This is a genomic window from Flavobacterium sp. GQ95, assembly GCF_059758655.1.
Genome location: NZ_JCAXEB010000012.1, coordinates 57672 through 115342, shown reverse-complemented (window position 1 = coordinate 115342; position 57671 = coordinate 57672). Strand labels below are relative to the sequence as shown.

Below are 57671 nucleotides of genomic sequence, written 5' to 3'. Positions count from 1 at the left end.
TGATGTTGAAATTTATAATTATCCGGATAAATTAATAGAAAAAGGAAAGGCAGAAATGCGAAAAAATTACGCAGCAATGTTTGAAAAAGTTCCTAATTTACATTGTGAATTAATGGGTCGAATTGTTCAGGGAAATACTGTTATAGATAAAGAACGTGTTCAATTTGGAAAAGAAATCGTAGAAGCGGTTGCCATTTATCATATTGAAAACAATAAGATTAAAAAAGTTTATTTTATTGATTAATGGAAATGAGATAGCATTGATGTAAAACAGAAAAATGTAAATCATATTAGATTCATAAAACTTCATTAGAAATAATGGAGTTTTTTTTGTGGTTTCATAGGACATTCTTGTAACAGGTAAAGTTTTAAGATTTTTTTAATAGTGATAATTCCTATATTCACAAACACTAAACTATCACAAATAAAAACAACTGTATCAAAAACTATCGAACCATGAAAAAACTACTTCTTTTGGCTCTTATAATAATTTCTCAATCCTTTTATGGGCAAAATAATGCTGTCAAAAAACCTGAATATGTAATTATTGCAAACAATGAGATTGTCTCAATGGAAAAGGTCGAAAAATATGGTGCCGATGGTTATGTTAAATCAATGGCCAAAGGGGTTTCAGAAGAAAAAAGAAAGGAATTAGCCAGTAAATTTGGGGATAAAATTGGAGAAAAGGAATTCATAATTATAGTTGGAATTTATACAGAACAGGAAAAAATTGAAAATGAGAAAAAAATGAGTTCCCAACCAGTAGAAAATAAAAGTGTAGCTAAAGCTGATACAAAAGAATATATCTTAAATGTAAATGACAAGGCAACAGATTTTACTTTAAAACTGGTTGATGGTAAAGAAATAAAGCTTTCTGATTTAAAAGGGAAAGTTGTTTTAGTAAATTTCTGGGCTACCTGGTGCGCGCCTTGTTTAATGGAATTCTATGATATTCCATCAAAAATAATTGAGCCATTTAAAAAGGATGATTTTGTATTTTTAGCGATTTCGAGTGGAGAAACACAAGAAAAAGTATTGAATAAAGTTACCAAACTAAGAAAAGACGGAATTGACTTTAATTATGGCGTTGATTCAGATAGAAAAATATGGAATGGTTATGCAACGGCTTCCATTCCTAAAAACTTTTTAATAGACCAAAATGGAGTTATCAAATTTGTTGCAACAGGAAATGCTCCGGATAATTTAGAGAACATAGCAGCTGAAATAAAAAAGTTGCTGGGTAAATAATAGCTCAAGCCACTTTGAGAATTGAATACAAAAAGCTCCAATTAAAAATTGGAGTTTTTTTATGGCTCAAATATTAAAAGAAATTTGATTATTATTGTATTAATACTAAATCTATAGAATAAAAGAATTATGACAATAAAAACGTTAATAAAAGCAAATCAGTTATTACTTTTTTTTATCATATTTCAACTTAATGCACAACAAACAGATAGTTTGTCAAGGCAGTTTATAATGGATATAGAAATAAGACCCAGAGCCGAATACACTTCAAATTATGTACTTCCTCCCAATGATTCTATCGATCCTTATTTCTATATAACACAGAGAAACAGGATTTCAATGCAATATGCCAGAGAAAAATGGCTAATAAAATCTGATGTCCAGGAAATTCATCTTTGGGATCAGAATAATAAAGCTTCCAAAGTAGGAAGTATTAATTTCTATCAGTTGTTTCTAGAAACGAAATTTAAATCGTTCAACTTCAGATTAGGAAGACAAAGTATTTTATTGGATAATGGCAGACTCTTCTCTGATGCACCATGGGCTCAACAAGGCAGATCACACGAAGGAATAAGGCTTATGAAATATTCGAATCACATTTCTAATGATTTTTTCTTCTTATTTACACGCAATTATAATGACGAATTTGAAACGTTTTATTCTCCGGTTGCTTCAAATCGGTATAAATACCTCTTAATGAATAATTTTCATTATAATTCTAATAAGTATTTTTCTTTTAATTCAATGAATATAGTTGATTTTTTAAAAAGTACTACTTCAGACCAAATGCATACCCGCGCTACTACAGGCGGAAGAATTGAATTTAAAAAGGCGCAATGGTATTATACACTTAACTCTTATTTACAATTTGGAAAAAATACAAAAGGTCAAAAATTATTTGCATACTATCTTCAGCCAGAAGTTCGATTAACTCTTAAAAATTCAATCTGGAGACTGGGGGCCGAAATAATTAGCGGAAGCAGTTCTTCATTATCTACCAACAAGTCGGCAGATTTTGATGTTTTATATGGTGTAACCTGGAAATTTAATGGGAATATGAATGTATTTACCCGCTTCCCCACTGATGTTGGTGGAAAAGGCTTAGTGAACCCTTATTTATTTATTACAATACCAATAAATACTAAATTATCGCTGCGCTCCGATTTTCATCTTTTTTATAATCAGTACCCCTTAATCAATAATTTAGACCAATCAGTGTCAAAGTTTCTCGGATTTGAAAATGATTTTTCAATGAAATATATACCCGTTAGGCAATTAGAAATAAATTATGCTTTTTCATTTTATAAATCAACTGAATCAATGGAATACTTACCAAAAATACAGGATGAAAACAAGTTGGCGTTTTGGAGTTATCTAATGATATCTTATTCTTTTAATGCCGTAAATACGAAACATTCTAAAAATTAATGCTTCATTTTTTATTGATTGGTTTTATAAAATGTTTTTTAACTAAATAAAAAATTTAGAATATTGATAAAAGACAGGATAATTCTTTCTTTTAAAAAGGTAAATTATTTATAGTAATAATATTCCTTATATTCGTTTTTTAAACTACCAAATATGAAATTAAACCTTATTTGCACATCACTTTTTATTGTTTTTTCTAATTTTATTTTTGCACAAAGTAATTTCTCAGACAATCCTTTAGATGCCGTATTTGAAACAACAGATTCAAAAAACTTTTGGGAAGCATTTGACAAAATGAGCAAATCAGAAGAAAATCCATTTGTAGCCTACATGCAAAAAGGTTCTCCTGGTATTAAAGGATTTACGGAGAACAGAATACTTAATGCAGATTCTCTTTTTTCTGCTGTGAAGAAAAGAAAAGCAGATTACGAACTTTCAAGAAATGTTTTAGATGGTCTTCCTTCTAAAGAAAAGAGAGTAAGAGCTATATATAGTGCCTTAAAATATTGGTATCCAAAGGCTAAGTTTCCTCCTATTTATTTTGTTTATGGAAGATTTAATTCAGGTGGAACTTCTTCTCCCGAGGGAATTATTATTGGAACTGAAATGCTTAAAAATTTGGATGGAGTTTCAGGTTTAGTAGCACACGAACTTATTCACTATCAGCAAAAGATAGAAGGAAAAGATATGCTGTTGAAATGGTGCTTACTTGAAGGAGGTGCTGATTTTATAGGTGAACTGATTTCAGGAGAATCAATAAATAAGTTTGAATATAAATATGGCGAACAAAACCTGGATAAATTATGTCAGGAATTTGTAATAAGATTAAAAAATCCTGATTATCAGGATTGGTTATACGGTACCTCCAAAAAAGATGACAGACCAAATGATTTAGGATATTGGATAGGCTATAAAATAACAGAATCTTATTTTAATAAACAGAAAGACAAACAAAAAGCAATTGACGAAATAATCAATATAAAAGACCCCATGCGCTTTTTAAAACAGAGTGGTTTTTTATATGTCTATATTCAAAAGTATCAAAAATCAAAGAATGAAAGTTATGATGAGTTTTTCAAATAACAAAACTCATAAACCAACTCAAAAAAAGTATTGGATATAATAGAGTTGGGCGTCCTACTACAATAATCCCTCAATCAACAAAAGAACAACTAGCGACTATTATGAATAAAATATGGATATATAACGACGACGGTTCTTTCTCACTTTACGACGATGAACTGGAAATTGGAACACTTAAAAGAGGAGATGATTGGGCTAGGCAACCAACAACTTTCAACATAGATTCAGAAAATTATATAATCAAAATCCGATTTGGTATTTTTCGTAAAAACAGTAGTTGCATATTAAATGAGCAAGGAGAAACTATTATAGAAATAGGACTTGGTTTTAACCAAAAATTCAAATACCAAAATCGCCATCTATTGTTGACTTTTACAGACGAACCATTTTGGAAATGGAAAATAATGGAAGGCAACAAAGTATTAACATCTTACGAAATAAGTGTGTCAGACTCACAAATTGGACCGAACATCCAATGCAGTGATGAAGAATATAACAATTATATGTTTGACTTCATATTAGGAAACCTTGTTTTAGGTAAAACAATGCAAGATTTTCATTAAATGGGTTAAAAAAAAACTCCTTAATTTCTTAAGGAGTCTTTTGTGGGCGATGAGGGGTTCGAACCCCCGACCCCCTCGGTGTAAACGAGGTGCTCTGAACCAGCTGAGCTAATCGCCCTATTTTACTAGGCTGCTATTTTGTGATAGCGAGTGCAAATATACAGCTAGAATTTGTATTTGCAAGTGTTTTTACAAAAAAAATGAAATATTTTTTAATGATTCCGTTTACCAATCTATTTTTCAGCTTTTTAAAAAGTAAATAAAATACCATTTTCTTAGTATTAAGTTAAAAAAGGAAATCTGAAAAGGGAATTTAGAATATTCTTTTGTATTCACTCGTTAGAATCATACATTTGCATACCTTAATTGTATACTCAAATGGCTAGATTTCAAGAAAACGATTTACCTAAAGCTAAATTAGACTCTAACTCACTTCAAAAAGCACTCCGAATTTTTAAATATGGTAAAAATCATAAATGGAAATTTTTTCTGGGCTTACTCTTTTTATTACTTACCAGTGCCACTGCCCTCGCCTTTCCTAAACTAATGGGAATGTTGGTCGATTGTGTTACTAATAAAGATCTAAGCAGGGCAAACGAAATTGCTGTTGCTCTTATGGTAATTCTTGCATTACAGGCAATCTTCTCGTTTTTCAGGATTTCACTTTTCGTCAACTTTACTGAAAATTCATTATCAAACATTCGTTTTGCATTATATGAAAATCTGGTAAAACTGCCAATGTCTTTTTATTCTCAAAAGCGTGTGGGTGAACTTAATAGTAGAATTAGTGCCGATATCTCTCAATTACAGGATACTTTCACTACAACAATTGCTGAGTTTTTACGTCAGTTTATCTTAATTATTGGAGGATTTGTTATTTTAGGAAGTATCAGCCCAAAACTGACTTTGATGATGTTGGCCATTGTTCCGGTTGTTGCTGTTGCAGCGGTTATTTTTGGAAGATTTATTCGTAAATACGGAAAAAAAACACAGGATAAAGTAGCCGAAAGCCAGGTAATTGTTGAAGAAACTTTACAAGGAATCAGCAATGTGAAAGCTTTTGCAAACGAATGGTACGAAATTCAGAGATATAAAAACAAGATCAAAGAGATTGTGAAAATCGCAATTAAAGGTGGTCAATATAGAGGTTATTTCGCTTCATTTATCATATTATGTCTTTTTGGATGTGTGGTTGCTGTAGTATGGTATGGAATAACATTGACTATAAAGGGTGAAGTTGAAGGTGTTGGAGATTTAATTTCGTTTGTGCTCTATACAACCTTTATTGGTGCTTCTTTTGGCGGAATTGCCGAGATGTACGCTCAAATTCAGAAAGCTGTTGGAGCAACGGAACGCGTTTTTGAATTATTAGAAGAAACTCCGGAAGCTATCAATGCAAATCAAAAAGGAACTCTTATAGAAAAAATAAAAGGAACAGTTTCTTTCAAAAATGTTGCTTTTAGTTATCCTTCCCGTAAGGAAGTTGAAGTTTTAAAAGATGTAAATTTTTCTGCAGAATTTGGTCAAAAAATAGCGATTGTTGGTCCGAGTGGTGCTGGAAAATCTACTATATCCTCTTTATTATTACGTTTTTACGATATAACTTCAGGTGAAATTTTGGTTGACGGAAAAAACATCTACGATTATGATTTAGAAAATCTTCGTGGAAATATGAGTATTGTTCCTCAGGATGTCATTTTATTTGGAGGAACTATCAGAGAAAACATTGCTTATGGAAAACCTGATGCTTCTGACGAAGAAATCATGTTAGCGGCAAAACAGGCAAATGCATTAAATTTTGTAGAAGGTTTCCCTGAAAAATTTGAAACACTGGTTGGAGAACGCGGTGTAAAATTATCTGGCGGACAACGTCAAAGAATTGCAATAGCAAGAGCTTTGCTTAAAAATCCGAGTATTTTAATTTTAGATGAAGCAACTTCATCTTTAGATAGTGAAAGCGAAAAATTAGTTCAGGAAGCATTAGAAGTTTTAATGGAAGGAAGAACAAGTATTATTATCGCCCACCGTCTTTCAACTATTAGAAACGCAGATAAAATTCTGGTTTTAGACAACGGAAAAATCACGGAAGAAGGAACACACCAGGAACTTATAAATCTTGAAAATGGTATTTATAAAAACCTGAGTAATTTACAGTTTAGTAATTCTTAAGTAAGAAATTCCATTTTTTTATCCCGAAGCTTCGGGACCAAATTCCAATAAAAAAATCCATTCGCCGCGGCGAATGGATTTTTTTGTAAAATCTAAAATCTAAAATCTAAAATCTAAAATCTAAAATCTAAATCCAGACTATTTCCCTTTTCTTCTCTTGCGTTCTGCTTTAATCATTGATAATTCACGGCTTGTTTGCCCTGCAACTGAAGTATTTTCTTCAGCACGACGAATCAAGTACGGCATAACATCTTTAACTGGTCCAAATGGTAAGTACTTCGCAACATTATATCCATTTTCAGCTAAATTGTAGCTTATATTATCACTCATTCCGTATAATTGTCCAAACCAGATTCTGTTATCGTTTTTGGCAATTCCTTTTTCCTGCATCATATCCATCAATTTATAAGAACTCAATTCGTTGTGAGTTCCAGCAAAAATTGACATAGTTTCTAAATGATCTAACATATAATGAACAGCGGCATCATAATTTACATCCGTTGCTTCTTTAGAAACACAAATTGGTGAAACATAATTTTTCTCTTCGGCTCTTTTGTTTTCTTTTTCCATATAAGCACCGCGAACTAATTTCATTCCAATAAAAAAGCCTTCTTTTTTGGCAATTTCATGTAGTTTTTTCAAATAATCCAAGCGGTCCCAACGGTACATTTGCAATGTATTAAAAACAATAGCTTTTTCTTTATTGTATTTACGCATCATATCAGTAACCAAATCATCGGCAGCATCCTGCATCCAGCTTTCTTCACCATCAATCAATAAAGCAACGTCTTTTTTATGAGCTTCACTGCAAACTTTGTCAAAACGCGCTACAACTCTATCCCACTCTGCTTGTTCTGCCTGACTTAAAGTTTGTTTTTCGCCCAATTTTTCATATAATTCAAAACGTCCTAAACCTGTTGGTTTGAAAACTGCAAACGGAATTGCTAAACGCTCTTTAGCAAATTCGATTGTTTTTAAAGTCATTTCTAAAGCTGCATCAAATTGAGCTTCTTCTTCTTTTCCTTCAACTGAATAATCTAAAACAGATGAAACGCCCTTTGTAAACATTTTATCTACTACCGTTATACAGTCATCTTCATTTACTCCTCCACAAAAATGATCAAAAACCGTTGCACGAATCAATCCTTCAACAGGAAGATGTGCTTTGATAGCAAAATTAGTTACAGCAGTTCCAATTCTTACCAAAGGTTCGCTATCAATCATTTTAAAAAGAAAATAAGCTCTGTCAAGTTCAGTATCACTTTTTAGCGAAAATGCTACTTGAGTGTTATCAAATATTTTTTCCATTTAGGTTGTTTTTTTGTGCAAATATAGAGAGAGTTTTGAATATTATTTAATAAAACAGGTCATATTTTGCGTACAATACTGTTAAAGTGATTAAGGAAGCTTTAACAAAAAACACACATTTAAAAAAATGACAAAAAATTATGACAAAATAGAATTTCGTTATTTAATACCATTTTATTTAAGCTGTTTTTAAAACAAATTATACTCAAAGTTTGAATATTATTTAGTTAAAAATGCCGTATTTTGTGGTTTCATAAACCAAAAAGAAATATGCAATCAATTCAAGCCAATAATTATCTCGTGCATTTCAACCAAAATGCATACGAAGCCTTAAATACACATTTAAAAGAAAATAAATACTCTAATTTGTTTATTATAGTTGATAATGAGACTAATGAACATTGCTTGCCTAAATTTTTGCCTTTACTTGAAACCGATTTAAATATTGAAATCATTGAATTTGAAGCCGGAGAAGCAAATAAAAATATAGAGACCTGTATTCAGATCTGGAATGTTCTAACTGAGCTTGGCGCAGACAGAAAATCACTTATTATAAACGTTGGTGGTGGTGTTGTAACTGATTTAGGTGGATTTGTAGCGTCAACTTTCAAACGTGGCGTTAATTTTATCAATATCCCAACTACCCTATTATCTATGGTTGATGCTTCTGTTGGAGGAAAAACGGGAGTTGACTTAGGAAATCTTAAAAATCAAATTGGCGTTATTAACGTACCTCAAATGGTTTTAATCGATACAAACTATCTTGAAACTTTATCGCAAAGCGAAATGCGTTCTGGTTTGGCTGAAATGCTAAAACACGGACTTATATATGACTCCGCTTACTGGAAACAGTTTTTGAATTTAAAATCTATTGATTATGCTGATTTTGATGAATTGATTTATCGTTCTGTTGAAATTAAAAATAATATCGTAATTCAGGATCCAACCGAGAAAAATATTCGTAAAGCCTTAAATTTCGGACATACTTTAGGACATGCTATTGAAAGTTACTTTTTGGAAAGCGAAACCAAAACAACTTTATTACATGGCGAAGCAATTGCTATTGGAATGATTTTGGAAAGTTACATATCACTACATAAAGGCTTAATTTCTGCTGAAGAATATGCTGAAATTAAAACTGCTCTTAAAAGCATTTATGATGATGTCCAAATTGAAGAAAATGACATCGATCCGATATTGGAATTGCTTATTCATGACAAAAAAAATGAGTATGGATTAATTCAATTTGCTTTAATTGAAGGAATCGGAAAAATAAAAATTAATCAATCCGTTGAAAATAAATTGATTCTCGAAGCGTTTCAAGATTATAAATCTTAAACTTTTTTTAATCAAAAGCATTGCTTTAGGTATATATTATTTTTTACATTTGCCACGATGAAAACAAACAGAAAACAAAGACACTTTAGTTCTTATAGAAACCGCCTCAATAGTTCTTTACTAAGAATGTTGAACCGTTTTTATAATAGTAAAAGTCCGTTTTGTTTTGATGTGTTTTTAGACTCGAAAGCAGAACACGAAAAACTGGAAATTGTATTTGCCAATATTAGGGTTTGAATTTTAGATTTAATACTGTTTACTAAATTTAAAAATGACAACTTAAAATATTTAAAATAAATGAATACAAAATATTCCGATCTAATTAATCAAACTTATTACTTTCCTCAGGAGGAATTTAAATTGAACAAAGACAACTTACAGTTTCACAATATCGATTTGATGAAATTGGTTGAACAATACGGAACCCCATTAAAATTTACCTACTTACCACAAATTTCTGAAAACATAAATAAGGCAAAAGCCTGGTTCAGAAAATCAATGGAAAAAAACAAGTACGAAGCAAAGTATTACTATTGCTACTGTACAAAAAGCTCGCATTTTGAATATATCATGAATGAAGCTTTTAAAAATAATATTCATGTTGAAACTTCATCTGCTTTTGACATTAATATTGTAGAGAATTTGTTAGAAAACGGGAAAATCAACAAGAGTACGTATGTAATTTGTAATGGTTTTAAAAGAGACGAATATATTACCAATATCGCGAGATTAATCAATAACGGACATAAAAACACTATTCCAATTATTGACAATTATGAAGAATTAGATCTGCTTCAGGCTGAAATCAAAGGAAAATTCAAAATTGGAATTCGTATTGCAGCTGAAGAAGAACCTAAATTTGAATTTTATACATCAAGATTAGGTATAGGATACAAAAACATAGTTTCGTTTTATAAAAAACAAATTCAGGAAAATGATAAATTAGAGCTGAAAATGCTTCACTTTTTCATCAATACCGGAATTAACGATACGGCCTATTACTGGAATGAGTTGGTAAAATGTATTAAAGTATACATTGCACTTAAAAAGGAATGCCCTACTCTTGATGGCTTGAACATTGGAGGTGGTTTCCCGATTAAAAACTCTCTTGCATTTGAATATGATTACCAATATATGATTGATGAAATTATCAATCAGATTAAAATTGCATGCGATGAAGCCGAAGTTGATGTCCCAAATATCTTTACAGAATTTGGATCATTTACAGTTGGTGAAAGCGGTGGTGCAATCTATCAGATTTTGTATCAAAAACAACAAAATGATAGAGAAAAATGGAATATGATTGATTCGTCATTCATTACTACTTTGCCAGATACTTGGGCGATAAACAAACGTTTTATCATGTTAGCGGTTAACCGTTGGAATGATACTTACGAGCGGGTTTTATTAGGTGGTTTGACTTGCGATAGTGACGACTATTACAATTCAGAACAAAATATGAACGCAATTTATCTGCCTAAATACAACAAAGAAAAGCCATTGTACATTGGTTTCTTTAATACAGGTGCGTATCAGGAAACAATTGGAGGATATGGAGGTTTACACCACTGTTTGATTCCACAGCCTAAACATATTTTAATAGATCGTGATGAAAACGGAATAATTGGTACCGAAGTCTTCTCAGAACAACAGACTTCTGACGATGTGTTAAAGATTTTAGGTTATACAAAAAAAGTATAAAAAAAAACTTGCAAATTAAATGTTAATATCTATAAAATTATTAATTTGCAGTATCATCTAAAAGGTTAAACTTTTTAATTCAAAAAAAAAACAAAAAACAAAAAAAATGAAAGGACCAATCAGTCAGTTTATTGAAAAACATTATTTACACTTTAACTCTGCTGCTTTAGTTGATGCTGCAAAAGCGTATGAACAACAACTTGCAAACGGTGCTAAAATGATGGTAAGTATGGCTGGCGCTATGAGTACAGCAGAAATTGGTAAAATTTTTGCCGAAATAATTAGACAAGATAAAGTACAAATTATTTCTTGTACTGGAGCCAATCTAGAAGAAGATGTTATGAATTTAGTGGCACACTCTCACTATGAAAGAGTGCCTAATTATCGTGATTTAACACCAGAAGACGAATGGGCTTTGCTTGAAAGAGGATTAAATCGTGTTACAGACACTTGTATTCCTGAGCATGAAGCATTTCGTCGTTTACAAAAACACATTTACAAGATCTGGAAAGATGCAGATGACAAAGGAGAACGTTATTTTCCTCATGAATTCATGTATAAAATGTTGTTGTCTGGTGTGTTAGAAGAATATTATGAGATAGATTTAAAAGATAGCTGGATGTATGCTGCAGCGGAGAAAAATTTACCTATTATTGTTCCGGGATGGGAAGATAGTACAATGGGTAATATTTTTGCATCATACGTAATTAAAGGTGATTTAAAAGCATCTACCATGAAATCAGGAATTGAATATATGACGTTCCTTGCTGACTGGTATCCAAAAAATAGCACTAACGGAATTGGATTTTTCCAAATCGGTGGTGGTATTGCAGGAGATTTTCCTATTTGTGTGGTACCAATGCTGTACCAGGATATGGAAATGCATGATATTCCGTTTTGGAGTTATTTCTGCCAAATTTCAGATTCAACAACCAGTTATGGTTCTTACTCTGGGGCAGTACCTAATGAGAAAATCACTTGGGGTAAATTAGATATTAAAACCCCGAAATTTATTATTGAGTCGGATGCTACGATTGTTGCACCGTTAATTTTTGCTTATTTATTAGATTTATAGATATTTTATGAAAAGAGTTATAGTAGACTACGCTAAACTTACCAATGAAATTTTAAACCTTTTGGTAGAAAAGTTTCCTGATGGTTATGATGATTCGGATGTAATCCGTTTTAGAAATGCTAAAAACGAATTGATCGAAGCTGTTGAAGTTCGTACTGAAGACACTATTTATTTAGTAAAAATTAGTACTAAACTTGCTGATAGAATTGAAAATTACGATGAAGATGATGATATCGACGTTGATGTTGATACAATCGAACCAGTAAAAGGCCTTGATCTTGATGATGATATTGACGATGACGATGAAGATGAAAAAGAAGATAAGCCTGATGTTGACGGAGGAGATGATGATGACGATGATAGAGACCCGGATGACATTGCTGACGAAGATGATGATGAAGACGATGAAGATTAATTTCTCTTTATAAATAAACTAAAGGAACTCTACTCGGGTTCCTTTTTTTTATTCCGGATTAAAACCTGATATTTTCTTTAAATAATAAATTTAATGTTTTTATATTTTATAAGAAATTTCTTTAAATTTATATTTAAAAATAAAATCGATGAACACACAACTTCTACACGCCAAACTAAAAGAGAATTTTGGATTTGAAAAATTTCGTCCAAATCAGGAAACAATAATCAATACAATACTTTCTGGTCAGGATACTTTAGCTATTATGCCTACAGGTGGTGGAAAATCAATATGTTTTCAACTACCCGCTTTAGTTTTACCTGGAATTACAATAGTCATTTCGCCACTAATCGCGCTAATGAAAGATCAGGTTGATAGTTTAAAAACTAACGGAATCAATGCCTGTTATATTAATAGTAGTCAATCTAGCGAGGAGCAACAATTTTATATTGATAATTTAAAATCGAATAATTTTAAACTGGTTTATATTGCTCCGGAAAGTTTATCTTATCTGGATGTTGTTTTTAATGAATTAACTATTAGTCTTATTGCAATTGATGAAGCACATTGTATTTCATCCTGGGGGCATGATTTCAGACCTGCTTACACCAATTTGGGATATTTAAAAAGCCGCTTCCCTTCTACTCCCGTTTTAGCTTTGACTGCAACAGCTGATAAAGCAACACGTACCGATATTACAAAACAACTCAAATTAAAAAATCCGAAAATATTTATTGCATCATTTGATAGGAAGAATTTAAGTTTAGAAGTTCGCCCGGCACTTGATCGTGTAAAACAAATTATAGATTTTGTCGAAAATAAACCAAATGAATCCGGGATTATTTATTGTCTAAGCAGAAAAACAACTGAGGAACTTGCTGATAAATTACAAAAGCAGGGAATTACTGCAAAAGCATATCATGCAGGTTTAGATAATAAACTTCGTGCCAAAACACAGGATGAATTTATAAATGATGATTGTCAGGTAGTTTGTGCTACAATTGCTTTCGGCATGGGAATTGACAAATCGAATGTTCGATGGGTGATTCATTATAATTTGCCTAAAAATATTGAAGGCTATTATCAGGAAATTGGTCGTGCCGGTCGTGATGGATTGCCGGCAGAAACCGTTTTGTTTGAAAGTTATGCCGATGTAATTCAATTGCAAAAATTTGCTTCTGAAGGTTTGAATTCCGATGTTCAGTTGGCAAAATTGGAAAGAATGAAGCAATATGCCGATGCATTGAGCTGCAGAAGAAAAATTTTACTCTCTTATTTTGGTGAATTGGTTAAAGAGAATTGCGGTAACTGCGATATTTGCAAAAATCCTCCAACTTTTTTCGATGGGACGATTCTCGCGCAAAAAGCTTTATCAGCAATTAGCCGTTTGCAGGAATCAGAACCATTGGCTGTAATTGTCGATTTTTTAAGAGGCTCGAAAAATGCATATATCTACGAAAAAAATTATCAGAACTTAAAAACGTACGGAATTGGCGCTGACATCTCATGGTACGATTGGAACCAATATTTGATTCAGTTAATTAATTTGGGATATTGTGAAATTGCCTTTCACCAGCACAACAAAATCTTACTAACTTCTTTTGCTAAAAAAGTTTTATTCGAAGGGGAAAAAGTAAAATTGAATACGGTTGTTAAGAAAGTAATTGATAAAAACGAAATCAAAGAAGCAAAAACTAAAACAACTAAAAGCTCGCTTTTTGAAATACTTAGAAAATTACGCTACGAAATTGCTAAGGATGAAGAAGTTCCTGCCTATGTAATTTTTAGTGACGCTGCTTTAAGACAAATGGAAACGCTGCGACCAATGAGCGATGAAGAATTCCTTGCAATTGAAGGTGTTGGAAAAGTAAAACTCGAGAAATATGGTTCAGAATTTATTGATGCAATTATTTATTATGAAAAGGTAAAAAAAGCAAATACTAAAGTTAAAAAGGAAGGCAACACTTATAAAACGACTTTAGCACTTTTTAAAGAAGGCAACAGTGTTGAAGAAATTGCCGGGAAACGAAATTTGGGGCAAACTACAATTATTTCGCATTTAGCAAAATTATATGTTGACGGACATGATTTTGAATTAAGTCAATTTGTTTCTGAAAAGGAAATTTCTCAATTGCAAAAAGCACAAATCGAACTTGAATTTCCAACTGCATTGAAACCGTATTATGATCATTTTGAAGAAAAAATGTCTTACGATAAAATTCGATTTGGACTAGCTTTTCTTGAAAGGCACAAAAATGACGATGAAAAACTAAAAATTAAAGTTTATTCATTGGATGAGAAAAGATTAGAAAATTCTGAAGCTTATAAAAAATGGAGTTCAGAGGAAGATTCAAATCTTGTTCATTTTTTTTATCAAGGAAAGAAAGTAAAAGAAATAGCGCTTTTGTTAGGAAGAAATGATGGCGCAATAAGTTCCAGGTTGAAAAAATTAGAACTGAAAAAATAAATTTCTCGTTTTTGTCATTTTCGACTAAGGTGAAATCACAATAATTCTCGAAAATAAAAAATCCTGTGAAGAAATTTCACAGGATTTTTTTTCTTAAATATTTTAAGTCATTATAAATATCGTTCCTGAAAAACATTTTGATGATGTTTTTGATGTCCGATAATCACATATCCCAAAGCTCGAACCGAAAGCTGATGCGTTGACGCAGTTCCTATTCGTTTAAGTTGTTCTTCAGAAAGACTTTTATAAAACAATAAACTAGAATGTCTTACTGCAGAAAGCTCCGTTAATAATTCCTGGATACTTCTTCCGTTTGCATCTGTATTGTCTACATAATCATTTTCTTCAAATCCAGGCAAAGCTGTTTTATCATTTCTTGAAAAACGCAAAGCACGATATGCAAAAACACGCTCGCTGTCAATTAGATGTTGAATAATATCTTTTATTGTCCATTTTCCTTCAGCATAACGATAATCAAATTTATCTAATGGGATATTTTGAACAAATTTTATAAAATCATGAAGAGAAATTTCTAATTCCTCAATCAAATTAATTTCTCCGGCTTCCTGAATGTAATTTGCAAAAGGTCCGGAATATTCAGTTTCAGGTAATTTCATTAACTTTAATTTTTAGGCAGAGTTTCTACTCGCATTTGTATTTCCGAAAAGAGATCTTGTTACGATTTTTTCATAAACTTTAATCAACTCTTCGTTAGTACTTTTATCATTATTCAATTCGTTAATTCTTAATAATGCATATTGTTGTATTGTCAACAATGGCAATACAATACGCTCTCTTATTTGAATTGAAGCTATACCATCAGGATAATTTTCCATTAAGGTTTTATGACCGGCAATTTTTAATAAAAGGCGTTTTGTTTCTGAAAATTCATCGTAAATAATTTGCCAGAATTCACCAAATTCAGGATCATTTCGCATGTATGCTGTTAATGGCAAAAATGATTTTGCCAATGACATCATACTGTTTTCCAACAACGTTTTAAAGAACAATGAATTATGATACAAATCACTTACTTTATCCCATTGACCACTTTCTTCAAAATATCTTAAAGCAGAACCTACTCCAAAAAATCCAGGTACATTTTGTTTTAACTGACTCCAAGAGCCAACAAATGGAATTGCTCTTAAATCAGCAAAATCCAACGATTCTGATTTGCTTCTTTTTGATGGACGGCTTCCGATATTTGTTTTAGAGTAATATTTCAACGTACTCATCTTCTCTAAATAGGGAATGAATTTCGGGTGATTCTTAAAACTTAAGTATTTATCATATCCTAAACCTGCCAATTGCGTCAAAATCTGAGTTTCTTCAACAGTCAATTCATTATCTTCTTTGCTAAAAACCTGATTGGTAACACCAGCACTTAATAAGTTTTCGATGTTATAACGACAAGAATCTAAAGTTCCAAAGTTCGAGCTGATCGTTTGCCCCTGAACCGTAATCTGAATTTCATTGTTTTCAATTTTTGGTCCTAAAGAAGCATAAAATTTATGTGTTTTTCCACCACCACGAGCCGGAGGTCCGCCACGTCCATCAAAGAAAATAGCATGAATGCCATATTTTCTTGAGATTTCAGTCAGCGAAATCTTAGCCTGGTAAATACTCCAGTTTGCCATCAAATAACCACCGTCTTTGGTTCCGTCAGAGAAACCAAGCATAATAGTTTGTTTGTTTCCTCTTGCCTGTAAATGCTTAGAATATTCAGGATTAGTATACAACTGTTCCATAATTTCGTGTGCATTCTGCAAATCGTCAACCGATTCAAAAAGTGGAATAATATCAACAGTTGGGTTTTCCCAGTTATTCAAACGAATCATCGCGAAAGTTTCCATTACGTTTAATGCACTTTCGTTATTACTAATAATATAACGATTGGCACCAAATTCACCATTGCGTTCCTGAATAGTTTTAATTGCTTGTACAGATTCTAATGTTGATCTTGTAATTTCATCATTAAAATCAGCAGGATTCAAATCTCCTTTTACTTTTGATAAAACGTCTAACTTTTCAGTTTCAGACAATTCAAAATAGTTTTCAGGGAATATTTTTGAATCTGAGTTTAAATAATGATTTACTACGTCCTTGAAAACTGCGTCATGAATTTTACTATTCTGACGAATATCTAAAGTTGCAAAATGGAATCCGAACAAATTGATTTTTACTAAAAAAGCTTCCAATTCGTCTAAATATAGCGACTGGTGTTTTTCGATAATAATCGTTCTTATTTTATTTAATTGCGCTAATAATTCTTCTAAAGTGATATAGATTTCACCTTTAGAATAAAAAACCGAACGATAAAGTTTATGTTCAAGTTCGGATACTAAAGTATCTACACCTGAGAAAGTTAACTTCCTTTTCAAGTTTCTCATTTCAACGTAATAACACTTTAAAATAGAAGTACGTAAACGTTCTGCTACTTTCAAAGTAATTTCAGTTGTTACAAAAGGATTTCCGTCACGATCCCCTCCTGGCCAAAAACCAAGTTTGATTAACTGGTTTTTAATAGCACTTCCATGAAGGATGTTTTTCTGCAAATAATGAACAATTTCTCCGGAAGTTGCATAAAACACATTCTCCAAGTACCAGATCAAACTAACCGCCTCGTCATATGGATTTGGCTTTTCATTCTGAATAAAAGGTGTCTTTCCTAATTGCGCCAGTAATTGTTTTATTTTTAGCAAATCATTTAAACGAATAGCATCCGTTAAATCATTTATAATTCCTAAAACTGGCCCAGGGTAAAATTGTGTTGGATGTGCTGTTAGAACAGTTCTGACATTAAAGCTTTCAAGAAACTCAATTAGTTCCTCATTTTTCTCTTTAGCATCTGTTTTTTCTTTGATATCGCGCAAAGATCCACGTCCTTCCATATTATTAACAGCAGGAAAAGCAGCGTCTTCAATAGCATCAAACAATACAATTTGTCGCTCTATATATTGAATAAACCGAAACATTAAATCGATTTTTTCCTTCTCAGAGGCGTTATTTAGGTATTTATTTGAAAAGAAATCAAAAATTTCTTTAGGTGTTTCTTGTTTTCTGAATCCCGTTTCGCATGTTTCTGTAAATAAAGGAAGTAAAACTCCTGTATTATCAATAGAATCAAAGGGTAATGTTATAAAAACACTATTATAAATGTGATATTTTGAGAGAACATCTTGATTAAAACGTTCAATTTTTGGCAACGTGTACATAATCGTGTTGTAGTTGGTTGGTTAATTAGTCATAAAAAAACCCCAAGAATAAACTTGAGGTTATATTTTAATATAGCATTCAAGAAAATATTACATATTTTTAAAAATAGTATGCATCAAACGCTTCTTATCGTTAATACTTTCCTCTAATGAAATCATAGTTTCTGTTCTGTAAACTCCTTCAATATCATCAATCATGAAGATAACTTCTTTCGCGTGTTTAGTGTCTTTTGCTCTAATTTTGCAAAAAATATTAAATTTTCCTGTAGTTACAGAAGCTACAGTAACGAATGGAATTTGATTGATTCGCTCTAATACAAATTTTGTTTGAGATGTATTATTAAGGAATACACCCACATAAGCAATAAATGAATACCCTAATTTGTCGTAATCTAAGGCTAGTGAAGATCCCATTATTATACCGGCGTCTTCCATCTTTTTTACTCTAACATGTACTGTTCCAGCAGATATCAATAGTTTTTTTGCAATGTCAGTAAACGGAACTCTCGTATTGTCTATTAACATATCTAAAATCTGGTGATCTACTTCATCTAAACGAAATTTACTCATAATTCTTTAATTAATATTACTAATTGCTATTACAAAGTATAAAAATATATATAAAAAACAACAAATTCACAAAAAAATTAACTTTTTATCAATCCGTTAACAAATTTAACATTTTTATTTAAATAAAAATCTGCTTTTTCGTTCACTTTCGGAAAATTATTGTGATCATCATAATAATTTGCTCCCTGAGCGTCATATTCATAATGTCCAAAATAATTTTCTAATTCACCTACTTCAGCGATGTAGGCATTAAAGTGAATCTTATTTTCAATCAATTCTTCTTTGTATTGTGCGACAAAATTCGTAATAATTTCGATACCATCATAATTTATTTTGATGTTTTTATACATAAAATCATAAAAAACCACTTTATTTTGTGAAATATTCAAATAATCATTAATTCTGTTATCAACTAAATCGTTTTCGCCAAGCAGTTTAAAACTTGAAATAAGTGAGAAAAATATGAACTTTCGAGTAATTTCACGCTCATAATCATTGGGAAAATGCCCTGCTTCAAATAAAATAGTAGGTACACCCAAAAATTGAAAAGTATCTCCTATACAGTTGATATTGAATGAATCATCAAAACGTCCTACTTGTCCCGGAATATATTTTTGCAGTACATCATTGAGTCCTGCAATTAAATTTATAGCCTTTAATCTGTTTTCATTTATTTCTCTTTCTTCATTATAAGATGGTGCTAAAAACGAAACTGTTGCTGGTTTCCCGGTATCACCTGCGCCAAAAATAGTACGCTGATCATGAAGATTAAAGCAATAATGTGGTTTAATGGTTTCGAAAGCCTCTCTTAGAACCTTACTTTCTGGTTGAGTCAGGTTTTGCGAGTCACGATTTAAGTCAATTTTATTGGCGTTTTCACGGGTATAAAGTGCCGCTCCATCAGGATTTAAAATTGGAATAGCATAAAAAGTAAACGTTTCAAGTAATTTATGGGCAAAATCTGATCCACTGTTTAATACATTAATAAAATCAAAAAGTGCTTTAGTCGTTGTACTCTCATTTCCGTGCATTTGCGACCAAAGGTAAATACGAGTTTTTCCTGTACCAATTTCGTAACTATATATAGGTTTATCTAAAACAGATTTTCCAATAAGTTTTATCTGATTGTTGGTATTCAATTTGTCTAATAAAGGTTGAATATGCTCTAATGTCAGGTATCGTCCTTCTATAGATCGTTCTTTGTGTTGGCTAAATAATTCTTCTAAATTCATTATCTTTTGATTAGTTTACAAAAGTAAACATCTTTATTTTTACAATTGTAAACAATGAAAAAAGAAAGAAATTTATAATTGTAAACAGTTTTTTAAGGTTAAATCCATCCTCTGACAGATTGCCGGTTAACATTTGTTATTAATTCAAATAACAAAACATAAATATTAATATATCAGTAAGTTAGATGTGCTTATCTAAAGCTATATATAGTGGTATCACGCTTTATATTGATGATTTACATCTGTAAAATTGCTTTATTGTATCCTTTTAGTTACATTTGTAAACAAAGATTTTTTAAATAGGAATTTACAATGGTAAACATCGATGATTTTGTAAAACGGCTTGAAATTATATTGGATTATTATAGTTTAAATGCCTCTTCTTTTGCTGATAAAATTGGGGTGCAGCGTTCCAGCATGTCTCACCTACTTTCTGGGAGAAACAAACCTAGCTTAGATTTTGTCATGAAAATTTTAGAAGTTTTCCCAGATGTTGATCTTTATTGGATATTAAATGGAGCAGGAAGTTTTCCTAAAACCGAAAGTCAACCTTTACATTCAAAAGAAGAAATACCTTCAGAAATTGTAAAACCTCCCACTCCTATTTCACCAAATGAAAATTTCACAGGCGGAAATTTATTTTCTCAAATCAATTTTAAAGAAGATGAAAAATCAGAAACAAAAAATTCAGTAGAAGTAAAAAGCTATAATTTAATTTCAGAAGAAGGCGAAATTGAGAAAATTGTCTTTTTTTATAGAAACGGGACATTTAAGGTGTATATCCCGTAATTTAAATTTTCGCGTATTTGAAAATTTTTCAAAATATTTTTGATTTAAGCGATTCTCACGTAATTCGAAAAATAGCTGAAATTTACAATTTAAATCCGTCGTTAGGAATTTTACCTAAAACGCCATCGTAATGTTTTTTCAAAATTTGTAAGTCGGCTTCGTAATCTCCGGTCGGATGAAAAGGTTTTCCTAAATTAACTTCTTTTTTGCCCCAATCAAAAGCAACTGGGATAATTGGCACATTTGCTTTAAGTGCAATATAATAAAATCCACTTTTAATTTCTGTTACTTCTTTACGTGTTCCTTCTGGAGCTACGGCTAAACGAAAAACTTCTTTGCGATCAAAAATTGCAGCAATTGAATCCACTTTGTTCAATCCACCTGAACGATCTAAAGGCTCACCGCCCACACTTCTGAAATAATATCCGAAAGGAAATTTGAATAATTCTTTCTTTCCAACCCAGTTCATTTCTAATCCTGAAATGCCACGGGTAAAAATTCCTAAATAAAAATCATGATTACTTGTATGTGGCATCACCATCATAACGCATTTTTTCACTTCCGCATTTTCAATTCCTCTTATTTTCCAGCCCATTAGCTTAAAAAAGATGAATTTGTACAACTGTTTCTTCATTAAAATTTATTATTTCATGCAAAATAAAAGATTTAAAATGGTATTTTTGAGTAAAAGCTTTACAAATGATCCAAAAAATTTTTAGTTATCTGATTCCAATCAAAATTTTCAAAAAAAAATCAGCAAGAAGTAAAATGATCGAAGTTACCTGGGCAAATGGCGAATTGGTTTTAGATTCTGAAAATACAAATTATTCGTACGGAAGTTTGCAACGTATATTAAGGTACGGATTACGTAATATCGGTTATAAAGCCATTCTTAATATGGATCATATATTATTGTTAGGAGTTGCCGGTGGAAGTGTTGTAAAAACTTTGGTAGACGAAATTGAATACAAAGGTAAAATTACCGGGGTTGAAATTGACTCAGACATCATTCAGATTGCAAATGAATATTTTAATCTCAATCAGATCAAGCAACTTGAAGTTATAATTGACGATGCTTTTGAATTTGTTTTGAAAACCAAACATCAATATAACCTAATTATCATTGATATTTTTGAAGATACCAAAATGCCGAATTTTTTGTTTGAACGATTTTTTAGTGAACGGGTTTGTTCTCTTTTAAAAGATCAGGGATTTGTGCTTTTTAATACCATGATACTCGATGAAGCACATAATGTCAGAAATCGGAAGTATATTGCAGAAATAAATTCTAAACTTTTCTCTTCAAAAATGTTGCCGCGTATTGAAGATCATAATGAACTAATAATAATTGAAAAAGTCGCCTAAATTTCACCTTTTATGAAAACCCTAGTTTCTATTTTAAAAGCCATTCCACCTACTAAAATTATCGATTCCAGCATTGATTTTTCACAATATATTCCTTTAGATTTATCAATAACGAATAAAGAATTAATGGAAAGCAAACCAGAAAATGCTACTGAATTTGAGATTTTTATTTCTAATTATTTAAAAACCAATAATGCCGAAGTAGCCTTTGGAGGTTATATAGAAGGACGGACTTTATATAAAAGGAGTACCATTTTTAAAAATGAATCTATTCCGGAACGTAATATTCATATAGGTCTTGATCTCTGGACAAAAGTTGATACATCTGTATTGGCGGCACTTGACGGAAAAGTACATAGTTTTAAAAATAATATTGGTTTAGGTGATTATGGACCGACAATCATTTTAGAACACGAAATTGAAAAGGAAAAATTTTATACTTTATACGGACATTTATCGTTAGAAAGTATAAAAGACCTAAGCGTTGGGAAGCAATTTAAAAAGGGTGAAAAAATTGCAACTCTTGGAAGTGCAGCTATTAACGGAGATTATGCGCCTCACGTACATTTTCAGATTATACAAAATATTGAAGATTATTGGGGAGATTATCCCGGTGTTTGCAACAGTAATGATTTGAATTTTTACATCGAAAATTGCCCCGACCCTAACTTATTATTAAAAATAACATAAATAGTTATGAAGAAAGCAGGATTGATTATATGTTTGTTGTTGCTAATTGGATGTAAATCTAAAACTATAAACAGGGATACCGAAGATTTAAAAATTAAACCAGTTCCAACCGCTGAAATTAATGCCAATCAGCAGAAAAAAGCATACGATTTGGGCAAGCGGGTTTTGGAAACCTGCAATACGTCAAAATTTAAACCTTTTAACGAAACTGAGGTTACAAAGTCGGTTATGGAAAATACGACAGAAGAACGATTGACGAAAACCTGCCAGCGATTTAGACAATATTACGGAAGTTTTATTGATTTGAAATTAGACGGCGTTTACAGAACTAAACAAGAAGTTATTTACCGCTATCACGCGCTCTACACCAAAAAAGTGGCCAACAAAGAGTTACGTATTTTTGTAAATGAAGACAATTTAGTTTCTGCAATAAAATCAATGGATTGGGATGAAAAATTTGATTCTAAATTAGAAGGACAATAAACTAAAACTATGAAATTTAAAACACCTTTTTTAATCTTACTGTTACTTTCAACTTTTGTAAGTGCTCAGGAAACAATGAGTGTAAAAGGCTCAAAAGCATATCCGGCAACGCAAAATTATACATTTATCTGTGAAAAATATGCTTTTTCTGGAGAAACAAATGTTCAGATTGCCAAAACAGAAAAAGGTGGAATTTTAAAATTATCAATAGCCACCGCCAATGGTGAAGCAAGAATTTCCGGAGGAGTTTATGTTGATCTGGCCAACGGCGACGTTATTGCCTGTGTCGACAAAAATGTAAAAGAAACAGTTGAAGGCAAAACTACATCTTATTACTATTTCACTCCAGCCGAAATGGTTAAGCTTAAAAAAGCTGACATACAAGGTATCAGATTTATTGTAACCGGAAATTCAAAATCTTTTGGAAATCAAACGGGTTATTTTACTGCTGTAAATAAAATAGCTTACTTTTCGACAGCATACGATAAATCAAAAAAAACATTTGATACTGCAACAGCAATTAGTACATTATAAATAAAATATTTAGTATAATTACTCTTATATTTATATTCTAATTTTATTTAAATGAATGCAAACGAAAATTTAATTGCAAAATTCTACACTGCTTTTGCAAATGCCGATGCTAAAACAATGAGTGAATGTTATCACCCAAAAGTGCATTTTATCGACCCTGCTTTTGGCTTACTAAAAGAAGAACAGGTCTCCAAAATGTGGGAAATGTTGATTTTAAAAAGCAAAGGCAATCTTAAAATTGAATTTTCAGATATTAAGGCTGATGAATTTACTGGCTCTGCAAAATGGGTTGCTACTTATAATTTCAGTAAAACAAATCGAAAAGTAATCAACAAAATTTCAGCTGAATTTGTTTTTCAGGATGGCTTGATTATTAAGCATACCGATAATTTTGATGTATGGAAATGGTCTAAACAAGCCTTTGGAGTTACAGGATATCTGTTGGGCTGGACCGGTTTTTTTCAGGCAAAAATCAGAGAACAAGCCTTATTGTCACTTAAAAAATTTCAGTAATCAAAATAATTTTCATAAATTGAAATTTCAAAATTCTGATTAGTCAAAATATATTTCCTCCTTATTTAAATATCTGCCTTATTGAGATTTTATTTTAGTTGCTTGTAATATTGAATTAGTCATTTTTTTAATTTTCAATACTTATGAAAGAAGTCATACATAAAAAATTAAATCAATTACAGGCAACAGCAATTTGCGGAAACGATATTAGTTCTTCCTGTTTGTATGTTTCGGCTTTAACCATTTTGTACGCAGGTCAATATGCCTGGATTTCTTTATTAATCGTTGCTGTCGTTTTATTTTTATTCAGACGAATTTATGGCGAAGTTGTTGGTGCAATTCCATTAAACGGAGGCGCTTACAATGTTTTACTAAACACTTCAACAAAACGCCTCGCCTCTCTCGCTGCTACATTAACGGTTTTATCCTACATGGCAACAGCAGTAATTTCAGCATCTGAAGGAATGCATTATCTGCACGGAATTTTCGAAGGATTAAATGTGACTATTGCTACTGTCATTGTTTTAATATTATTTACCGGACTCGCTATTTTAGGTATTGGAGAATCGGCGTTTGTCGCGGTAATTATTTTCTTAACACATATTGCAACTTTAACTTTACTTGTTTTAGCTTCATTATGGTTTTTGATGCATAATGGTTTAGAAACCTTTCATATCAACTGGCAAACTCCCATTGCCACCGGAAATATAAAAACAGCTCTTTTTCTGGGATTTTCTGCCGCTATGCTTGGAATCTCAGGTTTTGAAAGTTCTGCTAATTTTGTTGAAGAGCAAGAATCTGGAGTTTTTCCAAAAACACTTCGTAACATGTGGGCAATTGTCAGCTTTTTTAATCCCGTAATTGCCATACTATTAATAAGTGTCATTCCACTTACCGAAGTTGGCGAAAACAAAGAATCACTTTTGGCACATCTTGGAGAAACTACCGGTGGATCCTGGCTCGCATGGCTAATTTCTATAGATGCCGTACTAGTTTTATGCGGTGCCGTTTTAACTTCATTTGTGGGTGTTTCGGGATTGTTAAACCGAATGACCTTAGACCGAATTCTACCCAATTTTTTCCTGAAACAAAATAAAAGAGGTTCACATTACAGAATTGTAATTAGCTTTTTAGTGCTTTGTATCTCAGTACTTTTCGCCACAAGCGGACATCTGGAATCGCTGGCTGGAGTTTATACTTTTTCATTTTTGGCCGTAATGGCGTTATTCGGAATCGGGAATTTATTACTAAAATTCAAACGCCGAAAATTGCCAAGACCGGAACGTGCACGTGGAATCGCAGTTGTCACTGCCGTATTTTTTATCATTGCAGCCTTTATCGGAAATATGAAGTTGAACATCAATGCATTTTATACCTTTTTACAGTACATGATTCCGTCGCTAATTTTCATCGCAATAATGCTTAACCGCGTCATGCTGATCAAACTTTTAATCGAAGCATTAGAATATTTCTATCAGCCGCTACGCAGAATGGTAATTGTAAGCAATCGCTATTTACAAAAAATGAGTATTGAAATTAATTCACAGGAATTTGTCTTTTTTACCAAAGGCGATGATATCGCAATACTGAACAAAGTACTGCAATACGTTGAAAACAATGAAACAACTAAAAAACTAAAGATCGTTCACATCAAAAGCGACGGCGCAAACAATGAAGCGCTAAAAAAAGATTTAGAAGTTTTAGATCGTGCTTACGACGATATTGATATCGAATTCCTTGAAATAAAAGGTGTTTTTGGACCTGAAATTATCGACGAACTTTCTGAAAAATGGAAAATTCCAAAAAACTTCATGTTCATAGGTTCACCCGGAAATAAATTCTCCTACCGCGTTTCAGACTTAGGCGGAGTTCGTTTAATCATGTAACTTCTGATTTTTTTCAGGAGCAAATGTATCCGGTTTTTAAAGACGACCAGTCCCGATATCCCTTCCAATCTTTTGTGCCGAACCCCGGCACAAAAGGATTTCCAGTCCTATCGGGGCTATATTAGAAGTTTAGTTTTCAAAAGAAGCAAGAAGAAAGAAACAAGAGGAATGAAACAAGAAACCCAACAGGTTTTATTCCGAAACTTCGAGATAAAACCTGTTGGGTTTATATTTTATCACATCAATTGTCACCAACAGCTTTGCGAACTTTGTGTTTATAAGCAGCTACAATGTAAAAAACCTTTGCGGACTTTGCGGTTAAATTTTTAAGATTTAAACCAGCCAGCAACTAATTCATCTTCAAATGAAGTAGCATTTTTATGAACAAATTCATTTGTTTTGTTATTATAAGAATAATCTAAAGCCCATGTTTCATGGTTTTTAGCCAGGTCTTTAATACTGTCACAAACATAAGCGATTTCTTCATTTGTAGTTGTTGGATGAATTGACATTCTAATCCATCCCGGTTTTTTGATCAAATCTCCAATCGTGATTTCATCAACCAATTTATTTGAAGTTTCCTGATCAACATGCAGTAAAAAGTGACCGTAAGTTCCTGCACAGCTACAGCCTCCTCTGGTCTGGATTCCGAATTTATCATTCAGTAATTTTACACCTAAATTAAAGTGAAGATTTTCTATAAAAAAAGAAACTACTCCTAGACGGTTTTTATGTTGTCCGGCCAGAATTTTAATGTTTTCAACTGGTTCTAATGCATCAAAAACATAATCAACGATTTCATGCTCACGTTGTAAAATGTTCTCTATTCCCATTTCTTCCTTCAACTCAATTGCCAACGCCGTTTTTATAACCTGCAAAAATCCAGGAGTACCTCCATCTTCGCGGTCTTCTATATTGTCAATATATTTATGTTCTCCCCAAGGATTTGTCCAGCTTACTGTTCCACCTCCAGGACAATCCGGAATCATATTATTATATAATTTTTTGCTAAAAATCAAAACACCTGAAGTTCCCGGGCCACCCAAAAATTTGTGTGGTGAAAAGAATATAGCATCCAGATACGCTTCCGGATCTGCAGGATGCATGTCAATTGCTACATAAGGTCCTGAACAGGCAAAATCTACAAAACAAACTCCATTATGCTGGTGCATCAATTTTGCAGCTTCGTGAAATGGAGTTTTCAAACCGGTTACATTTGAACAGGAAGTAATTGAAGCGATTTTAATAGTTCGATCTGCATACTTTTTTAATAATGCAGCTAAATTATCTAAGCAAAAAAGTCCCTTTTCGCATGACGGAATAATTTCAACATCTGCAATGGTCTCCAACCACGAAGTTTGATTCGAGTGATGTTCCATATGCGAAATAAAAACTACAGGTTTCTTTTCAGCTGGCACAGTGATAAAATCTTTCAGGTTTTCAGGAATTTTTAAGCCTAAAATACGTTGAAACTTATTGATTACACCAGTCATACCGGTTCCGTCCGTAATTAAAACATCATCCTGATTCGCATTGGCATGACGCTTAATAATATTTCTGGCATGATGATAGGCTTTTGTCATGGCAGTACCTGACACAGTAGTTTCAGTATGAGTATTCGCTACAAAAGGTCCGAAATCATTCAGAAGTTTCTCTTCAATTGGTCGATATAACCTTCCGCTGGCGGTCCAATCGGTATAAATAATCTGTTTTTTACCGTATGGAGATTTAAATTCCTGATTAATTCCAACGATATTTTTACGAAAATCCTGAAAATAAGTCTCTAAAGTGATGGTATTATTTTTGCTATCCATTAGTGTGCCTGAGTTTGATGCAAATATAATGGGTTTTTTATAAAATTGCGAATTTATCAATTGTAAACTTCAAATATTCAAGAACTGATTAGTTTATTTAACTAAAATGCGATTTTTTTAGCAAATTATCATAATATTCTATCGGATTAATAGGGCAATAGAAACTTAAACGAGACTATTCTATGAAGAATTTATCAGTAGCCACTTTTGGTGGTGGATGTTTTTGGTGTATTGAAGCTGTAATTCAGCGTTTAAACGGTGTACGGGCTTTGAAATCAGGCTATTCCGGAGGTTTTATTAAAAACCCTCCTTATCGTGAAGTTTGTACTGGCAGAACGGGTCATGCTGAAGTCATACAAATCACTTTTAATCCTGACATTATTTCATATCACGATTTAATTTTTATCTTTATGACAAGCCATGATCCAACAACACTCAATCGACAAGGAGCTGATATAGGAACACAGTATCGTTCAATCATTTTATATCATGATGCAGAACAAAAAGCTATTTCAGAACAGGTTTTTGAAGAAGTAAAACCATTTTATGAGGATCTAATTGTAACCGAACTTACTGCTTTTGAGGTATTTTATGAAGCGGAAGAAGATCATCAAAACTATTACAATAACAATCAGGATGCGCGTTATTGCCAAATCGTGATTGATCCAAAAGTACAAAAATTGAAAAAAATGTACGCAGACAGATTAGTGAACTAATTTAAAAGTTTTTGCCACAGATTACACAGATTAAATAGATTTTTTTATTCTGGGGGTCGTTAAATCATCAGAATAATCTTTATAATCCTTTAATCTGTGACAGAAAAAATAATAATTTCAATGAAAAATTTAAAAATAAATAATCGATTTACAGCTGAATTACCTGCAGATCCTGATGAAACCAATGAAATTCGACAGGTTAAAAACACGCTGTTTTCCTATGTAAATCCGACAACACCCTCTAATCCAACTTTAATTCATGCTTCCGAAGAAGTAGGTGAAATGGTCGGAATAACAAAGGAAGAAATTCAGTCCGAATCATTTTTGAATGCTTTTTCAGGAAAAGAGATTTTGCCTGAGACTCGCCCGTATGCTATGTGTTATGCAGGACATCAATTTGGAAATTGGGCTGGACAATTGGGTGATGGCCGTGCTATTAATTTAACCGAGGTTGAACACAATAACAAGTTTTTCACCTTACAATTAAAAGGTGCTGGAAAAACTCCCTATTCAAGAACTGCAGATGGTTTGGCTGTTTTACGCTCTTCAATACGTGAATATTTATGTGCTGAAGCGATGCATTATTTGGGAGTTCCTACTACCCGATCACTTTCATTAATGTTATCCGGAGATCAGGTATTGAGAGATGTTTTATATAACGGAAATCCTGCTTACGAAAAAGGAGCAATCGTTTGTCGCGTAGCGCCATCTTTTATTCGTTTTGGAAGTTTTGAAATGCTTACTGCACGAAATGAACTGAAAAATCTAAAAGAGTTTGTTGAGTACACGATCAAACATTATTTCCCGGAAATAAAAGGCGAACCAAAAGAGCAATATTTACAATTCTTTAAAACCGTTGCAGAAACAACACGAAAAATGATTGTAGATTGGCAACGTGTTGGTTTTGTTCATGGCGTTATGAATACTGATAATATGTCGATTCACGGATTAACGATTGATTACGGCCCATATGGATGGTTGGAAAACTACGATCCGAATTGGACTCCAAATACTACAGACTCACAAAATAGAAGATATCGTTTTGGGAATCAGCCTCAGGTGGCACAGTGGAATTTGTATCAATTAGCCAACGCTCTTTATCCGTTAATTAACGAAGCAGAACCTTTAGAAAAGATATTAGAATCCTTTATAAATGATTTCGAATCAGAGTATAAAACAATGTTTTTAAGTAAATTAGGATTATTTACTTCAACTGAAACTGACAGTAAACTAATTGCAGGCTTAGAAACTGTTTTACAATTATCTGAAACAGATATGACGATCTTTTTTAGAAATTTAAGCAAGATTACGAAGGGAGATTCTGTTGAAAATGCAATTAAAACAATTCAGGATTCTTTTTATTTACCGGAAGAAATTAAAGGAGATATCTTAGATTCCTGGAAGAAATGGTTTACTGTTTATCTTCAAAGATTAAATCAGGAAGAGCTTTCAGATACGGATCGTACAGAAAAAATGAATCAAGTTAATCCGAAATATGTATTGCGAAATTATATGGCGCAATTGGCAATTGATGACGCAGATAAAGGAGATTATGCTGCAATAAATGAGCTGTATTTACTACTACAAAAACCATACGATGAACAAGCGGAATCTGAAAAATGGTTTGCAAAACGACCAGATTGGGCACGCTCAAAAGTAGGTTGTTCTATGCTTTCCTGTAGTTCTTAAAGTTTTCTGCCACAAATTACACTAATTTTCACTAATTTAAAATTTGGACAATTCAGTTTTGTGCATAATCCAATTAGTGAAAATTAGTGTAATTTGTGGCAAACTTTTTTTATTTGGATGTAATATAATCCACAATCATACTAGAGTGAACGCGGGAGTTTTCTATAAACCATTTATGCGTTTGCATTCCGCCACAAACTACTCCGGCCAAAAATAAGCCTTTAACATTGGTTTCCATTGTTTCCGGATTGTAGGTTGGTATTTTTAATTCATCATCCGATAATTGAATTCCCGTTTTTTCGAGAAAAGTAAAATCTGGTTTATAACCGGTTAAGGCTAAAACAAAGTCATTTTCAATGGTTACTTTTCCATTCGTTGTTTGAATTTCGACTTCATTTTCCCTAATATCAGTAATATTCGATTCAAAATAAGCCGTAATACTTCCTTCAGCGATTCGGTTTTCAATATCGGGTTTTACCCAATATTTTACTCTGTTATTGATTTCGTTTTTACGAATAACCATAGTAACGTTTGCACCTTTTCTCCAGCATTCCAATGCAGCATCAACAGAAGAATTATTAGCTCCAACAATCAAAACATTTCTGAAAGCATATTCATGTGCCTCCTTATAATAATGACGCACTTTTGATAACTCCTCACCTTTTACGCTCATTTCTATCGGAATATCATAAAAGCCTGTTGCGATAACTACGTTTTTAGCTTCGTATGATTTTTTATCTGAAGTGATTTTGAAGAGTTTATTTTCCAGTTTTTGAACACTAATCACTCTTTCAAACAAATGGATCGAAAAATTAAAATAGCGATGAATATTTCGATAATATTCAAGTGCTTCCTGACGGCCTGGCTTTGGTGCCAGACAATTAAAAGGAATATCTCCAATCTCTAATCTTTCTGCAGTAGAGAAAAAGGTCATATACAACGGATAATTAAAAATACTATTTACAATCGCGCCTTTTTCTATAATTAAATATCGTAAATTTTTCTTTTGGGCTTCAATTGCACAAGCCAATCCAATCGGACCGCCTCCCACAATTATCAAATCATATTCTGTCATAAATTATTATTTTTCCCAGGTCTTAAAAGGATTTTTGCTCAAATAGGCATTGTAATATCGTTCATCGTTTGTTACTTCTTCTCCCAGCCAGTCCGGTTTTTCAAAAGAATCTGTTTCTGATTGTAATTCAATTTCAGCCATTATCAAACCTTCATTTTCACCATAAAATTCATCTACTTCAAAAACATGTTTTCCTGATTGTATTTCATACCGTGTTTTCTCTATTTTTCCCTTTTCGCATAATTTTAGCAATTCCTGCGCTTCATCCAACGGAATTTCATTTTCCCATTCAAATCGGGACATACCACCGTGATGACCAATTCCCTTAATAGTAAGAAAGCCTTTTTTTCCTTTAATTCGAACACGCACAGTTCGCTCTGGAAGCGAACTTAAATAACCTTGCGCAATTTGATTTTGAGCAAAAGCCTGTTCCTTAAAATCACTAGACTTTACAAGAAACTTTCTTTCAATTTCTATCATTTTAGTATTGTAATTAATTTTTAATGCAAGTTACTCATTTTAATTCAGTCCTGAAATTGAGATCACATAATGTCTATAAGAATCTCAAAACATAACTGCTTAAAAATTAAATCAATAACATTAAATTAACTGATTATTAATACATTCTGTATTTATTTTTTTGTTAATTTGATAGAGCATTCAGTCTTATTCCCATCAGGCAATAATTAATATTCAATTAAAAATATACTGTTATGGATATCTCTAGTATCTTAATCCCCATCTTAACGGGAGTAGTTTTTGGAATTTTAGGCTATTTTTTAGGAAAGAAATCAGCATCAAATATAGATCATTCACTTGCCTCCTCTCTACAATCAGAGTTAGATGCCTGCAAAAAACATACAAAAAGTTTGACTACCCGAATCTCATCGTTGGAAGCTGATTTAGCACAAAAGAAAACAAAATCTGTTAAAAAGAAATCTATTGTAACTAATTCAACACCGACATTTTTATTTGATGCAGGAATAGCCAAAACAGTTTTTGGCAAAAAAATAAAAGAAAATGATCTGAAAATCGTTGAAGGAATTGGACCGAAAATAGAAGGTTTATTTAATGCAGCCGGAATCACAACATGGAAAGATTTGTCTGAAGCACCAACTGAAAAATTGCAAGCGATATTAGACGGCGGCGGAGAGAATTATGCGATACATAATCCCAGCACTTGGGGCAAGCAGGCTTTGCTGGCTTATGAAGGTAAATGGGAAGAACTTAAAGCCTGGAAAGCCGGATTGCGCGGAGGGAAAGAGTGAAGAAAAGAGGTTCAAAGGTTCATAGAGACAAAGGTTTTTCTTCCGTCTCTTTACTTAAATCTTGTTTTTCTTAACTGAATTAGGTTAGTTTTTTTATGCTTCTATCAAAAAATGCAGCATCCCAGTTTTTTGTTTTGTTGTACCACAATTGTCCTTTTGAAACTTCTAGGGGGCAATCAAAATTATTGGTGTAAAGTGCTCCTGTTCCTAAGCCTTGGGGCATTTTTGAATTTAGTGTAAAGGTCCATTGCGAGATTGCATTAAGTCCGATATTACTTTCTAAAGCCGATGTAATCCACCAACCGATATTATATTTATTGGCCAGATCAATCCATTCCTGCGTTCCTCTAAAACCGCCAACAAAACTTGGTTTTAGGATAATGTATTGTGGTTTAATTTTCTGTAATAAGTTTTCTTTTTCTTCGAATGAAAATACGCCAATTAATTCTTCATCTAATGCAATAGGAAAAGGTGTTGTTTTACACAAATCTGCCATAGCCTGAATATTCCCTTTCTTAATAGGCTGCTCGATACTATGTAACTGAAATGCTTTTAATTGATTTAATTTATCTAAAGCTTCATTTAAAGCAAAAGCGCCGTTGGCATCTACCCTGATTTCGATTTGTTCTGCAGAAAAATGGCTTCTTATAAATTGTAATAATTCGAGTTCTTTTTGGAAATCGATCGCTCCAATTTTTAATTTTATACAATCAAAACCTTGTGACAATTTCTCTTCTATTTGCTCTTTCATGAAAGAAGCTTCTCCCATCCAAACCAAACCATTTATAATAATTGATTGAGAATTATTGGTAAAATTAGAAGGAAATAAAAGATAAGGATTTTCGCTTTTCAATGATAAAAAAGCCATTTCGATTCCGAATTGTATAGAGGGAAATTCTAACAAAGCTTCCCAAAGTGCAGTTTCTCGCAAATGAATATTCTGGCAGGCCCAATTGAGTTTTTCTTCATAATCATCCCGATCATCAACACTTAAACCACGTAAAATACCACACTCTCCTATTCCTTTTTTGCCGTTTTCCTCAAGAACAATAAACCAGGTTTCTTTTTCGGTCATAACCCCTCGCGACGTCCCGGAAGGACGTTTAAACTCAAGCATGTATTTATGATATGTCGCTCTCATGATTTGATTTTTTCACCATATAAGTGATGTAAGGTATTTAAGTTTTGCTTAATCTAAGTTTACTAAGGAAATATTAGTGAGCTATCTATCATTTAGCACATTATAAACAAGCTTATATGATCTCTGATCATAATGTCACAATAAACTTAAAGATAGCGCAATTCCATTTAAATCAACTTATAATCACTTATATGGTGGAAAAAAAAATTTAATTATAAAGCTTTAGTACTTTTTCGAAGTCTTTTGATGGTAATCCGGCTTTTTGAAAAATTTCAAAGTCTTTTTTTGTTTTGTCTTTCCAGCTTAGGCTGTCTGTTACATTTTGAGTTTGGTATTTTTTATAGATTACTTTTGCTTCACTGTAATCGTCACTAACCAAATAAACATGAGCTAAATTTAGTTTAACTAATAATTCGGTATCATCTAGTTTTTCGCCTTCTTTAAGGAACTTTATCGCTTTTGCATATTGTTTAGTCAAAATATAGCAGTAACCAATGGAACCATAATCAATCGCTGTTGCTTTACCGTCATTAATGATGGTGTTTAATTTTTGAATTGCTTCGTTGTATTTTTGAAGCTTTATTAAAGTCGAAGCCTGAACTCTCAAATCATTATAAACGTTTTTAGAGATATCAGCATCTTTGTAACAAGCATTCCCAAAATCTTTATAGACTTTGTTTTTTTCGATTGGCAATAACTTTTGAAATTCTGAGTAACGATATTGTTTTATAATTTTATCCAAAATACAAACGCAAAAATCATCAGAATTCGCCATTTTTTGAGCCATTGTTGATGTCTTGCATAAACTAATAATTTCGTTTTTGTTATCCTGATTCCAACCACGGTTTAATTTAGTGTCAACCCAAGGCACAACTTCCAAAACAATCTTTTGATTCAAAAGCCAGTTTTTACTGTGAAAACCAAACCAAATTGTACTGATGTCTTGTCCTAAACAAGAAGATTTGTCTAGTGACAATCTTTTCGCATCTTTACTTACTTCATCCACTTGTGCATAACAGGCTTTGTCTGTTTTTCCGTCATCAATGTATTTTTTTGCATTTTCCTCTGAAGTAAAGAGAGCATAACTACAGTTGTCGTCACCAGAAATTTTTGACATTAGAAAAACAGCTCCGGCAGAACCCTGACTGATTCCGGTTGGGTCTGGAATTGCTTTTAATACCGAAACCAAACTATTTGCCATTTGCTGGTTTTCGTCTAATAGTGTAATTCGGTATACAATTTCTGTGGTTCCAACAGGAAGGTCTTCTGTTTTTAAAGTGATTCGGTCACGGGCAGAAACGATAATTTCTTTAGTTGTGGCGCGCTCTTTGTCCCAATAACCGTCTTTTTGAGCAAAAGAACTGTATGAAACTGTAATTAAAAAGAATAGGGCAATTTTTTTTAAATTCATATTTCTTGTAATAAGTTTTTAAGTAGGAATTCACGAATATTCTATAATAAAACTAATTTTTAAACATCAGATTGTCATTTCTCCTCAGTCGAAATGACACAAATTATGCCAAATATTTCTTTTGAAACCAAGTGTCCTAGCCCCGATAGAGCCGGTATCCTTTTTTGAAGCGATTTTTTATCGTTTCAAAAAAGATATAGCCGAAAGCGGGAATAGCTCCTTATCCTTCTCCCGAAATTTCGGGACGCTCAGGATGACATGTGTAAACTTAATTAATTACAATTCAATAGATTCTCCGATTTCTAAAAGCATTAAATCTTTTCCTTTATCGAAAAATTTACGAATTGATTCTTCGTGATTGATTTCGATATAACCAAAAGTATCAAAATGATAACCCAGGATTTTATCACATTCTATAAAATCAGACGCAATGATAGCATCTTCAACATCCATGGTAAAATTGCTTCCAATTGGAAGAATGGCTAAATCTAATTTGGTACGCATTGGAATCAGTTTCATATCCATTGTAAGAGCCGTATCACCAGCAATGTAGATATTTTTGTGTTCGCCTTCGATTACAAAACCTCCTGGATTTCCACCGTAACTTCCGTCTGGAAAAGAACTTGAGTGAATGGCGTTCACATATTTTACTATTCCAAAATCGAATTTCCAGCTTCCGCCGTGATTCATCGGGTGTGCATTATGGCCTAATTTGGCATAATAACTGGTTATTTCTGCATTAGAAACGATTACTGCATTGGTGCGATTTGCAATAGCTTCAACGTCTAAAACGTGGTCGCCGTGTGCATGTGTCAACAAAATGTAGTCCGCTTTTAATGTGTTTATATCGATTGCCGAAGCTTGTGGATTTCCTGTAATAAAAGGATCAACAAGAATATGTTTTCCTCCAACTTCAATACCTAAAGATGCGTGTCCGTAGAATGTAATTTTCATTTTTATAGAAATTTAAAGTTGAACTTTATTTTATCTTCCACCAAGAAATAAATTAACAAAAATGTCTGAAATCAATGAAATCATACAAACTGTTAATAATAAAGAAAGCAAGAAGGTACTTAACGCCAGTTTTTTTAATTCAGGATCTAAAAGTTTAGGATCATGATTTTTATAAACTGTAATTAAATGTTTAGTTAAAGGAATGTAAGCCAATAAAAATAAATATTGATCGAAGCGATAATCACTTAAAATAGCAAAAATAACTACCAAAAGCATCGCTGTAATGATTAATGAAAAATGATAAATTTTAGCTTTTGCACCACCAATTTGCACTACGATAGTATTTTTTCCTGATTTTCTGTCTGATTCTTCATCACGCATATTGTTCAGGTTTAAAACGCCAACACTTAATAATCCGATAGAAATTGCCGGTAAAACTAAAAGAGGATCAACTTCTTTTGAATATAAAAAGTTAACACCCAAAGTACTTACTAATCCGAAGAAAACGAAAACAAAAGCATCTCCAAAACCCCTGTATCCATAAGCTGAATTTCCTACTGTATAACGAATTGCAGAAACAATTGCTGCAATTCCTAACAATAAAAAGAAAATTGAATAACCAAAGTTACTTTCTCCAAAAGCAAAATAAATCAAAATGATCGCTGACAATAGAGTCAACGCAGCCGTAATGATTATCGCTTTTTTCATAGCCTGAGGCGTAATCACTCCACTCTGAATAGCACGTTGCGGCCCTACTCGATCAGCATTATCAGTACCTTTTACACCATCTCCATAATCATTTGCAAAATTGGATAAAACCTGTAAACCAAGCGTGGTTAAAAGTGCAAAACCAAAAATTTTCCAACTGAATACTTCTGTTGGTGTATTAATGGTTGCAGTTGGGTTTGATAAGGCGTATATACTTCCTACTATAATTCCGGAAACTGATAAAGGCAATGTGCGCAGTCTGGCGGCTTCAATCCAATGTTTCATTCTGTTTTGTTTAGTTTTAAATTTTGTTTCAGGTTCTTTAAGAGTTTTCAGTCGCAGTCTCTGTAAACAGTTAAATACTGAAGGCTGTGACTGAGACTGATTACTATTTTTAAGGAAGCCATTTATTCTCTCCGAAATTTGGTTTTCTTTTTTCTAAGAATGCGTTTCTGCCTTCTTTTGCTTCTTCGGTCATGTAGGCCAAACGAGTTGCTTCTCCTGCGAAAACCTGTTGTCCGACCATTCCGTCGTCTGTAAGATTCATAGCAAATTTCAGCATTTTTATAGAAGTTGGCGATTTTTGAAGTATTTCCTGCGCCCATTCGTAAGCAGTAGCTTCAAGCTCATCGTGTGGAATAACGGCATTTACCATTCCCATATCCATTGCTTCCTGCGCTGAATAATTTCTTCCTAAAAAGAAAATTTCACGTGCTTTTTTCTGCCCTACCATTTTAGCTAAATAAGCTGATCCGTAACCACCGTCAAAACTGGTAACGTCAGCATCTGTTTGTTTAAAAATAGCGTGTTCTTTACTAGCCAAAGTCATATCACATACTACGTGTAAGCTGTGTCCGCCACCTACTGCCCATCCCGGAACAACGGCAATAACTACTTTTGGCATAAAACGAATTAAACGTTGTACTTCCAGAATATTTAAACGATGTTGTCCATCTTCACCTACATAACCCTGATGTCCACGAGCGTTTTGATCGCCACCGCTGCAAAAAGAATAAACCCCATCTTTAGTTGATGGGCCTTCAGCAGAAAGCAAGACTACTCCTATCGAAGTATCTTCTTGAGCATCGTAAAAAGCCTGGTATAATTCTGAAGTTGTTTTTGGGCGGAAAGCATTTCTAACATTAGGTCTGTTAAACGCTATTCTGGCAACTCCATTACATTTTTTATAGGTGATATCTTCAAATTCTCTGGCAGTGATCCAATCCATTTCTATTTGTTTAGTTTTAAATAATTATAGTGTAAAAATAAAGCATTTTTACATTTTTACCTACTCAAATCGGCTTAAGTCTGCGTGAAAATAACTTTAGAATACAGCAAATCTTATTTACATACAAAAAATAACATTATTTAACATTGGATTTCAAAAATAATTAAGTAATTTTACACCCTAGAAATCAATGAGATACATTTTATTTCACTGATTTATGATTGATTTTCTTTCACTGATTTATTAACCTAAAAAATGACTTTTTTTGAGAAAAATTAAAAATTTTGTCGCTCATTTTTTTACGGTTTTTATTAGTAAACCTTTGACTAATGAGCAAATGATTTATGCGTTTGTTAAGACTTCAAAAAGGAGATAGTAACACCTAAGGTTAAATGCTAGAATTGTTTAAGTAATTAGTATAAGATTGATTACGAAAAAGAAGAAAAATGCTAACCAGAACATTCTATAAGTTATTTATCAACCAAATGGATTAGCCGCGAAATTGATTTTTTGCTTTTAAGATGAACGTATTGATTGTTTAAAGACATACCAGATGAGAGAGTAACTCCTAAAATTTATAAAGTTGTTATTCTTTTAATGGATTCGAATTATTTTATTTCTGTTTTTTTTTAATTACAATTTTTTTTAAAACTGAATAAAAAGAGAAAGGCTGCTTGTAATGAGCAGCCTTTCTTGTTATAATAATTCTTGCGAATAAATTCCAATTTTTTAAAATTCCAAATTCCAATCTATAAACTCTAAATAATTCCTATTGGAATTTGGAATTTAAATATTTGAAATTTTAGAGAGTCTAATCTTCCTTTACCAGATAAATCCCGTCTTCTTTAATTTCGATGAGTTTATCTTTATATAAAGCTCCAATTGCTTTTTTAAAGGTTTTTTTACTCATTTTTAAAACTGTTTTAATGTCTTCAGGGTGTGAAGCATCATTTAGTCTCAGGAAACCACGATTGGCACGTAACTCATCCAGAATTTTCTCAGCATTTGGTTCAATACTTTGATAACCTTGTACTTGTAGCGCAACATCGATTTTATTATCAGGACGAATGTTTTTAATAAAACCAATCATTCTGTCTCCGGTTCTGATTGCGTCATCGTAAACTTCATCTTTATACAACAAACCTTTATGCTGTTCATTGATGATAACATTGATACCTAATTCGGTAATGTGTGAAACTATCAAATCAACTTCTTCTCCTTTTTCAACTGAAAGCTGATCGTTATTTAAAAATTGATTCAATTTACTTGAAGCTACCAAACGATTGGTTTTTTCATCCATATAAAGGTAAACTAAGTAACGTTTTCCTTTTTCCATTGGGCGCGCCTGTTCTTTAAAAGGAACAAGAATATCTTTCTCCATTCCCCAATCCATAAAGGCACCAACCTGATTGATATAATTTACTCTTAAAAGTGCAAATTCATTCAATAAAATATAAGGTTCAAGTGTTGTTGCAACCGGACGTTGTTCGTGGTCTAAGTAAACGAAAACTATAAGTTCCTCGCCTATTTCAAATTCATTTGGAACGTATTTATTAGGTAATAATATATCGTGAATTCCTTCAGGATCTTTTTCAGGATTTCCTAAAAATAACCCAACTTTGGTATCGCGTAATATGGTAAGTGTATTGTATTTTCCTATTTCAATCATATTCTTAAGTTCTGAGTCGGTAAATGACTAAGTTTCTAGCTGCAAATGTACGAAGTTTGAAAATGGTAAACCGAAAAATATTTTGGATTAAAAAAAAGCAAGTCCATCTTAATTATAGTTTATGCTTTTTAATTAAATTTGAGAACATAAATTAACTCCAAATCAATGAAAAAAAATACTTTTTACTTCGTTTTTGCCTTTTTATTATTTTCGCAGGTCGGTATTTCGCAGGTTGCTGAAGATCCGGAAATTAAAAAGATGATTTCAGAAGTTAAAGCCGAAAATCTAGAAGCAACTGTTCGTAAACTAGTGACTTTTGGAACCAGACATACTTTAAGCGACACTAAAAGCAAAACAAAAGGCATTGGTGCCGCACAACAATGGGTAAAATCTGAATTTGATAAATATTCATTAGAATCTGGTGGAAGATTAACTTCTACAATAGATTATTTTACGGTTAAAGCAGATGGAAAACGTGTTAAAGTAGATAGCCAGCTTGGCAATGTAATGGCTACTTTAAAAGGAACTGATCCTAATGACAATCGTGTTCTTATAATTAGCGGTCATCTTGATTCTCGTGTTTCTGATGTAATGAATATTAAATCTGATGCTCCTGGTGCCAACGACGATGGTTCTGGTGTTGCAGCTGTTATTGAACTGGCTAAAATAATGAGTAAAAGATCTTTTCCGGCTACTATTATTTTTGTTGCCGTTGTTGGTGAAGAGCAAGGCCTTATTGGTGCGCGCCATTTGGCTGAATTCGCTAAAGAATCAAACTGGAATATCATCGCCATGCTTAATAATGACATGATCGGTAACAGTTTATCTAGTGGAACCAATTTAAGAGACAATACGCAAATCAGAGTTTTTAGTGAAACTATTCCGTTTTTAGAAACTGAAGATGAAACTAAAATGCGTAAATCAATTAATCGTGATAATGACAGCCCTTCAAGATTATTGGCGCGTTATATTAAAACAACGACAGAACAATATGTGGATCAGCTTTCTGTAAAATTAGTATACAGAAATGACCGTTTTTTAAGAGGTGGCGATCATACTCCGTTTAGCCAAAATGGTTTTACAGCCGTTCGCTTTTGTGAAATGAATGAAAATTTTGATCACCAGCATCAGGATTTAAGAACAGAGAACAATATAAAATATGGCGATCTTCCTGAATTCATGGATTTTGATTATTTAAGAAAAAATACCTGTGCCAATTTAGCGGTTTTAGCTAATCTGGCATGGTCTCCAAAAGCGCCGATAAATGTGGGAATTGAAGTTAAAAACCTTTCTAATTCCTCTACATTAATTTGGAGTGCTCCAGAAGATAAACCTCAATATGGCTATCAAATTTTGATGAGAGAAACAGCATCATCTCATTGGGAAAAAACATTTTTTGTAAAAGATACTAAGGCTGAGATTCCGTATTCAAAAGATAATTATTTCTTTGCGGTACAAACAGTTGATGCCTTAGGTCATGCCAGTATACCGGTCTTTCCAATTCCGATTCGTTAAGAATTTATTTCAATAAGAAAGCGCCTTACAAGGCGCTTTTCTTTTATATACTATTTTTTAAACCAGTTCTTTAAAATATTGTTTTAAAATAACATCATTCTCCAAAGTTGGCGTAAAAATTTCTAAAATAACAGGTTTATCGTTCTGTGAATATAAATTGTCAATTCCAGTTTCTAACGATTCAGTATCAGAAGCCGTCAAATACTCAAACTGATACATTTTGGCCAAATGCTCAGCTGTTAAATGATGTGACGTTTCAAAATAGGTATTAAAAACAGGTTTCTCTTCATGGCCAGGCAAAATTCTGAAGATCCCTCCTCCTCCATTATTTATTAAAATAATTTTGAAGTTTTTTGGGATATACGAATTCCACAAAGCATTACTGTCGTATAAGAAACTAATATCTCCCGTAATAAAAACATTTGGTTTTCCGCTCCCAACTGAAGCTCCGATTGCTGTAGATGTGCTGCCGTCAATTCCACTCGTTCCGCGATTGCAAAAAACTTCAATCGATGGATCAATATGAATTAATTGTGCATATCGAATGGCAGAGCTATTACTAATTTGCAATTGACTATTTTTAGGTAGCGATTCAATAACTTTTTCGAAAACTTTAAAGTCTGAGAAAGGGATTTTTTCCAGATATTGATTTCTTCTGATTTTACGAAATTTATAAATTGTACCAATTTTTTCAGCATATTTACTTTTTATATGCGTCGTTTTTGATAACAAATCCTTAAAAAAATCATTTGGCTGCATTACAAAATGATGCGTCAAAGCATTAAATGTATCGTAAGCTCGTAAAGTGTCAATATGCCAATGCTCTTTTGGTTTGTGTTTGCGCAAAAATCCTTTTATACGTTTAGATACAATCATGCCACCAAAGGTTATTAATATATCTGGATTAAGTTCTTTAAAATCAACATCATCAAATGGTGTAATTAAAGTATCGATACTATTAATAAAATCCGGATGATGCAAGTTTGAAGTCGTTTCTGTCAACACTACAATAGACGGATCTTTTGCGAAGTTTTCTATAATTTCCTGCTCGATAACATTAGCTTCATTAACTCCTACCAAGATTAATTTGCGTTTGGCTGAATTCCAAATTGAAACAAAATCGGCTGCATTTTTAATAGTTTTTGTTCCGAGGATTTCTTCTGAATGGGTAATTTTCGGTCGAACAGAAAGCGCTGAAATAGTTTCATATAAAGGCTCTTCAAAAGGTGCATTAATATGAACCGGTCCTTTTTGAAGAATAGCTGTTTCGATGGCTTTGTTGATTTTTAAATCATTTTCTTCAGACGCTTCTTCAGTTAAATTGGCATTAAAAACCGAATGATTCTGAAAAACATTTTCCTGACGAATCGTTTGTCCGTCGCCAATGTCTATCTTACTTTGTGGGCGATCTGCCGAGATTACAATCAACGGAATCTGACTGTAAAATGCTTCGGCCACAGCCGGATAATAATTCAATAAGGCAGAACCAGAAGTACAAACAATTGCCGTTGGTTTTTTAGTTTGCTGTGCAATTCCCAATGCAAAAAAAGCAGCACAACGTTCATCTGCTATACTATAACATGTAAAATTAGGATTTTGTGCAAAACCTATTGTTAAAGGCGCATTTCTTGATCCGGGAGAAATAATAATATTGGTAATTCCTTTTGCTAAACAAATTTCGATAATGCTCTGAGCAAGCGGTATTTTGGGGTAAATCATTCTTATGGCGTATTATTTTAAAGAAAATCTAAACTTGAAGATTTTTTTTGATCTCACAAAGTTACAAACTTCACATTTGATTTACTTATAAATTAGGAAGATATTAAGGCTGTTTTTAGAAAAAGGAAATATATTTGTAAAAGCATTTTCTTTGATCAAAAATAAACTTTACATGCGTATCCTCTATCTTTTTTTACTTTGTATTTCGATACAAACCGTAAAGTCGCAAAATCAATTTATTCCCAACGATACGCCTTATAAAAAAGCCTTAGAAACTGCAAAAACAGAAGGAAAACCTCTTTTTATAATGCTTTATGCCGACTGGTGTCCGCACTGTAATCTGATGAAAAAAGAAGTTTTCAGTGATCCAAATGTAATAGATTTTTTAAAGGAAAATTATGTTTGCATCTGGAAAAATATCGAGAAAGAAGAAGGATTAGCACTTAAGAATAAATACAATACCAAATCGTTGCCTACTTTTTTGTTTTTAGATTCTAATGAAACACTTTTATATGCACTGAAAGGCGAAATGAAAACAGCCGAATTCATGAGCGAAGCAAAATATGCGTTGAATTCAAGAATGCAATTGCCCTATTTAGAGAAAGAATTCCTTTCAGACCCAAGTAATTCTACCAAGTTTTTTGCTTATCTGAACACTTTAAAAAAAGGAAAAGACAGAACGGAATTATCAGTTCCAACTCATATTTATCTAAAAACCCAGTCTGATGTACAATTAGTTAGCGAAATCAACTGGCGAATTATTGCCAATGGCGTTACAGATATTAATTCGAGAGAATTTCAATATGTTTTAAAACATCAGAAAGAGTTTGCCGCTGTGGCTTCGCAGAATCGTGTAGATCGTAAAGTAGAAAGCATTGTTACTGAATTACTTCGGCCGTTAGTGGATAATTTAGATACTGTAAACTATTATAAACAAAGAGAAGTTGCCAAATCTATCCGATTGCAAAAGGCAGATTCTTTGGTTTTTAAATTTGATTTAACTCTGGCCGAAAGAACCGAAAAATGGCAATTTTATAAAAAAGTCACATTAGATAATACACAGAAATTAGTTTGGAATGATACCAGCTTTTTGAAAGATATTGGGCAAACTTATTTGAAACATATTAACGATACAGAAAGTCTGAAGAAATCTATTTTCTGGGTAAAACATTCTTTAGAATTAAATGATTCTTATGACGGAAATTTGCTCGTCGCAAGACTTTATAATAAAATTAAAGATAAAAAATCAGCTTTACAATATGCCAATGATGCCAAAGTGATTTGTACCGAAATGACCTGGAATACCAAAGAAGTTGATACTTTGTTAACTGAATTAAATACAAAATAATATTTTATAAAACCATGAGCCTTACCCTGAGACCTGCAACAAAAAATGATTTAGAAAAAATTCTGGACATTGTAAACCATTCCATTTTACACACAACTGCAAATTACAGTTACGACATTCAAACTATTGACGTTCAAACAAAATGGTTTGAAGATAAAACTGCAAAAAATCTTCCTATTGTGGTTGCTGACTTAGATGGCGAAGTGGTTGGTTTTGGAAGTTATGGACAGTTTCGCGAAAAAATTGGTTATCAATTTACAGTTGAACATTCTGTTTATGTAGTGGATCATGTAATTGGAAAAGGAATCGGATCTCAATTATTGACCGAATTAATTAGATTAGCGAAAGAACAGGGTTATCATGTTATGATTGGTGCTATTGATGCAGATAACGCCGGAAGTATTGCTTTTCATGAAAAATTTGGTTTTGTTGTAACAGGAACCATTCGTGAAGTGGGTTACAAATTTGATCATTGGCTTGATTTGGTTTTTATGCAGTTGATATTAATTTAACCGCAAAGGACACAAGGATTTTACGCAATGTTCGCTAAGGTTTGAACTAACGTGGAAAGATGGTACGCGGATGACGCGGATTTAAAACTGATTTCTCTTTATTTTTAATAACAAGGAATAATAAAATACAAATTGATTGATCTTTTGAAAACGATTGCCCTAGCCCTGATGGGAACGGCTCCTAAAAAAAATCCACAAATCTGAATTTACTTCAAACTTGTGGATTTTTTGGTTTAGATCGTTTTGAATTAACTTTTAATCCAATTGATTACTTCTGGTTCTGTAACTAGTGTTTTTGGTTTGATCACTTTTACGAGCTCACCTTTTTCATTGATTAAGTATTTTTGAAAATTCCATTCTACTTCAGAATCCTGTAAACCGTTTTTCGATTTTTGCGTTAAGAATTTATAAACCTCACACATATCATCTCCTTTTACCGAAACTTTGTCCATCATCGGGAAAGTTACACCGTAATTTAATTGGCAAAACGTTTGGATTTCTTCATTGGTACCTGGTTCCTGAGACGCAAAATTGTTTGCAGGAAAACCAACAATTACAAAACCTTTGTCTTTATATTCTTTGTAAACAGCTTCAAGATCTTTGTATTGAGGCGTTAATCCACATTTTGAAGCGGTGTTTACAATCATGATTTTTTTTCCTTTTAGAGAAGCAAAATCAAAAACGTTTCCTGATAAATCTTCAACTTTAAATTGATAGATGGTTTGTTTATCCATAACTTTTTCTGTTTTAGATTTATTGATACTTGTTTGAGCCTGAAGTTGTGACGCCATTAAAAAGACTGCACTACAAACTAAAAATGCTATTTTATTCATCGTTTAATTTTTTATAAAATTAGTTAAAATCTGTTTTACAGAAAGACTTTGGTTGCTTTATTTTTATTAAACATAAGTTAAATAAAAAACGAAGCCTAACGTTAATCACTCGTTAGGCTTCTCCCCATACAAACAAATCAAACCATGAATTAATATTATCCTTTAATTTTATAAAATAAGAAAATTGGTACTATCCTGAATTCTTACTTTAAAGTTACTTTGTGTTTAAATTATAGTTGATGCCTCCCGGTTATAGTAAAAATTAATTTTAAAACTCTAATTCATATTCCCCAGCTGATCTTTTTAATGGCGTATATATGGAAATTTCAATTTGCTTTAGTTTGGAAAATACAGTTTGCAAATAATTTTCGGGTTGGAAGTCCGGGGACATCAACTATTAAGCCTTTAACTTTTAATTTGAATGCAATCGCTTTGACAAACTGCAACATTTAAAACGGAATAATGAAGCCTGATCATTCCTTTTCGAAAATCTTTATTATTCAATTTGATAATGCAAAAACACAAGTCAGACCTACAATTAAAATTTTCAATTTAGTCAGATTTTTCATAGTATCATTCTTTTTCATCACGATTAATTTTAAATAATTCTTTAAACGAATGTTAAAATCAATATTTTTGATTTATTGCTAACATGCTAATTATAAACAAATAAAAAGTGGTCTTTTTAAAATTTGCTATTTATCTAATAGTAATTTTCATGTTATAATAGCATTTACGTAATTGGATTGCTTTTGGTTTTAAAAAAATGAAAAAAAATCAATATTTTTTCTAAATCCCTTATTTTACTAAGTATTTGGCTATTAAAAAAAATCCATTTGTGATCAAAAAATAAATTATCTTTATCTCAATTAACACAATATCGATTAATAAATTTTGTTTAAACTTTAAAAACCTTAATCTATGAGTCAAGAAGAATTATTAGTTTTGATCTACAAGAAAGACGAAAGAGCTTTTACCCACTTGTATGATATGTATTCCAAAAGTTTATTTTCGGTCATCCATGTTTTGATAAAAAACAGGGAAGAATCTGAAGATGTTTTACAGGAAGTTTTTGTCAAAATCTGGAAAAATATCGATTCATATAATGAAAGTAAAGGCCGCTTTTATACGTGGATCCTTAATATTGCCCGAAATACTTCTATAGATAAATTAAGATCAAAAAATTATAATAACAGCAAAAAAAACCTTTCCTCAGATAATTTCGTAAATCTGTTAGACGACAGTAACAAACTGCTTAATAAAATTGATACGATTGGGATTCAGGAATTTGTCAAAAAACTGAAACCAAAATGTATTGAAATTATCGATTTGTTATTTTTCAAAGGATATACCCAACAAGAAGCTTCAGAAGAATTGGCATTGCCACTGGGAACTATCAAAACGCAAAACAGAAACTGTATTAATGATTTACGTAATTATTTAAAAATCTAATGGAAGCACAAGAATATATAGAATCAGGAATTCTAGAACTTTACGTTTATGGTTTATTAACCGAAACAGAAAATTTAGAAATAGCCGAAATGGCTAAAAAAAGCCCGGAAGTCGATCAGGAAATTATTTCGATAGAAAAAGCAATTGTAGCTTTATCATCAAGCTTCTCTCCTTTCCATTCTGTAGCGAATTTCGAGAAGATAAAAGCTCGTTTAGAACTGAAACATGGCAAAGTAGTCGAAATGAAACCGACTTCAAAATGGTCACAATATGTGGGGTGGGCTGCAGCAGTTTTATTGCTTTTTGGGCTTGGATATCAAACTTTAGAATTGACAAAAACCAAAGATGCTATTTCAACTGTTGGTAATGAAAAAACTAAAATCGAAAGAGAGTTTGCTTATTTAGATCAAAAAAATAAAGAAACTGAGAAAAGTTTAACGATCGTTAGAGATATCAAAAATACCGGAGTAACACTTGGCGGTCAGGCGGTTTCGCCAACATCATTTGCAAAAGTGTATTGGAACAAAGACACTAAAACAACTTATATTGATGCTGCAGGTTTACCAAAACCACCAAAAGGAATGGTTTATCAGGTCTGGGCTTTAAAATTAAGTCCTGTGCTTACGCCAACAAGTATTGGTTTATTGAGCGATTTTGAAGGAAATTCAAATAAAATCTTTGCTGTAGATCGTACTAACGAAGCTGAGGCTTTTGGGATTACATTGGAACCTGCCGGAGGAAGTTTAACTCCAACAATGACACAATTGTATACTTTAGGAAAAGTTTAAAATATAAACTCAGTATAAAACTTAAAACGCATATTAATTTTTATTTAATGTGCGTTTTTTTATTATTTTTAATTCAACTAACAAACAAAAACCAAAATGAACGGAACTTTACTTTTAAGAATTGCAGTAGCTATTATCCTTCTCACCCATTCCGTTTTTGGAATGTTTAACAACGGTATAAATGACTTTGGAAATTTATATCTAAATCAGATTGGGTTTGCTCCTTTTGGCGTTTTTCTGGCCTGGTCTATCAAATTGTCGCACATTGTTGCAGCGATACTTTTGATTTTAAATAAATATATAAAATTGGCTGGATTTGTAACCATTTTTGTTTTACTAATGGGAATTATTCTGGTGCATTTTAAGGAAGGCTGGTTTGTCGTTGGCGGAGGAAGAAACGGCGTTGAATATAATTTTTTATTAATTGTCGTTTTACTGGCAATTATGTATCCAAATGGTTTTAAGAAAGATACAATCGAATAATCCAGATTAAAAAAATAAAAAAGTTTAGAATGGAAGTAATCTGCAAAAATTGCCATCAGGTTTTTAGAGGCCATTACTGTAATAACTGTGGGCAGCCAGCCGACACGCATAAAATAAATGCTCATTTTTTGTGGCATGATATTCAACATGGGTTATTGCATTTTGACGCAGGAATTCCTTATTCTTTAAAACAATTATTTACAAGACCTGGGCACTCTATTCGTGAATTTATTGAAGGGAAACGTGTTAAACATTTTAAACCTTTATCATTAGTTGCTGTTCTTGGAGCTCTGTACGGTTTTTTATGTCATTATTATGAGATCAATATATTTGCAAATTCAGAGAACTCCAATATAGATTTACGCGATTATAACGAATGGATGGCGACACACTTTTCATGGGTAGCCATTGCTACTATACCAATTTATACCATTGGAACCTTTATTGTATTCAGGAAACAAGGGTATAATTTTTTCGAATTTTTTGTTCTCAATACGTTCAAAGCTTCGCAAAGGCTTTTTGTGCAAATTTTGACATTTCCAATATTATTATACTTAAGTAGCAAAAATCATGTTGAAAAGTTTTCGACTATGACTTATCTAATTGGAATTATTTTGACATTTTGGACTAACATTCAATTTTTTAATAAAATATCGAAAACCAGAGCATTCTTTTTAACACTATTAAGTCATATAATATTTTTAACCTGTTTTATCATACTTGTAGCAATAGTACTTTCATTGACTGGAAAAATGCCTGATTAAACAGAAGTTAGAATCATAAAAAGAAAATAATCACTTGTTTTCTTTTTTTATATAAATCTATATCGTAATATTGCAATATAAAAATAACACAATGGGAGCATCAAAATCAGATCATTTTACGGATCATCAAAATGAATTGGCCATTTTAACAAAAGCATTAGGCCATCCGGCACGAATTGCTATTATTGAATATTTGATAAAAGTAAATACCTGTATTTGTGGAGACATAGTAAACGAACTACCGCTTTCGCAACCAACAGTTTCTCAACATTTAAAGGAATTAAAGAATGCCGGATTAATAAAAGGAAACATTGACGGAAATGCCATTTGTTATTGCATTAATGAAGCTGGTTTTGAAAAAATAAAAGGTTTCTTCGAAATCATTACACTTCATATCGAAAAAAAGAAAAACGAATGTTGTTAATTATTAAATCAAATTATTATGAAACTTTCAGAAATTAAAAAAGTACTTACTACTGTTGAGGCAGTAAATTTTCAATTGCCAAACGGAAGCTTTGTCCCGGAATACTTTCATGTTACGGAAATAGGCTTAATCACTAAAAACTTTATTGATTGCGGCGGAACAGTTCGAAAAGAAACGGTTGTAAATTTCCAACTTTGGGATGCCAATGATTTTGAACATCGCTTAAAACCACAAAAACTAATTCATATCATTGAACTTTCAGAAAAAGTTTTGGGCATAGAAGATTATGAAATCGAAGTCGAATATCAGGATACTACAATTGGCAAATATGACTTAGGTTTTAACGGAAAAGATTTTGAATTACTGAATAAAAAGACAGCTTGTTTAGCGCAGGAACAATGCGGAATTCCATCAGAAAAACCGAAACTTAAACTTACACAATTAAACGCCGATACTGCCAATTCTTGTACACCTGGTGGCGGATGTTGCTAATCAATTCTATAAAAATGACTTATTCAAAGACCTTATTTCCTGAGTTGAATAAAATCGTTTCTTTATTTAATTTTGATAAGATTACAGCGGAACGAAAGGAAGTATTACAACTCTTGATTGATTTTATTCAGTTAAAAGCAAACGATAATAGTGAAATCAGATTAAATTTTATTTGTACCCATAATTCAAGACGGAGTCATTTATCACAGGTTTGGGCACAAACGGCCGCTTATTATTTTAATGTGAAAAATGTTTTTTGCTATTCTGGCGGAACAGAAGCTACAGCGTTATTCCCGAAAGTTGCAGAAACTCTGAGAAAATCAGGGTTTCTTATTGAGTTACTTTCTGAAGGAAACAATCCTGTTTATGCTATAAAATTTGCAGCAACACAATCTCCCGTCATTGGATTTTCGAAAGCATATGATCATGTTTTTAATCCGGAAAGTGATTTTGCTGCTATTATGACCTGCTCACAGGCTGATGGAGGCTGTCCTTTTATAGCAGGAGCAGAAAAACGTATTCCGATTACTTTTGAGGATCCGAAAACTTTTGATAATTCTCCGCAACAAACTGAAAAATATCAGGAACGAAGCCTGCAGATTGCAACTGAAATGTTTTATGTTTTTTCTGAAATAAAAAAAATCATATGTCAGTAAATCATTGCACCCCAGCTACCGAAAGAAAAAAACTTGGTTTTCTGGATCGTTTTTTAACTATATGGATTTTCTTTGCCATGATAATTGGTGTTTCGATTGGATATCTTATTCCGTCAAGCGGAAATTTCATCAATTCATTCTCAAGTGGAACAACAAATATTCCGCTTGCTATTGGACTTATCTTAATGATGTATCCACCATTAGCAAAAGTAAAGTACGAAAGTATCGGAAGTGTTTTTAAAAACACCAAAGTATTAGGAGCTTCTTTATTTTTAAACTGGATCGTAGGCCCGATACTGATGTTTATTCTGGCATTGCTATTTTTAAAAGAGTATCCTGAATATATGATTGGCTTAATTTTAATTGGACTAGCACGTTGTATTGCAATGGTAGTTGTCTGGAATGATCTTGCCGATGGCAACAGGGAGTATGCTGCCGGATTAATTGCATTAAATAGTGTTTTCCAGGTTTTACTTTATAGTCTGTATGCTTATCTGTTTATCACCATATTACCACCTTATTTTGGTTATAATGGTTTTGACATCGATATCAGTATTATGCAGATTGCTGAAAGTGTTGGAATTTATTTAGGAATTCCTTTTGCTTTAGGACTCATTAGCCATTACGGTTTGATAAAATTAAAAGGTGAGGAATGGTTTCAGAAGAAATATTTGCCGTTTATCTCACCTATAACTTTGATTGCCTTGCTTTTTACAATTGTACTTATGTTTAGCCTTAAAGGCAGCCTGATTGTTCAAATTCCATTAGATGTTATTCGTATTACAATTCCCCTGGTTATTTATTTTGTTATAATGTTTATAATAAGCTTCTTTATTGGGAAATATTTTGGAGCTGATTATTCGAAAAGTACAGCGATTGCTTTTACAGCGACCGGAAATAATTTTGAATTAGCAATTGCAGTTGCAATTGGTGTATTTGGAATAAACAGTGGTCAGGCTTTTACAGGAGTTATTGGTCCTTTAGTTGAAGTTCCTGCCTTAATTGCATTGGTAAATGTTGCTTCTTGGTTCAGGAAAAAGTACTTTTCTTAAACTAAAAAGCATGATTTTTTTATCTGCCTAAATAATTTTATCTCGATTAATTCATAAAAAAAGGTTCAACATTACGTTGAACCTTTTTTTATGAATTAATAATTACACTTGATAATTATCTATTTTTTGACTTTTTTACTTTTATAATATTTGCTGTATTTTGGATAAGTAACAATTCCAATTAAAGATATCGTTCCTAACGAATACCATATCCAGCTTAATGAATGCGCTTCTCCACTTGCGTACGAGTGCAATCCAACTAAATGGAAATTTACACCATAATACGTAAACAAAATCGAAATAAAAGCAAACATGCTCATTAAGTTGAAGAACCATTTCCCTCTCAAAGACGGAACAAATCGAGCGTGAATTACAAACGCATAAACCATAATCGAAATCAAAGCCCAGGTTTCTTTAGGATCCCATCCCCAGTAACGTCCCCAGCTTTCATTGGCCCATTGTCCTCCAAGGAAGTTACCAATAGTTAACATGATCAAACCAATTGTAAGAGACATTTCGTTGATATAGGTAATTTCTTTGATGTTTAATTCCATTTTGACTTTGTTCTTCTCATTGGTAAAGAAAATCAATATCAAGGCGACAAAACCTAAAATCATTCCCAATGCAAAAGGCCCGTAACTTGCAACAATAACCGCAACGTGAATCATTAACCAATACGAATTCAAAACGGGTTGTAAATTAGCAATTTCAGGATCAATCCAGTTGGCATTTGCTGCCATGAAAATCATCGAAGTAACAAACGCTGCAGATGCCACAGTAAGTTTTGATTTTCTGTCAAAAGCCAATCCAAAGAACATAGTTGCCCATGCCACATAAACAATTGCTTCATAAGCATTACTCCATGGTGCATGACCCGAAATATACCAACGAGCAATTAATGCAAGGGTATGAAGTGCAAATATTAACCCAATTAGAATGTGAAAACCGTTTACAGTAATACGTAAAAACTTTTTATCGAAGAAAATACTAAACAAGGTAAAAATCAACATTAAGATTCCCGAAAGCGAATACCAATAAAACATTTTTGGTAAAATATTGTATTTGTTATACGCGATTTCAAGATCAATTTTATTTTCACCTGGACGAACTTTACTTCCAAATTTCTTTTGAAAACCATTAATGCTTTCTACTAATTGATCGGCAGTTTTAAAATCTTTTGAAATCGATCCATTATTAAGGGCACTAAAATATAAAGGTAAAATCTGCTTCACATAAGTAGCATCCATTCCTTTTAATCCAGCGTGATCAATTTCTAAATAAGAAATCCATTTGTTGTTTGGATCATTTGGAATTGGGAAAATTTTCAGGATACTTCCGCTTAATGCAGATTCCATTAAATTTACCTTTTTATCTGTTTCAATAAAATCTTTTTCAAAGTTATTTGGATTTGCTGCTTTGTAAGCTGCATCTAAATAAGGTGAAAGTTTATAATTTCCGTTTTCATCAAAGAATTTTACAAAAGGAGCAAATTTTGCTTCTTTTTCAATTCCGATAATTTTACGAATACTATCGTTTTCCGGTTTAATATAAATAATCGGAATCTGGATCCAAACCTGAGCATATTGTGTCATTGACAAAAATACCTGATCAGAATTCATTCCATTATAATTATCATTATGACTTACTTTTCGAAGTAATTCAGATGAAAAAGTATTTATTGGTTTCATTCTACCACCTGCATCCTGAATAATCAAACGACCAAATTTGGCGGCATGCGCTTCCGGAGCTTTGTAGATAGATAGTAATGAATCTAATTGTTTCTGACTTGGTGGCGCTGTAACATGATTCGCATGATCACTTGGATCTGCCGTATGATTGTGATCATGTCCAGGTGTATGAACGTGTGGTGCCTGCGCAAAACCACTCAAACCGATCATTAAAACCAAAATAGTAATTAGCTTTTCTTTTTTCTCTTTTACTTTCTCCAGTTTTCGCTTAAGATCTGTAAAACGAGAACCTTTAGTAAACATAATAGCCATCAACCCGAAGAATAACATAAAATAGCCTAAATAAGTAATTGAAGTCCCCCAGAAATCGTGATTTACAGACAACACAGTTCCTTTTTCGTCCGGATCAAATGAAGATTGGAAGAAACGATACCCTTTATGGTCTAAAACGTGATTCATATAAATTCTGGCATCAAAAGTTTCTGCTGAATCCTGAACGGTAACTTTACTTTCAAAAGCCGAATAACTTTTTTCTGTTCCCGGATATTTAGTGGCAATAAAATCGTTTAGTTTTACTTTAAAAGGCAATACGTACGCTTTACTTCCGTAGAACAAACTGTACTCAATTTTACCAATTTTAACCGTCTGTGGCTCTCCTACTGAACCTTTAGAACCTAAAAGACGTACTTGCTTTTCCTCTCCATCTGCTTTTACTTTTACAATTAAAGCGTCATGATGTGATTTTGCCTTGAAATCTTTGTCGGATTCATAATCGATAATCCCTCTAACAGCGGGATCAGGAAAAACAATTCGTATATCACCAATGCTGTATAAAGATCGCATCATCAAAGGCTGTAAATTATCTTTTGTAACAGTTCCTTTCAATTTATCTGCCATTCGCATAAATTCTCCTTCAAATGGCGTTTGAATTGTATATTTTTCTCCGGTTGTAGTTATATTAATAGCACCGTCCGTTTGTTTATTTAAAGCAAATAAAACGTTGTGAATATTCTGGACTTCACCTTCTTTCAGATAGTGTTCTTCACGTCCCCCCGCTCCTGCTTCAACTAATTTTAAGTATAAAGTTCCGTTAGGATCTGGTTTTACTGTTTCTTTGGCTCCCATAATGTAGTTTACGTAAGTAACTTCAAAAGGAGTTTCGTCAAATTGACCTGAAAGCGTAAAATCATTATTGGTAACAGGCGAAAACAAAAGGCTTTTTTCAAAAACCCTGCGTTTCATTTCGCCTTTGTATTCTCCGTCTGCAAAAACAGTTAAGAATGTTTTATCTGAATAAATTTGATTTTCTGCAGCGCCTTCACGAATTGGCATCATACCTTCGTAACTGATATAACGCGTAATAAAAGCTCCTAGAAGAATAAAGATAAAGGCAATATGTAGTAATAAAGTTGCCCATTTTTCTTTTCTTAATAATTGGTAGCGTTTGATGTTTCCGAAAAAGTTGATCATAAAAAAGACCATTATAGCCTCGAACCACCATGTATTGTAAATTAAAATTCTGGCAGTATCAGTATTGTACTTACTTTCGATAAAAGTTCCAATACCCATTGCGATTGCAAATGTTAAAAAAAGAACGGCCATTAATCGTGTAGAAAACAAAAAAGAGAATATTTTTTTATCCATTTCTGAGGAATTACATTGTATAAAAGTGCCACAAAAGTACTTAAAAATGTTGAGTTCCGATATTTGCCTTTTGTTAATAAAAACCAAAAAAGAGTAGTTTCATTTTTAAATTTCATTAACAAACTCGAATTAAATAGAATTCAATAATCTCTTTGATAGTAAATATTTTTTATTAGATTTGTGTAATCGATTACATTGTTAATTTATTTTTTAAAAGAGATATTTTTTTAGTATCAATAAAAAATAAACTTATTTATAAGAATTAGATCTACTAACACCAAACTTCATATAACTAAAAAGCATGAAAACTAAACCTATTAACTTATTCTGTATTGCTCTGACTGTTTTACTAGCCAGCTGGTCAAATAATATAATGGCCCAAAATTCAAAGCCTTACGATTCGTACGAAAACATTGAGTTTAAAATGGCAAAAATCCAGGAGCCACAAATCCCTAATAATACTGTAAACATAAAGGATTTTGGCGCTATTAACGGTGGGTATGTTTTAAATACTAAGGCTTTCGCCGATGCCATAGATGCCGTTTCAAAAAAAGGTGGAGGAAAAGTTATTATCCCTCCCGGAATCTGGCTTACAGGTCCGATTATCTTGAAAAGTAATATTGAATTACACGCTGAAACAGGCGCTTTAATAAAATTTTCAACCGACAAAAGTTTGTATCCAATTATTCAAACCAGTTTTGAAGGGCTAAATACATGGCGTTGCATCTCTCCTATTTATGGTAAAAACCTTGAAAATATTGCTTTTACAGGAAATGGTGTTTGGGATGGTTCAGGAGAAGTTTGGAGACAAGTTAAAAAGAGCAAATTAACTGAAAGTCAATGGAAAAAAGTCATCGCTTCTGGCGGTGTTTTAAATGATAAAAAAGAAAGCTGGTATCCATCTGAGACTTTTATGAAGGCTTCTGTTGGTGCTGATCAAAATGTACGTTTGGATTTAAAAACCAAAGAAGAATTTGAGGCTATTCATGATTTTCTTCGTCCGGTAATGGTGAGTATTCAGAATAGTAAAAGAGTTCTTTTTGACGGACCGGTTTTTCAAAATTCACCAGCATGGAACATTCACCCGCTTATGGTTGAAGATTTAATCGTTCGTAATGTTACGGTTAGAAATCCATGGTATTCTCAAAACGGAGACGGACTTGACGTTGAATCATGTAAAAATGTATTGGTAGAAAACTCTAGTTTTGATGTTGGTGATGATGCCATTTGCATCAAATCCGGAAAAGACAAAGATGGTCGTGAAAGAGGTGTTCCATGCGAAAATATTATCGTAAAAAACAATATCGTATATCACGGACATGGCGGTGTAACTGTTGGAAGTGAAATGTCGGGTGGCGTAAAGAACCTGCATGTTTCAAATTGTACTTTTATGGGAACTGATGTTGGACTTCGTTTTAAAAGCAACAGAGGACGTGGTGGAGTCGTAGAAAACATTTTTATTTCGGATATTTTTATGACTGATATTCCATCACAGGCTATTTCTTTCAATCTTTATTATGGAGGAAAATCTATAGAAGAAACGTTAGCGGAAGGCGATACTAAAATTAAAACCAAAATACTTCCTGTAAACGAAGAAACTCCTCAGTTTAAAAATATCTCAATCAAAAATATTACGATTAAAGGTGCACAACAAGCCGTGTTTTTGCAAGGGTTGCCAGAAATGAATCTGCAAAACATCGAACTTTCTAATTTGATTATAACGGCTGATAAAGGGTTTTCAATAATTGATGCCAATGGAATTAAAATTACAAACGCAAAACTAGATATTAAGAATGCAACGATATTCGAAATTTACAATGGTAAAAATATGATACTGAAAGATGTTGAATTCAACTCAACTTCAGCAAAAGCCGTTACAATTGATGGTGCTGCAAGTGAAAAAATAGAATTAGTTTCTTCTAAAAAAACAGAATATGCTAAAAAAACAACTATTAGCGAAGCTGTTTCAAAAGGAGCTGTAAAACTTTAAAAGCACTAAAATCCACAATAAACCCGTTACTTATAATTAGTTAAGTAACGGGTTTTTATTTTGTTTAAAAGTTTAAATAGTCAAGGGCCTTTTAAATAGAAGACAAACGATACAAAAACAATCTACTTTAAAAAATAATCTTAATTTTGCGATATGATTCGAATAACGTTAATTGGTTCCGGAAATGTTGCTCAGCATTTGATAAAAGCTTTCTCTAAAAGTGAAGCTGTTGAAATTGTACAAGTATTTTCGAGAAAAAAAGAAACTCTGGCTTCTCTAATTGATTATGTTAAAATTGTAAATGATTTTGAAGATTTAAAAGAAGCTGACTTATATATCATTACTGTTTCAGATAATGCAATTTCAGAAGTTTCACAACAATTACCGTTCAACAATCAACTTGTGGTTCATACTTCTGGAGCAGCTTCTATTGAAACTTTAGACGATAAAAATCGTAAAGGTGTTTTTTATCCACTTCAAACTTTTTCAAAGAATAAAGACATCGATTTTTCTGTAATTCCGATTTGTCTGGAAGCTGAAAATACATTTGACTTTCGTATTTTGGA

52 protein-coding genes and 1 tRNA gene (2 of these 53 cut by a window edge) are annotated in these 57671 nt (G+C 32.4%); 34 read left to right on the top strand and 19 right to left on the bottom strand.

Annotation, left to right across the window (positions count from 1 at the left end):
* The 5 genes from AC6CH4_RS20740 to AC6CH4_RS20720 form a co-directional block, all read left to right on the top strand.
* A protein-coding gene (locus AC6CH4_RS20740) for an amidohydrolase family protein (protein WP_498106351.1) crosses the window boundary here: on the top strand, positions 1-244 show its 3' portion. It extends 1493 nt beyond the left edge of the window; only the last 244 of its 1737 coding nucleotides appear in the window; the start codon falls outside the window, past its left edge; the stop codon is at positions 242-244.
* A 212-nt stretch (positions 245-456) separates the two neighbouring features.
* Positions 457-1248: a TlpA family protein disulfide reductase gene (locus tag AC6CH4_RS20735; protein WP_498106349.1), complete on the top strand. Its 792-nt coding sequence runs from the start codon at positions 457-459 to the stop codon at positions 1246-1248.
* A gap of 231 nt (positions 1249-1479) precedes the next feature.
* Positions 1480-2676 carry a hypothetical protein gene (locus AC6CH4_RS20730; protein ID WP_498106347.1) on the top strand — a complete coding sequence of 399 codons (1197 nt, stop codon included), beginning with the start codon at positions 1480-1482 and terminating at the stop codon, positions 2674-2676.
* A 153-nt stretch (positions 2677-2829) separates the two neighbouring features.
* Complete coding sequence (locus tag AC6CH4_RS20725) at positions 2830-3759, top strand: DUF2268 domain-containing putative Zn-dependent protease (RefSeq protein ID WP_498106345.1); 930 nt, start codon at positions 2830-2832, stop codon at positions 3757-3759.
* Between the two features lie 101 nt (positions 3760-3860).
* The gene (locus AC6CH4_RS20720; protein WP_498106343.1) at positions 3861-4322 is read left to right on the top strand and encodes a hypothetical protein; all 462 of its coding nucleotides are present in this window, start codon (positions 3861-3863) and stop codon (positions 4320-4322) included.
* 43 nt (positions 4323-4365) lie between these two features.
* Here the strand turns inward: AC6CH4_RS20720 and AC6CH4_RS20715 are convergent.
* A tRNA-Val gene (locus AC6CH4_RS20715) sits at positions 4366-4440 on the bottom strand.
* Between the two features lie 260 nt (positions 4441-4700).
* On the opposite strand from AC6CH4_RS20715, the gene AC6CH4_RS20710 reads away from it, so the two are divergent.
* Complete coding sequence (locus AC6CH4_RS20710; protein ID WP_498106341.1) at positions 4701-6491, top strand: ABC transporter ATP-binding protein; 1791 nt, start codon at positions 4701-4703, stop codon at positions 6489-6491.
* A gap of 138 nt (positions 6492-6629) precedes the next feature.
* Here the strand turns inward: AC6CH4_RS20710 and AC6CH4_RS20705 are convergent, their stop codons facing one another.
* Positions 6630-7799 (bottom strand): proline dehydrogenase family protein, encoded by a 1170-nt coding sequence (locus AC6CH4_RS20705; RefSeq protein WP_498106339.1) that lies wholly within the window; start codon positions 7797-7799, stop codon positions 6630-6632.
* A 270-nt stretch (positions 7800-8069) separates the two neighbouring features.
* Between AC6CH4_RS20705 and aroB the strand changes: the two genes are divergently transcribed.
* From aroB to recQ, 5 genes are all read left to right on the top strand, one after another.
* Positions 8070-9137: a 3-dehydroquinate synthase gene (gene aroB / locus AC6CH4_RS20700; RefSeq protein WP_498106337.1), complete on the top strand. Its 1068-nt coding sequence runs from the start codon at positions 8070-8072 to the stop codon at positions 9135-9137.
* A 297-nt stretch (positions 9138-9434) separates the two neighbouring features.
* The gene (locus AC6CH4_RS20695; protein WP_026985070.1) at positions 9435-10838 is read left to right on the top strand and encodes a type III PLP-dependent enzyme domain-containing protein; all 1404 of its coding nucleotides are present in this window, start codon (positions 9435-9437) and stop codon (positions 10836-10838) included.
* A gap of 106 nt (positions 10839-10944) precedes the next feature.
* Positions 10945-11913: a deoxyhypusine synthase family protein gene (locus AC6CH4_RS20690; RefSeq protein ID WP_498106335.1), complete on the top strand. Its 969-nt coding sequence runs from the start codon at positions 10945-10947 to the stop codon at positions 11911-11913.
* 7 nt (positions 11914-11920) lie between these two features.
* Positions 11921-12328 (top strand): DNA primase, encoded by a 408-nt coding sequence (locus tag AC6CH4_RS20685; RefSeq protein ID WP_498106333.1) that lies wholly within the window; start codon positions 11921-11923, stop codon positions 12326-12328.
* Between the two features lie 148 nt (positions 12329-12476).
* Positions 12477-14795: a DNA helicase RecQ gene (gene recQ / locus AC6CH4_RS20680; protein WP_498106331.1), complete on the top strand. Its 2319-nt coding sequence runs from the start codon at positions 12477-12479 to the stop codon at positions 14793-14795.
* Positions 14796-14905: 110 nt separating this feature from the next.
* On the opposite strand, the gene AC6CH4_RS20675 is transcribed toward recQ, so the two are convergent.
* From AC6CH4_RS20675 to AC6CH4_RS20660, 4 genes are all read right to left on the bottom strand, one after another.
* Positions 14906-15412, bottom strand: a complete 507-nt coding sequence (locus AC6CH4_RS20675) for a DinB family protein (protein ID WP_498106329.1) — start codon at positions 15410-15412, stop codon at positions 14906-14908.
* Positions 15413-15424: 12 nt separating this feature from the next.
* Complete coding sequence (locus AC6CH4_RS20670) at positions 15425-18010, bottom strand: phosphoenolpyruvate carboxylase (RefSeq protein ID WP_498106327.1); 2586 nt, start codon at positions 18008-18010, stop codon at positions 15425-15427.
* A 90-nt stretch (positions 18011-18100) separates the two neighbouring features.
* Entirely contained in the window at positions 18101-18580 is a 480-nt protein-coding gene (locus AC6CH4_RS20665) for an Lrp/AsnC family transcriptional regulator (protein ID WP_007805990.1), read from the bottom strand.
* Positions 18581-18657: 77 nt separating this feature from the next.
* On the bottom strand, positions 18658-19812 hold the full coding sequence (locus AC6CH4_RS20660) for a M14 family metallopeptidase (RefSeq protein ID WP_498106325.1): 1155 nt from the start codon (positions 19810-19812) through the stop codon (positions 18658-18660).
* 312 nt (positions 19813-20124) lie between these two features.
* On the opposite strand from AC6CH4_RS20660, the gene AC6CH4_RS20655 reads away from it, so the two are divergent.
* Complete coding sequence (locus AC6CH4_RS20655; protein WP_498106323.1) at positions 20125-20601, top strand: helix-turn-helix domain-containing protein; 477 nt, start codon at positions 20125-20127, stop codon at positions 20599-20601.
* Positions 20602-20683: 82 nt separating this feature from the next.
* Here AC6CH4_RS20655 and AC6CH4_RS20650 read toward each other — a convergent pair whose 3' ends face one another.
* Complete coding sequence (locus AC6CH4_RS20650) at positions 20684-21235, bottom strand: 1-acyl-sn-glycerol-3-phosphate acyltransferase (RefSeq protein WP_498106321.1); 552 nt, start codon at positions 21233-21235, stop codon at positions 20684-20686.
* Positions 21236-21300: 65 nt separating this feature from the next.
* On the opposite strand from AC6CH4_RS20650, the gene AC6CH4_RS20645 reads away from it, so the two are divergent.
* From AC6CH4_RS20645 to AC6CH4_RS20620, 6 genes are all read left to right on the top strand, one after another.
* Positions 21301-21966 carry a spermidine synthase gene (locus tag AC6CH4_RS20645; protein WP_498106319.1) on the top strand — a complete coding sequence of 222 codons (666 nt, stop codon included), beginning with the start codon at positions 21301-21303 and terminating at the stop codon, positions 21964-21966.
* A 12-nt stretch (positions 21967-21978) separates the two neighbouring features.
* Positions 21979-22656: a peptidoglycan DD-metalloendopeptidase family protein gene (locus AC6CH4_RS20640; protein WP_498106317.1), complete on the top strand. Its 678-nt coding sequence runs from the start codon at positions 21979-21981 to the stop codon at positions 22654-22656.
* Positions 22657-22662: 6 nt separating this feature from the next.
* Positions 22663-23139 carry a hypothetical protein gene (locus AC6CH4_RS20635; protein WP_498106315.1) on the top strand — a complete coding sequence of 159 codons (477 nt, stop codon included), beginning with the start codon at positions 22663-22665 and terminating at the stop codon, positions 23137-23139.
* A 9-nt stretch (positions 23140-23148) separates the two neighbouring features.
* Complete coding sequence (locus tag AC6CH4_RS20630) at positions 23149-23673, top strand: hypothetical protein (protein WP_498106313.1); 525 nt, start codon at positions 23149-23151, stop codon at positions 23671-23673.
* A gap of 51 nt (positions 23674-23724) precedes the next feature.
* Positions 23725-24186, top strand: a complete 462-nt coding sequence (locus tag AC6CH4_RS20625; protein WP_498106311.1) for a nuclear transport factor 2 family protein — start codon at positions 23725-23727, stop codon at positions 24184-24186.
* Positions 24187-24329: 143 nt separating this feature from the next.
* Positions 24330-26072 carry an APC family permease gene (locus AC6CH4_RS20620; RefSeq protein WP_498106309.1) on the top strand — a complete coding sequence of 581 codons (1743 nt, stop codon included), beginning with the start codon at positions 24330-24332 and terminating at the stop codon, positions 26070-26072.
* Positions 26073-26398: 326 nt separating this feature from the next.
* On the opposite strand, the gene AC6CH4_RS20615 is transcribed toward AC6CH4_RS20620, so the two are convergent.
* Positions 26399-27886, bottom strand: coding sequence for an aminotransferase class V-fold PLP-dependent enzyme (locus AC6CH4_RS20615; RefSeq protein ID WP_498106307.1), 1488 nt, complete (start codon positions 27884-27886; stop codon positions 26399-26401).
* Positions 27887-28068: 182 nt separating this feature from the next.
* Between AC6CH4_RS20615 and msrA the strand changes: the two genes are divergently transcribed.
* The gene (gene msrA / locus AC6CH4_RS20610; RefSeq protein ID WP_498106305.1) at positions 28069-28602 is read left to right on the top strand and encodes a peptide-methionine (S)-S-oxide reductase MsrA; all 534 of its coding nucleotides are present in this window, start codon (positions 28069-28071) and stop codon (positions 28600-28602) included.
* A 120-nt stretch (positions 28603-28722) separates the two neighbouring features.
* Positions 28723-30291, top strand: a complete 1569-nt coding sequence (locus tag AC6CH4_RS20605) for a protein adenylyltransferase SelO (protein WP_498106303.1) — start codon at positions 28723-28725, stop codon at positions 30289-30291.
* Between the two features lie 109 nt (positions 30292-30400).
* On the opposite strand, the gene AC6CH4_RS20600 is transcribed toward AC6CH4_RS20605, so the two are convergent.
* Together AC6CH4_RS20600 and AC6CH4_RS20595 are read right to left on the bottom strand one after the other, a co-directional pair.
* A complete protein-coding gene (locus tag AC6CH4_RS20600) occupies positions 30401-31366 on the bottom strand; it encodes a YpdA family putative bacillithiol disulfide reductase (RefSeq protein ID WP_498106301.1) in 966 nt (321 codons plus the stop codon).
* Positions 31367-31372: 6 nt separating this feature from the next.
* The gene (locus AC6CH4_RS20595) at positions 31373-31846 is read right to left on the bottom strand and encodes a CYTH domain-containing protein (RefSeq protein ID WP_498106299.1); all 474 of its coding nucleotides are present in this window, start codon (positions 31844-31846) and stop codon (positions 31373-31375) included.
* A gap of 233 nt (positions 31847-32079) precedes the next feature.
* On the opposite strand from AC6CH4_RS20595, the gene AC6CH4_RS20590 reads away from it, so the two are divergent.
* A complete protein-coding gene (locus AC6CH4_RS20590; RefSeq protein WP_498106297.1) occupies positions 32080-32634 on the top strand; it encodes a hypothetical protein in 555 nt (184 codons plus the stop codon).
* A gap of 79 nt (positions 32635-32713) precedes the next feature.
* Here AC6CH4_RS20590 and AC6CH4_RS20585 read toward each other — a convergent pair whose 3' ends face one another.
* From AC6CH4_RS20585 to AC6CH4_RS20560, 6 genes are all read right to left on the bottom strand, one after another.
* The gene (locus AC6CH4_RS20585) at positions 32714-33775 is read right to left on the bottom strand and encodes an o-succinylbenzoate synthase (protein ID WP_498106295.1); all 1062 of its coding nucleotides are present in this window, start codon (positions 33773-33775) and stop codon (positions 32714-32716) included.
* Between the two features lie 208 nt (positions 33776-33983).
* Positions 33984-35186 carry a tetratricopeptide repeat protein gene (locus AC6CH4_RS20580; RefSeq protein ID WP_498106293.1) on the bottom strand — a complete coding sequence of 401 codons (1203 nt, stop codon included), beginning with the start codon at positions 35184-35186 and terminating at the stop codon, positions 33984-33986.
* Between the two features lie 276 nt (positions 35187-35462).
* Complete coding sequence (locus AC6CH4_RS20575; protein ID WP_498106291.1) at positions 35463-36140, bottom strand: metal-dependent hydrolase; 678 nt, start codon at positions 36138-36140, stop codon at positions 35463-35465.
* 30 nt (positions 36141-36170) lie between these two features.
* Entirely contained in the window at positions 36171-37133 is a 963-nt protein-coding gene (gene menA / locus AC6CH4_RS20570) for a 1,4-dihydroxy-2-naphthoate octaprenyltransferase (RefSeq protein ID WP_498106289.1), read from the bottom strand.
* Positions 37134-37242: 109 nt separating this feature from the next.
* Positions 37243-38076, bottom strand: a complete 834-nt coding sequence (locus AC6CH4_RS20565) for a 1,4-dihydroxy-2-naphthoyl-CoA synthase (protein ID WP_017498510.1) — start codon at positions 38074-38076, stop codon at positions 37243-37245.
* Between the two features lie 811 nt (positions 38077-38887).
* Positions 38888-39745 (bottom strand): CvfB family protein, encoded by an 858-nt coding sequence (locus AC6CH4_RS20560; RefSeq protein ID WP_498106287.1) that lies wholly within the window; start codon positions 39743-39745, stop codon positions 38888-38890.
* Positions 39746-39910: 165 nt separating this feature from the next.
* Between AC6CH4_RS20560 and AC6CH4_RS20555 the strand changes: the two genes are divergently transcribed.
* On the top strand, positions 39911-41260 hold the full coding sequence (locus AC6CH4_RS20555) for a M20/M25/M40 family metallo-hydrolase (protein WP_498106285.1): 1350 nt from the start codon (positions 39911-39913) through the stop codon (positions 41258-41260).
* A 57-nt stretch (positions 41261-41317) separates the two neighbouring features.
* Here the strand turns inward: AC6CH4_RS20555 and menD are convergent, their stop codons facing one another.
* Complete coding sequence (gene menD / locus AC6CH4_RS20550) at positions 41318-42979, bottom strand: 2-succinyl-5-enolpyruvyl-6-hydroxy-3-cyclohexene-1-carboxylic-acid synthase (protein ID WP_498106283.1); 1662 nt, start codon at positions 42977-42979, stop codon at positions 41318-41320.
* Between the two features lie 172 nt (positions 42980-43151).
* Between menD and AC6CH4_RS20545 the strand changes: the two genes are divergently transcribed.
* Positions 43152-44327 (top strand): thioredoxin family protein, encoded by a 1176-nt coding sequence (locus AC6CH4_RS20545; RefSeq protein WP_498106281.1) that lies wholly within the window; start codon positions 43152-43154, stop codon positions 44325-44327.
* 14 nt (positions 44328-44341) lie between these two features.
* Positions 44342-44839, top strand: coding sequence for a GNAT family N-acetyltransferase (locus AC6CH4_RS20540; RefSeq protein WP_498106279.1), 498 nt, complete (start codon positions 44342-44344; stop codon positions 44837-44839).
* Positions 44840-45087: 248 nt separating this feature from the next.
* Here AC6CH4_RS20540 and AC6CH4_RS20535 read toward each other — a convergent pair whose 3' ends face one another.
* Positions 45088-45672: a glutathione peroxidase gene (locus AC6CH4_RS20535; RefSeq protein ID WP_498106277.1), complete on the bottom strand. Its 585-nt coding sequence runs from the start codon at positions 45670-45672 to the stop codon at positions 45088-45090.
* A gap of 921 nt (positions 45673-46593) precedes the next feature.
* Here AC6CH4_RS20535 and AC6CH4_RS20530 point away from each other — a divergent pair.
* The 8 genes from AC6CH4_RS20530 to arsB all read left to right on the top strand — a co-directional run bounded on the left by AC6CH4_RS20530 (position 46594) and on the right by arsB (position 51783).
* Positions 46594-47124 carry an RNA polymerase sigma factor gene (locus AC6CH4_RS20530; RefSeq protein ID WP_498106275.1) on the top strand — a complete coding sequence of 177 codons (531 nt, stop codon included), beginning with the start codon at positions 46594-46596 and terminating at the stop codon, positions 47122-47124.
* Positions 47124-47912, top strand: a complete 789-nt coding sequence (locus tag AC6CH4_RS20525) for an anti-sigma factor (RefSeq protein ID WP_498106273.1) — start codon at positions 47124-47126, stop codon at positions 47910-47912. Before AC6CH4_RS20530 ends, AC6CH4_RS20525 begins: the two co-directional genes overlap by 1 nt.
* Positions 47913-48008: 96 nt before the next feature.
* Entirely contained in the window at positions 48009-48395 is a 387-nt protein-coding gene (locus tag AC6CH4_RS20520) for a DoxX family protein (RefSeq protein WP_498106271.1), read from the top strand.
* A 29-nt stretch (positions 48396-48424) separates the two neighbouring features.
* Positions 48425-49159, top strand: coding sequence for a DUF3667 domain-containing protein (locus tag AC6CH4_RS20515; protein ID WP_498106269.1), 735 nt, complete (start codon positions 48425-48427; stop codon positions 49157-49159).
* A 91-nt stretch (positions 49160-49250) separates the two neighbouring features.
* A complete protein-coding gene (locus AC6CH4_RS20510) occupies positions 49251-49583 on the top strand; it encodes an ArsR/SmtB family transcription factor (RefSeq protein ID WP_498106267.1) in 333 nt (110 codons plus the stop codon).
* Between the two features lie 18 nt (positions 49584-49601).
* A complete protein-coding gene (locus AC6CH4_RS20505; protein WP_498106265.1) occupies positions 49602-50075 on the top strand; it encodes a DUF6428 family protein in 474 nt (157 codons plus the stop codon).
* A gap of 14 nt (positions 50076-50089) precedes the next feature.
* Positions 50090-50731 (top strand): arsenate-mycothiol transferase ArsC, encoded by a 642-nt coding sequence (locus tag AC6CH4_RS20500; protein WP_498106263.1) that lies wholly within the window; start codon positions 50090-50092, stop codon positions 50729-50731.
* Positions 50722-51783 carry an ACR3 family arsenite efflux transporter gene (gene arsB, locus AC6CH4_RS20495; RefSeq protein ID WP_498106261.1) on the top strand — a complete coding sequence of 354 codons (1062 nt, stop codon included), beginning with the start codon at positions 50722-50724 and terminating at the stop codon, positions 51781-51783. The genes AC6CH4_RS20500 and arsB overlap by 10 nt, the downstream gene beginning before the upstream one ends.
* A 119-nt stretch (positions 51784-51902) precedes the next feature.
* Here arsB and AC6CH4_RS20490 read toward each other — a convergent pair whose 3' ends face one another.
* Positions 51903-55115: a cytochrome c biogenesis protein gene (locus AC6CH4_RS20490; RefSeq protein ID WP_498106259.1), complete on the bottom strand. Its 3213-nt coding sequence runs from the start codon at positions 55113-55115 to the stop codon at positions 51903-51905.
* A 301-nt stretch (positions 55116-55416) separates the two neighbouring features.
* Between AC6CH4_RS20490 and AC6CH4_RS20485 the strand changes: the two genes are divergently transcribed.
* Positions 55417-57105 (top strand): glycoside hydrolase family 28 protein, encoded by a 1689-nt coding sequence (locus AC6CH4_RS20485; protein ID WP_498106257.1) that lies wholly within the window; start codon positions 55417-55419, stop codon positions 57103-57105.
* A 153-nt stretch (positions 57106-57258) separates the two neighbouring features.
* Positions 57259-57671, top strand: the 5' portion of a protein-coding gene (locus tag AC6CH4_RS20480; RefSeq protein WP_498106256.1) for a Rossmann-like and DUF2520 domain-containing protein. It continues 349 nt past the right edge of the window; the window shows 413 of its 762 coding nt (coding positions 1-413); the start codon lies at positions 57259-57261; the stop codon falls past the right edge of the window.

Bases quoted from the DNA above. Each gene is read 5' to 3' on its own strand.
- AC6CH4_RS20735 (WP_498106349.1), top strand. From the start codon at position 457: ATGAAAAAACTACTTCTTTTGGCTCTTATAATAATTTCTCAATCCTTT.
- AC6CH4_RS20730 (WP_498106347.1), top strand. From the start codon at position 1,480: ATGGATATAGAAATAAGACCCAGAGCCGAATACACTTCAAATTATGTA.
- AC6CH4_RS20725 (WP_498106345.1), top strand. From the start codon at position 2,830: ATGAAATTAAACCTTATTTGCACATCACTTTTTATTGTTTTTTCTAAT.
- AC6CH4_RS20720 (WP_498106343.1), top strand. From the start codon at position 3,861: ATGAATAAAATATGGATATATAACGACGACGGTTCTTTCTCACTTTAC.
- AC6CH4_RS20710 (WP_498106341.1), top strand. From the start codon at position 4,701: ATGGCTAGATTTCAAGAAAACGATTTACCTAAAGCTAAATTAGACTCT.
- AC6CH4_RS20705 (WP_498106339.1), bottom strand. From the start codon at position 7,799: ATGGAAAAAATATTTGATAACACTCAAGTAGCATTTTCGCTAAAAAGT.
- aroB (WP_498106337.1), top strand. From the start codon at position 8,070: ATGCAATCAATTCAAGCCAATAATTATCTCGTGCATTTCAACCAAAAT.
- AC6CH4_RS20695 (WP_026985070.1), top strand. From the start codon at position 9,435: ATGAATACAAAATATTCCGATCTAATTAATCAAACTTATTACTTTCCT.
- AC6CH4_RS20690 (WP_498106335.1), top strand. From the start codon at position 10,945: ATGAAAGGACCAATCAGTCAGTTTATTGAAAAACATTATTTACACTTT.
- AC6CH4_RS20685 (WP_498106333.1), top strand. From the start codon at position 11,921: ATGAAAAGAGTTATAGTAGACTACGCTAAACTTACCAATGAAATTTTA.
- recQ (WP_498106331.1), top strand. From the start codon at position 12,477: ATGAACACACAACTTCTACACGCCAAACTAAAAGAGAATTTTGGATTT.
- AC6CH4_RS20675 (WP_498106329.1), bottom strand. From the start codon at position 15,412: ATGAAATTACCTGAAACTGAATATTCCGGACCTTTTGCAAATTACATT.
- AC6CH4_RS20670 (WP_498106327.1), bottom strand. From the start codon at position 18,010: ATGTACACGTTGCCAAAAATTGAACGTTTTAATCAAGATGTTCTCTCA.
- AC6CH4_RS20665 (WP_007805990.1), bottom strand. From the start codon at position 18,580: ATGAGTAAATTTCGTTTAGATGAAGTAGATCACCAGATTTTAGATATG.
- AC6CH4_RS20660 (WP_498106325.1), bottom strand. From the start codon at position 19,812: ATGAATTTAGAAGAATTATTTAGCCAACACAAAGAACGATCTATAGAA.
- AC6CH4_RS20655 (WP_498106323.1), top strand. From the start codon at position 20,125: ATGGTAAACATCGATGATTTTGTAAAACGGCTTGAAATTATATTGGAT.
- AC6CH4_RS20650 (WP_498106321.1), bottom strand. From the start codon at position 21,235: ATGAAGAAACAGTTGTACAAATTCATCTTTTTTAAGCTAATGGGCTGG.
- AC6CH4_RS20645 (WP_498106319.1), top strand. From the start codon at position 21,301: ATGATCCAAAAAATTTTTAGTTATCTGATTCCAATCAAAATTTTCAAA.
- AC6CH4_RS20640 (WP_498106317.1), top strand. From the start codon at position 21,979: ATGAAAACCCTAGTTTCTATTTTAAAAGCCATTCCACCTACTAAAATT.
- AC6CH4_RS20635 (WP_498106315.1), top strand. From the start codon at position 22,663: ATGAAGAAAGCAGGATTGATTATATGTTTGTTGTTGCTAATTGGATGT.
- AC6CH4_RS20630 (WP_498106313.1), top strand. From the start codon at position 23,149: ATGAAATTTAAAACACCTTTTTTAATCTTACTGTTACTTTCAACTTTT.
- AC6CH4_RS20625 (WP_498106311.1), top strand. From the start codon at position 23,725: ATGAATGCAAACGAAAATTTAATTGCAAAATTCTACACTGCTTTTGCA.
- AC6CH4_RS20620 (WP_498106309.1), top strand. From the start codon at position 24,330: ATGAAAGAAGTCATACATAAAAAATTAAATCAATTACAGGCAACAGCA.
- AC6CH4_RS20615 (WP_498106307.1), bottom strand. From the start codon at position 27,886: ATGGATAGCAAAAATAATACCATCACTTTAGAGACTTATTTTCAGGAT.
- msrA (WP_498106305.1), top strand. From the start codon at position 28,069: ATGAAGAATTTATCAGTAGCCACTTTTGGTGGTGGATGTTTTTGGTGT.
- AC6CH4_RS20605 (WP_498106303.1), top strand. From the start codon at position 28,723: ATGAAAAATTTAAAAATAAATAATCGATTTACAGCTGAATTACCTGCA.
- AC6CH4_RS20600 (WP_498106301.1), bottom strand. From the start codon at position 31,366: ATGACAGAATATGATTTGATAATTGTGGGAGGCGGTCCGATTGGATTG.
- AC6CH4_RS20595 (WP_498106299.1), bottom strand. From the start codon at position 31,846: ATGATAGAAATTGAAAGAAAGTTTCTTGTAAAGTCTAGTGATTTTAAG.
- AC6CH4_RS20590 (WP_498106297.1), top strand. From the start codon at position 32,080: ATGGATATCTCTAGTATCTTAATCCCCATCTTAACGGGAGTAGTTTTT.
- AC6CH4_RS20585 (WP_498106295.1), bottom strand. From the start codon at position 33,775: ATGAGAGCGACATATCATAAATACATGCTTGAGTTTAAACGTCCTTCC.
- AC6CH4_RS20580 (WP_498106293.1), bottom strand. From the start codon at position 35,186: ATGAATTTAAAAAAAATTGCCCTATTCTTTTTAATTACAGTTTCATAC.
- AC6CH4_RS20575 (WP_498106291.1), bottom strand. From the start codon at position 36,140: ATGAAAATTACATTCTACGGACACGCATCTTTAGGTATTGAAGTTGGA.
- menA (WP_498106289.1), bottom strand. From the start codon at position 37,133: ATGAAACATTGGATTGAAGCCGCCAGACTGCGCACATTGCCTTTATCA.
- AC6CH4_RS20565 (WP_017498510.1), bottom strand. From the start codon at position 38,076: ATGGATTGGATCACTGCCAGAGAATTTGAAGATATCACCTATAAAAAA.
- AC6CH4_RS20560 (WP_498106287.1), bottom strand. From the start codon at position 39,745: ATGATTGAAATAGGAAAATACAATACACTTACCATATTACGCGATACC.
- AC6CH4_RS20555 (WP_498106285.1), top strand. From the start codon at position 39,911: ATGAAAAAAAATACTTTTTACTTCGTTTTTGCCTTTTTATTATTTTCG.
- menD (WP_498106283.1), bottom strand. From the start codon at position 42,979: ATGATTTACCCCAAAATACCGCTTGCTCAGAGCATTATCGAAATTTGT.
- AC6CH4_RS20545 (WP_498106281.1), top strand. From the start codon at position 43,152: ATGCGTATCCTCTATCTTTTTTTACTTTGTATTTCGATACAAACCGTA.
- AC6CH4_RS20540 (WP_498106279.1), top strand. From the start codon at position 44,342: ATGAGCCTTACCCTGAGACCTGCAACAAAAAATGATTTAGAAAAAATT.
- AC6CH4_RS20535 (WP_498106277.1), bottom strand. From the start codon at position 45,672: ATGAATAAAATAGCATTTTTAGTTTGTAGTGCAGTCTTTTTAATGGCG.
- AC6CH4_RS20530 (WP_498106275.1), top strand. From the start codon at position 46,594: ATGAGTCAAGAAGAATTATTAGTTTTGATCTACAAGAAAGACGAAAGA.
- AC6CH4_RS20525 (WP_498106273.1), top strand. From the start codon at position 47,124: ATGGAAGCACAAGAATATATAGAATCAGGAATTCTAGAACTTTACGTT.
- AC6CH4_RS20520 (WP_498106271.1), top strand. From the start codon at position 48,009: ATGAACGGAACTTTACTTTTAAGAATTGCAGTAGCTATTATCCTTCTC.
- AC6CH4_RS20515 (WP_498106269.1), top strand. From the start codon at position 48,425: ATGGAAGTAATCTGCAAAAATTGCCATCAGGTTTTTAGAGGCCATTAC.
- AC6CH4_RS20510 (WP_498106267.1), top strand. From the start codon at position 49,251: ATGGGAGCATCAAAATCAGATCATTTTACGGATCATCAAAATGAATTG.
- AC6CH4_RS20505 (WP_498106265.1), top strand. From the start codon at position 49,602: ATGAAACTTTCAGAAATTAAAAAAGTACTTACTACTGTTGAGGCAGTA.
- AC6CH4_RS20500 (WP_498106263.1), top strand. From the start codon at position 50,090: ATGACTTATTCAAAGACCTTATTTCCTGAGTTGAATAAAATCGTTTCT.
- arsB (WP_498106261.1), top strand. From the start codon at position 50,722: ATGTCAGTAAATCATTGCACCCCAGCTACCGAAAGAAAAAAACTTGGT.
- AC6CH4_RS20490 (WP_498106259.1), bottom strand. From the start codon at position 55,115: ATGGATAAAAAAATATTCTCTTTTTTGTTTTCTACACGATTAATGGCC.
- AC6CH4_RS20485 (WP_498106257.1), top strand. From the start codon at position 55,417: ATGAAAACTAAACCTATTAACTTATTCTGTATTGCTCTGACTGTTTTA.